Below are 55,031 nucleotides of genomic sequence, written 5' to 3'. Positions count from 1 at the left end.
GGCGAACGCGGGCCACAGGGAGTACTGGCCCTCGTCATTGACGAGTACGTAGTAGCTCGCGCTGTCGTCCTCGAAGGGATTGGTCGCCATGATGGTCATCCTTTCTTTTGGGCCGGGCGGCCGGCCCGCACGGATTCCGCGAATCCGGGCAGCCGGTCGACACCCCAGTACTTGTCAAATCCGACGATGAAGAACGGGACGCCGAAGACTCCGTCCCGGTGGAGCGAGTTCAGTGCCTGAAGACCCACCTCGCGAATGCGGGGGTCGGCGTGCGCGCCCTCCGCCACCAGTGGGTCGATGCCGACCTCCTTGCCGACGCGGCCCATCACGGCCGGATCGGAGATGTCCTCGCCCAGTTCCCACCGGGTGCGGTAGGTCTCGGCGATGAACTCGGGTCCGGCGCCGAGTTCGGCCGCCGCCAGGTAGGCCAGGTGCGAGACCTCCCAGCGCGGCGCGGGGTCCACCGGCCACACCATCTCCAGGCCCCGGGCCCGGGCGAGCCGACGGACGTCCTGGAGGATGTACAGGTGCTTCTCCTTGGACATCGGGACGTACGGCAGCTTGATGTTGCTGCGCTCCAGCTCGTCCAGGGCCGGCTCGTCCGGCTCCCAGAAGGGGATCCATTCGAGCTGGTCGGCCACGTCCGGGTAGCGGTCCACCAGGTCGCGGTACGCCATCCAGGAGTAGGGGCTGCGGAAGGAGAAGTACCAGCGCGGTCCGCGTCGTGCCATCACCGCCTCCAACGGTTTCGTACGGGTGGTTCGAGTGCTTCGAGTGGTTCGGACGGTTCGGTGGGGCGGTTCAGATGGTGATGCCGCCGTCGATCTGGAGCACGGCACCGGTGATGTACGCGGCCTTGTCGGAGACCAGGTAGGCGACCAGCTCGGCGACCTCCTGCGCGGTGCCCATCCGGCGCAGCGGGATCGAGGAGAGCGCCGCCTTGCGGGCCTTGTCGTTCATCTCGGCGACCATGTCGGTCTCGATGAAACCGGGGGCGACCGCGTTGACGCGGATGCCGGCCCGGCCGGTCTCCTTGGCCAGGGCGCGGGTGAAACCGATGATCCCCGCCTTGGAGGCGGAGTAGTTGGTCTGGGTGGGGTGGCCGTAGACACCGGCGACCGAGGATATGTTGACGATCGCTCCGCCGCGGCGCTTCATCATGCCGAAGACCGCTGCGCGGCAGACGTGGTAGACGCCGTCCAGGTTGGTGTCGAGGACCTGTCGCCACTGCTCGTCCTCCATCAGGACGAGCGGGTTGTCGCGGGTGATGCCCGCGGCGGTGACGGCCGCGTCGACCGGTCCCAGCCGGTCCTCGGTCGCCTCGATCCAGGCGCGTACGGCGGCTCCGTCCGCGACGTCGGTGCGGGTGCCGACCACGTGTACGCCGAACTCCTCGCCCGTCTTCTCCAGGGTGCGCGCCGCGTCGTCGTCCGAGCGGTAGCAGAACGCGACGTCGAATCCGTCGCGGGCCAGCGCGCGGACCGTGGCCCGGCCGATGCCGCGCGAACCGCCGGTCACCAGGGCGACCCGGCTCGTCGTACTGTCTGACATGGTCTTTCTCTCCTCAGGCGGGGCGGGCGGTCAGGCGCTCGGTGCGCTCAGGCGGTGGCGGGACGCAGGGCCGCGGCCGGGCGGAAGGCCATGACGATCCGCCCCACCGTCATGACCGTCTCGCCGGCCGAGCGGGTCTCTCCCTCGAACAGCAGGGTGTCCTCGACCTTGCGGTCGAGACGCACCCGGTGCTCCAGGACCTCGCCGGGTAGCACCGGCCGGTGGAACTCGACGCCGGTCATGCCGCCGAAGAGCATCACCTGGCCGTCGAGCACGTCCGGGTTGGGGTCGTCCCAGGTGGCGAGGACGCCGGCGGACTGGCACCAGGACTCGACGAGCAGCGCCGCCGGGTAGGCGAAGTCCTCGTCGGGGGTGTCCGCGCCGAGCGGCTCGTACCAGGGTTCGTTGCAGGTGACCGCCTTGAGGGCGATCAGCCGCTCGCCGGGGACGACGTCGACGACGCGGTCCACCAGCAGCATCGGGAAGCGGTGCGGAAGCCGGGCCCGGATGTCGCGCTGGCCGATCATGCCGCCACCCGTGCGCTCGCCGCGAGGCCGTAGCGCAGCCGGACGCCGGCGGCGGGGCCGCGCCCGGTGGTGAGCTTGGCCCGGCACTGCCAGTCGCCGGCCGGAGTCCGCTTCCAGGCCAGGTCGATGTCCACCTGGTCGCCGGGGAAGACCGGTCCGGTGAAGCGGGTGGACTCCACCGCGGCCAGCACGGCGCCCTTGGCGGCCTCGGGCAGGGTGGCCTCGGCGCTCTGCCGGGCGCATTCGACCAGGCAGACGCCGGGGAAGATCGGGAAGCCCGGGTAGTGGCCGGGCAGCACGGTCTCGGTGTCGGCCACGGTGAACCGGGCCGCGGTGCTCAGCTCGCCGTCGGCCGGCAGCACCTCGACCGCGCCGCGCAGTGGGCTGGCGGCGGGCATCAGGCCGCCCGCGCGGTGTCGAGCTTGCCGAGCAGGAGCTCGTAGGCGCTCTGCAGGTTGACGATGTACTTGAGGTCGGACTCGGGCAGCTTGATGCCGTACTTCTTCTCCAGCACCACGACGACCTCCAGCGCCATCAGCGAATCGACCTCGAGGTCGTCGACGAAGCGCGCGGTGTCGGTCACATCGGCCACCTCGACGTCCAGTACCTCGGCCACGAGGCTGCGCAGTTCTTCCTTCTCCAGCACGGTTCGGTTCCTTTCGGGAGGGCGGGGGCTCAGCGCAGGCCGAGCAGGGCGCAGCCGACGGTGCCGGTGCGGTCCACGGAGGTGATCACGCCGAACCGGCCGGCCGCATCCGCGGGCCGGTCCTCGGCGTACGACAGCAGGGCGGCGGCCTGGAAGGCGGCCGCGGCGGCGCCGGTGTCGCCGATCAGGCCGGTGGGTGTCAGGTCGGCGGGCTCCGCCGACCCGAACACCTCCCGCACCGCGTCGGCCTCGCCCCGGCCCTCGCGGCCGGGCGCGCCGGAGCGGGCGACGGCGGCGACCTGGCCGGGTTCGACGCCGGCCCGGCGCAGCGCCGAGCGCAGGCAGGAGACGAGGGCGGGGCGGGTGTCGCCGTCGAGGACGACGCCGAGTTCCACCGCGAGGAGTTCGGCGAGCACGGGCTGGCCGGGGTCGCCAGGGGTGTGCGGTTCGACGAGCAGCATGGCGCAGCCCTCGCCGAGTACCGGGGCCCCGTCCCCGGCGGCGTCGCCGCTGTGGTGCTCAAGCCAGGCGCGGGCCTGGGAGAACTCCTCGGCAGCGCCGCACAGGACGGTGCGGGCGCGGCCCGCACCGAGCAGCCGGCGCGAGTAGTTGAGGGCGTGCAGGCCGGCGGTGCGGCCGCCCGCGATGGTGGCGTTGGGGCCCTTGAGCTGGTACCAGATGGCGCTCTGGCCGGCCGCGCAATTCATGACGGTGTTGGGGAACCGCGCCGGGTCGACGAAGAAGGGCTGCTCGCCGGTGAGGGAGTCGCGGGTGAAGTCCATCATGGACTGGGCGCTGCCCGTGGTGGTGCCGAGCGCGAACGCCGCGCCCTCGCCGGTGCCGACGGCGCGGTTGCGCTCGGCGTCGTCCAGCAGGGATCCGACGGCGGTGACCGCGAGGCCGGTGACCCGGTCCATCGAGCGGGTGCCCTTCTTGCCGAGCACCTCCCGGATGCCGAACGCGGGCACGACACAGCCCACGCCGTCCGGAACGGTGCCGTGCTCGGGGCCGAGTTCGGTGACGGTGGCGCGCCGTTCCCGCAGTCCCTCGGTGAACGCGGCCCTGCCGATGCCGTACGGCGACACGGCCGACCAAGCGGTGATCACCGGGCGTCCGGCGCCCGTGGTGAGGGTGGTCATGACCGTCACCTGTTCCTTTCCGTGGTGGGGTGTACGTGACGAACGCGGCGCAGCGGCGCCGGGTTCAGAGGAAGAGGACCATCCGGTAGTCGGTCCACCGCTCGGCCGTCTCTCCCCGGCGGGTGAGTCCGATGCCCTCGATCAGCGGGTGGGCCGAGCCGAGGGCCTCGATGTCGGGTTCCTCCACCCAGACCCGGACGCCCGCGCCGAGCAGGGTGCGCAGCCCCTCGCGGGGGTCGCTGAGGGTGTCCACCGTGCGGTTCCCGATGCGCAGGGCGGGCACGGGGCCCGCGTCCACGGCGTAGGACACGGCCGAGCCGCGCAGCAGGATGTCGAGGCCGCCGAGCTGCCGGTGCAGTTCGGTGGCCAGGTAGAGCTCGTCGAAGAACTGCTTCTCGAGCGCGCCGCGGTAGCCGCGCTCCACGATGGCCAGCACCCGGTCGTCCATCAGAGCACCCCCAGGTGCAGGGTCTTGTCGGCGGCCGCGACGTTGGCCGCGTATCCGGCGGGCGGGCGGAGCACCACCTGGGGCAGGTGCTCCGCCGCGCCCCGGTCGTCGCTGCAGAACCGGCAGCCGTACCAGTACAGCCGGTCCGGGTACGCGGTGATCAGTTCCTCGGCCAGCGCGGCCGTGGAGGGGTAGCCCCGGTTCCAGTCGGCCAGGTTGCGCGGCTTGTCGGGGCCGAGGACGCGCTGGGTGAGAAGGGTGGCGTAGCCGCACGTCCACACCTGTACGGTGGCGCCGCGCTCCAGAAGGGCCTGGGTCAGCCGCAGGGCGCTGGTGACCTGGTCCGACGCGTGGGGGGCACCCATCAGGGTGATGAGCACGTCGGTGTGCGGAATCTTCCTGGCCATCTAGTGCCACACCACCCGGACGGCCGGATCGAGGATCCAGCCCGCCACCACGTCCATGCCGACGACCGACAGTTCGGGGCGCAGCTCCGCCGTGTCGAGGCCGTGCTGGGCCAGCGAGAAACTGTCCGCGGCCAGCACCCCGCCCTCCTTCTGGAACCGGTCCAGGTCGCTGTCGCTGCCGGGAACGGCGAGCACGACCCCGTCCTGGACCAGGAAGAGGAGCGCCGACTGCCCGGTGAGCACCTGCGTGACGGCGTCGCGCCGGAAACCGGCGTCCCGCGTCACGCGGCCCTGGCTCTCGATGAGCAGCAGCCTGGGCGTGCCGCTGTCCCAGATCTCGCTCACGCCTGCGGCGCTCCGCTGATCGCGTCGACGACGCGCTGGTCGAAGTTGACCAGGCTCCAGTCGCGGCGGTTCTCGATGACGGCGTAGCCGTGGACGATCCGGCCGGTGGCGGTCTTGACGAGCTTGCCGTCGCGCAGCACGTAGAAGTCCATGCGCGAGGTGTAGGTGAAGTCCTTGAAGACCTCCTCGACGGTGTAGACCGTGTAGAGGTCCTCCTCCATCAGCGCCTCGTCGAGGATGCGGATGTCGGAGCGGGGCACGACCGGGATCCAGCGGCGGTCGTCGAGCAGCGTCTTGATGGAGATGCCGCGGTCGGCGACGAAGCGGTCCTTGCCCTCCTCCATCAGGCGCAGGTAGCCCGACATCTGGATGCGCTCGGTGAAGTGGCAGTACGGGTACGGGATGTTCCACTTCCAGGCGTACGCGTTCTGCCCGGCGGTCAGCGAGGCGAGGATCTCCTCCTCGGCCGGGGCGGCGCTGCCCGGCTCGCGCTCCAGGTCGTCGCCGAGGGTGGCGACGGCGAAGCGGGCGAGCTGCTCCGGGACCTCGCCGGCGGCCTCCAGGTAGGTGTCGACGCGCAGCGAGACGCGGACCTTGGAGGTGACGGCCTTGAGGGTCTCGCCGCCGCGCTCGAACCGGATGGTGACCTTGAAGCCGATGGTCCCGTCCTCGTCCTTCGTCCAGGGCACGACCTCCGCCTCGGCGACGTCGTCCATGTGGAAGGCGTGCAGGATGCGGGAGTCGATGGAGACCAGGTCCAGGCCCAGGCCGTGCTCCTCGTACAGGGCGCGGGCGGGCAGCCCGGCCTGCCGGAAGTGGTCCAGGACGGCTTCCTCGACGAGGTAGTTGACGTGCTTGAAGCCGATCCAGGTGCAGATGTTGGACCCCTCGTAGCGGGGTCGCACCTGCGTGCTGGTGGCGGTGGTCAGCAGCGCCTTGACGGCGGTGTCCGTGACGAGGGTCATGCGAGGGGCTCCAGGGCGTTGAGGAGGACGGCCCCGCCCGGCGGGGTGAGGCCCATGGTCGAGTTGACGAAGCTGCTCACGGCGGCGGCGAAGGGCTCGGCCGCGTCGAGCATGGGGAAGTGCCCGCTGCCGGGCAGGACGCGGGACACCGCGTCGGGGAGGGCCTCGGCCAGCGCCACGCCCTCCTCGGCGCGGGCGGCGAAGTCGTCCTCGCCGGCCAGCACCAGGGCCGGAGCGGTGATCCGGCCGGTCTGGAGGGCCGGGGTGCGCAGGTAGAGGTCGAAGAACCGGAACCAGCCGTACGGGCCGACCCGGTCGCGGACCCGCTCCCCCATCGCCTGCTGGATGTCGGCCGGGAGCCGGCCGCCGGAGTGGGCCCGGATTCCCTCTTCCATGATCAGGTGGAAGTCGTTGAGGTAGTAGGCGATGGTGCTCCAGTCGAACTGTTCCGTCCGGCTCCGGTAGAACGGGGACACCAGGACCAGGCCCCTGATGCCGAACTGCCGCAGCGCGTCGACGCCGCCCCGGTTCTTCTGGTCGAGCAGGTCGAGCAGCACGTTGGCCGCCATGGAGTGGGCGACCACCACGTCGGCGCCGCCCGGTACCGCCTCCAGCGCCTTGGCGAGCCAGCCGCGCAGGTTGGGCTGGTCGTTCCACTCGCCGATGGTCTCGGTGCGCCACGGCAGCCGGGCCGTCCACACCTCGTACGACGACGGCAGCAGGGGGATCACCCGCTCCCAGACGCTGTCGTTGGCGGCGAGGCCGTGCAGCAGCAGGACACGGGGTCCGCTGCCGTCCGTACGCCGTTCCACGGCGACCGGACGCAGGTCCACATGGGTGTTCACCACGGTCTCCTCCCGGCCCTCAGGCCGCTTCGGGGGCGTGCAGCATCAGGTCCGCCCGCGCGTCGTCGGCGGCCGTGCCGGCCACCGCCTGGACCGGGCCGGGCTCGCCGGCGTCGAACCAGCCCACGGCGGCGGCGATCTGGAGGACACCGGACGCGCCGGACGCCTTCCCGAAGTGCTCGGGCAGCTGCCAGCGGCGGCCGCGCGGGCTCAGCTCGCCCGCTCCCCGGCTGTACTGCCCGAGCACGGCACGCACCGTCGCGGAGCGGGTGGCGGCCGCGGCCTTGGACTCGACCACGAGGGCCGCCCCGCCGTCGACGGCGCGGGCGCCGCCGAGCAGTCGGCGCACCACGGCGTTGTCGGGTTCGATGCCGAGCACCAGCACCCGGTCCGCCCGGCCGGCCGCGATGAGCGTGGCCGCCCAGTGGACGGCGTCCAGACCGGAGGTCTCGCCGTTGCAGACCATCAGGTTGGGGCCGCGCAGCCCGTAGCGGATGGCCGCCGAGGAGGCGATGACGTTGCTGGAGGCGTTGGGCAGGTCCATCGGGCTGGTGGCCGTGACGGTCTCCTCGCGGATGGTGTCCAGCGCGCGGGTCACGGTGTCCAGGTTCCCGAAGTTGGAGCTGGCGACGACGCCGACGCCGGCCGCGGGCACGGTCAGCCCGTCCTTCTCGTCGGCGCCGAGCAGGCCGGCGTCGCGCAGGGCGGCGGCGGTCAGCGCGTAGCCGAGCTGGGTGGCCCGGTCCTTGTACCGCAGGCCCTTCTTGCCGACGTGGGCGGCCGGTTCGACGGGGGCGCCGCCGACGGCGGGTCCGTCAGCGAGGGCCCGTACGGTGTCGGTGCCCGGCAGCAGTACGGCGGCTCCGGTGACCACCACGGTGGTGCCGGTGCCCTGGGTGGTCTGCGTAGTCATCGGGGTCCCTCCACAATGGCCACGGCGTTGATCCCGCCGAATCCGAAGGCGTTGAGCTGGGCCACCTTGAGCGGCTGCCCGGTGACCTCCCGCCCGGTGACGAAGCGGAACGGTGCGGCCTCCTCGACCGGCTCGTCCAGGCCCACGGTCGGCGGCACCCGCCCTTCGTTCAGGGCTCGTACGCCCATGATCAGGTTGATCAGACCGGACGCCCCGGAGGTGTGCCCGGTCATCGACTTCACGGCGGTCATCAGCGGGACGGAGGCGTCGTCGCCGAGCACGTCGGCGAGGGCCGCGGCCTCCGCCTCGTCGTTGAGCAGGGTGCCGGTGCCGTGCAGCATCACCAGGTCGACGTCGGACGGCTTGACGCCGGCCAGCGAGTGGGCGGTGCGCATGGCTTCGGCGATGCCCTCCGGGGAGGGCGCGGTGACGTGGTACGCGTCGCAGTTGACGGCGACGCCGCGCAGCCGGCCGTGGACCTGGGGGGCGCCTTCCTCGGTGCGGCGGAGCACGATCGCCGCCGCACCGTCGCCCATCAGGACGCCCGTGCGGTTGCGGTCGAAGGGCCGCACCCGGTCGGGCGGGGTCGGGTGGACCCGCTCCAGCAGCCCGTACATGGACTCGGTGAGCACGTCGACGCCGGCCACGATCACGGTGTCGGGGGCGTCCTCGCCCTCCTGGCTCAGCAGGTCGGAGCCGAGCGCGAGGGCGTACAGGGAAGCCGAGCAGGCGTTGGAGAAGGTGTGCGTGACATCGGCGTTGAACCGCTCGCGCAGCCCGGTGCCGAAGTGCAGCCCGGAATCGGCGAACGGGGATCCGTCGCGCCACCACAGCTCCAGCGAGCGCAGTTCGCGCAGCCCGGTGCCGACCAGGATGGGGATGCCGGACAGGTCCTCGCCCAGGCCCGCGTCGGCGGCGGCCTGCGCGATGGCCTCGTGCAGCAGCCGGCTGGCGCGGCCGGGGACGTCCTCGCCGACGGCTGGTCGGTCGTCGACCTCGTAGGCGTGCTGCGCCCGGAACCTGGTGCGGTCGAAGCCGCGCAGTTCGGCGCGGCCGCTCACGCCCGCGCACAGGTTCTCGAACAGTTCACCGACACCGGAGCCGGTGGCGGCGACGGCGCCCATCCCGATGATGGGGCGGATCGTCATGACGCCTCCTTGATCGCGTCGTACCGGCCGAGCAGTACCGCCGCGTTGTTGCCTCCGAAGGCGAGACCGTTGTTCTGAACGATCCGCAGGTCGGCCTCGACGGCCTGGTTCGGCACGCAGTCGACGTCGCACTCGGGGTCGGTGGTGACATGGTTGATGGTGGGGGGGATGAAGCGGTTCTGGATGGCCAGGGCGCAGCCGATGGCGCCGAGGGCGCTGGCGGCGCCCATGCTGTGGCCGAGCATCGACTTCATGGAGACCGTCCGGGGAGGCGTGTCTCCGAAGACCTGGCGGATGGCGCCCGCCTCTGTGATGTCGTTGGCCTTGGTGCCCGTGCCGTGCGCCGAGATGAGGTCCACCTCGTGCGGTTTGACGCCCGCGTTCTCCAGGGCGAGCCGCATCAGTTCGGCGACGCTGTCCCGGTCGGGTGCCACTTGGTGGTGGGCGTCGCAGTTGAGCCCGTAGCCGAGGACCTCGGCGTAGATGGTGGCGCCGCGCTCCAGGGCGGAGTCCAGGCGCTCCAGGACCAGGACGCCCGCGCCCTCGCCGGTCAGGATGCCCTTGCGGTCGATGTCGAAGGGCTGGCACCGGTCCGGGGCGATGGTGCCCAGCCGGTAGAAGCCCGTGAACGTCTTGCGGCACATCGCGTCCGCCCCGCCGCAGAAGGCGAACTCCGCCTCACCGGAGCTGACGGCGTCGAAGCCGTAGCCGATGGCGTAGTTGCCCGCCGAGCAGGCGGTCGGGATGGTGAGCGCCTCCACGTCGGTCAGGCCCAGTTCCTGGGCGATGGCGATCGACAGCCGCCCGGCCGGCACACGCCGGGCGGCCACGGGGTCGAACGTGCCGGTACCCGCGGCGAGTTCGAGCTCGACCAGCTGGTCGAGGTCGTAGCTCTCGCCGTCGGTGGTACCGATGGAGATCAGTCCGCGCTTTCCGCGCAGCCGCGTCAGGTCGAGGCCCGAGTCCTCCAGGGCCATCCGGGCCGCCGCCGTCGAGAACTGGGCGGCCCTGCCGAGCTGTTCCACGTCCAGCGTGCTGATCCAGTCCCGCGGGTCGAAATCGGTGATCTCGCACCCGTTGGCGTGGGCGAATCCCTCCGTGTCGAACACGGAAATGGGCCTGGCACCGCTGCGGCCCTCACGGAGCCCCTGGAGGAACTCCTTCGCGCCGAGTCCGATGCTGGACACCACTCCCAGTCCGGTGAGAACCACCCGGTGCCGCTCCGGCTGGATCCGGCCGGTGGCGTGCTCTGCCGCCGTCATGGCAACCTCTCCCATCCGCCGCAGCGGGTCGACTACCAGTTGGCCGGCTCCGACACGACCTCGTAGACGCCCTTGAGGTTCACCATGCGGGGCAGCTCGCTCTGGTTGATGACGATGCCGAACTCCTTCTCCAGGGCGGCCAGGATCTCGATGGCGCGGAGCGAGTCGGCGTCGTGGTCCTCCTTGAAAAGGCTGACCTCGGTGACCTCGTCCTCCTCGATCTCAAGAATGTCGCAGACAATTTCCTTGATGGTTTCGAGACGCTCGTCGCGCGTAGCAGTCGTCACGCTTTTTCCCCTTCTCGGATTTGCCGCCGCATTCGCGCGGCACGGTTACTCGCACTGGAATGGTGCGGTCGCGGGTTCTTTTCTCACAACGACGGCTGCAACAACCTGCCATCGTCCGCGGATAATTCAGGATCCGGCGTGTTCCACCGGGTGGAGATCCCCCGGGGCCCGCAGCAACACGTCGGCGAGGAAGGCGGCCGCGTCCACCGCCGCGCCCCCCAGCAGCCGGTCCGGAGTCTCGGGCATACGGGCCGCCCGGCCGGTCAGCACCAGGGCAGCGGCCGCCGGCCCGGCGCCGGTGCGGACGGGCACGGCGTAGGAGATGGCGCCGGGAGCGATGGGATCGGGCCCGTACGCCCAGCCCCGGCGGCGCACGCCGGACAGGTGCGTGGCGGAGAAGCGGGCGCGCAGCAGTGCCTTGTACAGCTCGTCGGGCTCCTCCCAGGCGTACAGCACCTGCGCGGCGGGCCCGGCGGAGGCCGGGCGGGCCGCGCCGACGGCCGCCGCGTCGACCGCCACCACGTTGTCCATGGAGGAGGCGATGCAGATCTGCAGGCTGCCGCGCCGGCGGTAGAGCCGGGCGTCCAGTCCGGTGTCCGCGTGCAGGTCGGCCAGCACCGGGCCGGCGGCCTCGGCGAGGCGGTCGTGGCGGGCCTCGACGGCGAGCAGGCCGAGCCGCGGGCCGAGCACGAAACGGCCCTGGAGATCGCGGGTGAGCAGGCCGAGCCGTTCCATGGCGATCGCGATCCTGTGGGCGGTGGGGCGCGAGAGACCGCTGTGCGCGACCAGCTCGACCAGGGTGGCAGGCCCGCTCTCCACGATCTCCAACAGGACGGATGCCTTGTCCAGCACGCCCACCCCGCACATCGGCAGTGGCCTCACGGCGGTACTCACCGCTGCGCCACCAGCCTCGCGCGGATGTCTCCGATGAGCGCCGCCCGCTGTTCCACCAGGTAGAAGTGGCCGCCGGGCAGCACCTTGAGCTCGAAGCCGCGCGGGGCGAGTGCGGACCACGCGGCGACCTCGTGGGGCGCGACGTCCGGGTCGCCGTCGCCGACGTAGCCGACGACCGGGCAGGGCAGGGCGGTGCCGGGACGCGCGGTGTAGCGGGCGACGGCGGTGAAGTCGCCGCGGATCGCGGGCAGCACCAGCTCGCGCAGGGCCGGGTCGTCGAGTAACGCGGAGTCGGTGCCCCCGATCCGCTTGATCTCGGCGACGAGCTCCTCGTCGGTGCCGAAGGCGGCGGCGCGCGGGGTGAGCAGGTGCGGGGCCCTGCGGCAGGAGACCATGAGCAGGCTGGGCGCGGTCCCGTACCGCTCCGCGAGGCGCAGGGTGATCTCGTACCCGAGGGTGGCGCCCATGCTGTGGCCGAAGATCGCCAGCGGGGCGTCCAAGTAGGGCGGGAGTTCGTCGGCGATGGCGGCGGCGAGCTGCTCCAGCTCCGTCCAGGGTTCCTCGGCGATGCGCTCCTGACGGCCCGGGTAGCGTACGGCGAGCACTTCGACGTCGTCGCCGAAGGCGTGCCCCCAATCGTGGAAGAAGCCGGCCGAGCCGCCGGCGTGCGGCAGGCAGAGCAGCCGCGTCCGGGGCGCGGCCCCGGTGGCGAATCTGCGCAGCCATCTGCTCTCGGTGCCAAGTGGCATGGTGCGTGGTCTCCTTGTGGGCGTGGCGTGGCGTGCGGTGGTCAGGCCGCGGCGGCCGGGCGGTCCAGGGACACCACCTCGGTGCCCGGAGCGATCCGGCGGATCAGCCCGGCCAGGGTGCGTCCGGGGCCGAGCTCGACCAGGCGGCGGCAGCCCAGCGGGCCGACGAGGGTGCGCACGCTGGGCTCCCACAGCACCGGCGAGGTGAGCTGACGGGTGGCGAGGCCGGGCCAGTCGGCCGCGCCGCTGTACGCCTCGGCGTCGGCGTTGGCCACGACCGGCAGGTGTGTGGGGGCGAACGGGGTGCGCTCCAGGGCGGTCCGCAGGCTGTCGGCCGCCGCGGCCATGTAGGGGCTGGGAAGGCGCCGCCCACCGTGAGGCGGATCATCTTCGCGCCGATCGAGGGGGCTTCGGCCTCGATCCGGTCGATGCCCTCGGCGGATCCGGAGACCACCGTCTGGCCGGGCGCGTTGACGTTGGCGACCCATACGTCGGGGCCCTCGGCGCGGACCCGGCCGGCCAGTGCGGCGACCTCGTCGAGCGGGGCGGCGACCAGGACGCCCATGGTGCCCGGGCGCTCCTCGGCGGCCTGTCGCATGGCCCGGCCGCGGGCGGCGACCAGCGCGGCCGCCGCGCCGACGGTCAGCGCGCCGGCGGCGGTCAGGGCCGCGTACTCCCCGAGGCTGTGTCCGGCGCAGGCGGCCACCGGGCCGCCGAGCACGTCTTGGCGGACCGCCTCGGCGTGGGCGATGACGGCGACGGTGAACACGGCGAGCTGGGCCAGGTCGGTGCACCGCAGCCGTGCGTCGGAAGTGTGCAGCAGCAGGCGCGGGAGGTCTTCTCCGGTGACGTCGGATATCTCCTCGGTGATTTTCCACGACGGAGTGTCCCGCCAGGGTTCTCCCATTCCCTCCCGCTGCGTTCCCTGTCCCGGAAACACCAGACCGATCCGCGTCTGATCCATGGAGCCGCCTTCCGCACCGAATTCACCGGGTGCCCGGGGATCCGCCGTCGCGCATTTCGCGCGACGTGCGGATCCCCGCGCGCCGGCGGCATGCAGGTCGGGGGTTTCTCCATGCCACCGGGAAGGAGTCCGAGAGCTCGCCGGAGCCCGAACCCCTTTCCTGGCGCCATACAACTGGGGGTGCCCGGCGGGCGGCAACAGAGGTTTCAGGAAGCTGCCAGCGGATCTCGCACGGGCGGCGCCACAGCAGGTGACGGCACGGCAGGTGACGGCACGACGGGCACCGTCCGGCGCCGGGGCGGGCGGTCAGGCCCGCCCCGGCACCGGGGGCGGTCAGGCCCGCGGTCCGGCGCCGGGCGCCCCCGCCGGCAGGAGTCCGAGTTCGGCGGCCCGGACTCCCGCCTGGAAGCGGGACTGGGCGCCGAGCAGCGCCATGATCTCCGCGACATGGCGCCGGTAGGTGCGCACCGAGACGGTGAGCTCCCGGGCGGCCACCTCGTCGGTGACGCCGGCCCGCAGCGCGCCGAGGATCTGCCGGGCCAGCGCGGCCCGGTCGCGGTCGCCGAAGACGATCCGCTCTCCGGCCGGCACGGCGTTGCGCCAGATGCTCTCGTAGAGGGTGCCGAGGGTGTGCAGGACCTCGGGCGCCCGGATCATCGACGCGCGTACGCCGGCCGCCGACTCGGCCATCACCAGGGCCGCGCTGCCGTCGACCAGCAGTGCCTGGAGCGGCGGTACCCGGGCCACCCGGATCGCCACCGGCCGTTCGAGCGCGAGCTGTTCGCGCACGAAGTCCTCGTCGATCATGGCCGGGCTGGTCAGCAGCCGGACCGAGACCCCTTCGGCCGCCGTGTAGATCAGGCGGCGTTCGGCCTGCTCCCGGCGCGCGGACGCCTCCTCAGCCCCCGGCAGCCGGGAATCCACTATGTCGATGCTCCGCACGGCATCCCGGATGAGGCTCCCCGCGGCACGCAGTACCGGCTCGTAGCCGCCGTCGACCGTGGCGATCTGCTGGGCCCGCAGACTGCGGTCCCGGTGGATCGCCACCGTCGATTCGATCAGGGCCCGCACTTCCAGGAGCGCTTGTTCCAGTTCGTCGTCAGCCCCGTTGGGCACGTCGCGTTCACCATTCCCCGTTGGTGTTCATACTGCCCCGCGGACCGCCGCAAGCGCGGACCGCGGTCTTCCCCGTGCTGCTGCCCGGTTACTCCGTCAGCAGTCCCAGTTCCACTGCCCGCACTCCGGCCTGGAAGCGGGAGGTGGCGCCCAGTTCGCGCATGATCTCGGCGACGTGGCGCCGGTAGGTGCGCAGCGACACGTTGAGCTCCCGCGAGGCGGCTTCGTCGGTCTGGCCGTCGCGCAGCCGCTCCAGGATCCGGCCGGTGAGTTCGCTGCGCAGCTTGGGGCTGAGCGCCAGGTGGTCGTCGAGCCTGCGGCTGCGGGACCAGGCCCCGGCGAAGAGCAGTTCGAGGGCGCGTACCGCCGCGGGGTCGTGTACCAAGGTCGCCTGGCCCGTGGCATTGCCGGCGGCGGCCCGTACCAGTGCCGCCGCACCGTCGACCACCGCGATGTCGCGGAGGTCGGCTCCGGACACGCGGACCTCGAACCGTCCGGCGTGGTCCCGGGTGAGCGCGGCGAGCGACTCGTCCGCGACGTCGGGCGCGCACAGCAGCCGTACCGCCAGGCCCGGCTCCAACATGGTCAGCGCCTTCCGGGCGATCCGGTCGAAGACATCCGCGCTCGTGACGGCGACGCAGACCGCGTGGCGGGCGCCGCGGACTAGCTCCTCGACCGCCTCCGCGAGCACGGCGACGTCCGTGTGCGGGGCCGCGGGGCCCTTGGCAGGGCGCCGCCGGTTGAGGGAGACGGTGGATTCGATCAGCGCCCGGGCCTGCAGCAGGGTCTCTTCCACATACGCGGCGTGGTCCGTCGGCGGAGTCTCGTCCAGCTTTTCCACCATCCCTCTCGTGCCATACGGCTCAATCACGGTACCGATCACTGACTTCCCCCTTGCCAGATCATGTTCCGCCCCGCCCAACCGCAAGTTTCAACTATTTATCGAGAAACTCAGGCGTCATTCGAGCAAGGCACTGGAACCAGACACTAGTTCGCCGGTTCGGAACCGGTCAACAAGATCCCGAGGGGAAGCTCAGCCATCCTGGCATATGTCAACCCCTCTTTTTCTCGCCGCCCAGGGGGGAGTTATCCGGCCACGGTGGCAGCAACCTGCACCCGTCCCCCCGGAAGGAAATCCGCCTGTTCCGGTTCCACCACCAGACGCGTTTGCGCCATCACCGTCCGTGGCGACAGTGTCCGGTTGCGGCCAACTATGCACTGTACAAGGCCGTCTCAAGTGTCCTTCGAGCCTACGGTGAGACCCGTGACGACAAGCCACACGGGGACGATCGAATTCACCTACGCGCCACTCTTCGATTCCACCGACGCGGTGGTGTGGTGGTGGCGGGTACCGACCGGGCGATACCGGACGAGCGACTTGAAATTACTTGACGACAGCGAGTTGACCCGAGTTCAAAAGACGAAATCCGAGCGCGCACGGACCGAGTTCATCACCTGTCGTGCGGCCGTACGCCGGGCGCTTTCCCAGGTGTTTCCCGCATCTGCCGCCGAGATTACGCTCGGCCGGACCGCCTGTCCGGGATGCGGCAGCGAGGAGCACGGACCGCCCGCCGTGCGGCACCCGGCGACGTCCTTGCGGATCAGCATCGCGCACACCCGGGGCCTGGGAATGCTGGCCCTCTCCCCCTTCCCGGTGGGCGTCGACGTCGAGCGGGTCCGCGCACTCGACGTCGCCGAGGTCGAGTCTCCCGTCCTGACGGCGGCCGAGCGCCTGGCTGTACGCGCGCTGCCCGAAGGACCGTCGCGCACCGCGGCCTTCCTGCGCTGCTGGACCCGCAAGGAAGCCGTGTGCAAGGCGCTCGGGATCGGCATCACCACCGATCTGACCGCGCTGGAGAGTCACGGCTGGACCCCTGGGCCCGCCCGCACCACCACGACGGACCTCGGCTCCGTGCGCACCTGGCGGATGGCGGACGTACCGGTTCCGGAGGGCTGGACGGCCTCGCTCGCGCTGCCCGCGGGCGCCGACCGGCCTCCGTCGGTACGCCGGCTCGGCTAGATCCGTCCGGCACGCCGGCGGCGGCGCTGCCGTCCGGCCCGCTTCCGTAGTCCTCGTCACCGGACCACGTCCCGGCCACGGGAGCAGTTCCTTCCCCCCACCCTTTCCCGGCCGCGCCAAGGCCCAGCCGCGGCACGCCCTTCGAGGCAGGAGACACACGACCGTGAACGCCCTGCACAGCCCAACCAGCCCCACCAGCCCGTCCCACGCGACGAGCCCGACCAGCTTGACCGACCTGCTGCTCGCCGCCGCCGCCCGCCACCCCGGCTCAGGCCTGCGCCACTGCACCGGCAAGGCGGACGCCGGGTTCACCGACCAGAGCTACCCCGAACTGCTGGACCGCGCCCGCCGGATCCTGACCGGGCTGCGCGCCCGGGGCCTGCGCCCGCAGGACAAGATCGTACTGGTCCTGGAACGCTCCGAAGAGTTCCTGCCCACATTCTGGGCGGCCGTACTCGGCGGCTTCATCCCCTGCCCGGTGGCGCCGCCTGGCGGCGACCCGCAGGACTGGGCAGGCCGGCTCCGCCATGTCGACGCGCTCCTGACAAAGCCGCTGACGGTCACCGGCGCCGCCCTCGCCGGGCACCTGCGCGCGGCCGGCGGCCTGCGGGTGGCCGCGCTCGAGGAGCTGTACGGGGAGCCCGCCGCCGACCTGCACCACGCGGCCCCCGAGGACACCGCCCTGCTGATGCTGACCTCGGGATCGACCGGCAGTTCCAAGGCCGTGATGCTCACTCACGGCAACCTGATCGCGTCCATGGCCGCCAAGAACGGGCACCACCGGCTCGGCCCCGCCGACACCACGCTGAACTGGGTCTCCTTCGACCACGTGGCCGCGCTCCTGGAATGCCACCTGCTGCCGCTGTACACCGGCAGCCGGCAACTGCACGTCCCCGCCCCCGTGGTGCTCGCCGATCCGCTGGAGTTCCTGCGGCTGGTCTCCCGGCACGGCGTGACCATGACCTTCACGCCCAACTTCCTGCTGGGCCTGATCAACACGGCCGCCGGGCGGCTCACCGACTCCGGGGAATCGCTCAGCCTCGGCCGCCTGCGGCAGATCATCAGCGGCGGTGAGGCGGTGGTCGTCGCCACCGGGGAAACGTTTCTGGACCGGTTCGCGCCGTACGGTCTCGCCCGGGACGTGCTGTGGCCGGCGTTCGGGATGACGGAGACCTGCGCGGGCAGTGTCTACTCCCGCAAGGCTTTCCCCGAAGCCGACCGCGGCGCGGAGTTCGCGAACCTGGGCACCGCCGTCACGGGCCTGGGCATGCGCGTCGCGGACGGGGAGGGCCGGCCGCTGCCCGAGGGCGAGGAGGGCGAGGTCCAGTTCACCGGCCCCATGGTCACCCCCGGCTACTACGGCGACCCGGGGGCCACCGCGGCCGCCTTCACCGCCGACGGCTGGTTCCGCAGCGGCGACCTGGGCCGCATCGACGGGGGGCGCCTGAGCCTGTCCGGCAGGACCAAGGACAGTGTCATCGTCAACGGCGTCAACTACTTCAGCCACGACATCGAGGCCTCTCTCGAACAGCTCGACGGTGTCTCCCGCTCCTACGTCGCGGCCTTCCCCACCCGGCCGGCCGGCAGCGACACCGAGCAGCTCGTCATCGCCTTCCGTCCCGATCTGCCCCAGGGGGACGAGGCCGGCCTGCACCGGGTGCTCGCCGCCGTCCGCAGTACCGTGGTGATGCGCTGGGGCTTCCGCCCCGCCCTGGTCCTGCCGCTGGCCGGAGAGGACTTCCCCAAGACCAGCCTCGGCAAGATCCAGCGCTCGCTCATGCGCGCCCGCCTGGAAGCGGGTGCCTACGAGGCCCCGCGCCGGGCGGTGGCCGACCTGACCCTGCGCATGCTCGGCGGCTACAGCGCGCCCGAGGGCGCCACCGAGCGGGTGATCGCGGAGATCTTCGGCGAGATGTTCGACGCCGACCCGGCCACCGTCAGCGCCACGGCGAGCTTCTTCGACCTCGGCGGCACCTCGCTCGACATCCTGCGGCTGCGCGCCAAGGTGGCGCAGCGTCTCGGTGTCACCGGCCTGGAGGTCATCACCGTACTGACCGCGCCGACGGTACGCGCCCTGGCGGCCCGGCTCGCCGCGCGCACCGCGCCCGACGCCCGCCCGTACGACCCGCTGGTGCCCATGCAGACCAGCGGGGCCAAGACCCCCCTGTTCTGCGTGCACCCCGGAGTCGGCGAGGTCCTCGTCTTCGTCAACCTCGCCCGGTACTTCACGGGCGACCGCCCGTTCTACGCCCTGCGCGCCCGCGGCTTCAACCAGGGGGAGAAGCCCTTCGTCTCCTTCGAGCAGATGGTCGACACGTACGTGGACGCCATCCGGGCCCGGCAGCCGCACGGGCCGTACGCGGTGGCCGGCTACTCGTACGGCGGCGCCGTGGCCTTCGAGATCGCCAAGATCCTCGAGTCCCAGGGCGAGCGCGTCGACTTCGTGGGCAGCTTCAACCTGCCCCCGCACATCAAGTACCGGATGGACGAGCTGGACTTCGTGGACACCGCGGTCAATCTGGCGTTCTTCCTGGACCTGATCGACAAGAAGCAGTCCGCCGAGCTGCCGGACGCCCTGCGCCACCTGTCCCGCGAGGCCCAGGTGGCCCGTCTGATCAGGCTGGCTCCCCCGGAGCGGATCGCCGAACTCGACCTGGACGAGGACAAGTTCGGCGCGTGGGCGGACGTGGCCAACACGCTGACCGATCTGGGGCGCGACTACGAGCCGAGCGGCCGGGTGCGGTCGATGAGCGTCTTCCACGCGATACCGCTGCGCGGCACGAAGCAGGACTGGCTCGACAACGAGCTGCGCCGGTGGGACGAGCACACCGCCGGCCCCAACCGGTACCTGGAGGTACCGGGCGAGCACTACACCCTGATGAACCCGCGCAACGTGGCGGCCTTCCAGGCGATCCTGCGGCGGGAACTCGACCGCTCGCTGGCCGAGGCCGACGAGATCGCGGCCCGACGGTAGGAAGAGTAGGAAGAGAACGAATGACGGGGGACGACACCATGAAGGGCAAGAAGATCCTGATCACCGGCGGCACCGGGCAGGTCGCCCGGCCGGTCGCCGAGGCGCTCGCCGAGCACAACGAGGTCTGGTGCATCGGCCGGTTCGGCGCGCCGGGCGTGGAGCGCGAGCTGAACGACCGGGGCATCACCACCCGGCAGTGGGACATGGCCGACCCCTCGGAGGAAGCCCTGGGGGGCGTTCCCGAGGACTTCACCCATGTGATGCACAGCGCCGTGCACCGCGGCGAGGACGGCGACTTCAACGCCACGGCGGAGATCAACACGGTGGCCACCGGCCGCCTGATGGCCCACGCCCGCACCGCCGAGGCGTTCCTGTTCGTCTCGACGGGCGCCCTGTACGCGCGCCGGACCCTGGACCACGCGTACACCGAGGACGACCCGGTCGACGCCTCCGCCGCGTGGCTGCCCGCCTACCCGATGGGCAAGCTCGCCACCGAGGGCGCGGTGCGCGCCTTCGCCCGGGTGCTGGGCCTGCCCACCACCATCGCGCGCCTCAACATCGCGTACGGGCCGGGGAGCTACGGCGGCGTCCCGATGCTCTACTTCGAGCGGATGCTGGCCGGCCATCCGATCGCCGTACCGCTGGAGGGCCAGAACTGGTGCTCCCTCCTGCACACCGACGACCTGGTGGCGCAGGTTCCGCCGCTGTGGCGGGCCGCGTCGGTCCCGTCGACGCTGGTCAACTGGGGCGGCGACCAGTCGGTCGGCGTCAGCGACTGCATCCGCCACATCGAGGCGCTGACGGGCGTGGAGGCCGTGCTCGTACCGAGCGAGGTCACCCGGGAGACCTACCGGTTCGACCCCACGCTGCGCCGCCGGCTGACCGGCCCGTGCCGTGTCGACTGGCGGGACGGCATCGAGCGCACCCTGCGGGCCCTGTACCCGCAGCACATGGGTCACCGGGAAGGGACGAGGACGGCATGACGACCGGTAACGACGACAATCTGGCCCTGGTCCGGCGCGCCTACCGCGCCTTCCACGACCGCGACGTGGCGGGCCTGCTCGACACCTTGGATCCGCAGGTGGAGTGGGTGCACCCCGACGGCATGGCCGACTACGGCCTCGGCGGCACCAAGCACGGCCACGCGGGCGTCCGGGAGTTCCTGTCGCGGGTACCGTCCGTCCTGGGCGGGATGCGCCTGGAGCCACAGGAATTCGTGGCGGCCGACGACCGGATCGTGGTGTTCGGCGTCCGCCAGGTGACCTCGGTCCGCGGGACGACACGGTCCCTGCCCTTCATCCACTCCTGGACCCTGCGGGACGGGATCGCCGTACGGATGGAGGACGTCTTCGACACGGTGGTCTTCCAGCAGCTGATCGAGAGCTGATCCGCGTCGGCCCCCCTGCCGGGGGGCCGACGGTTCAGGCGAGGCACTGCGGACGGCGGCCGTGGTAGACGGCCATCTCCTCGAACAGGGCGCCGATGTCGAGCGGCGCCCCCTCGGGCAGCCCCTGCTCCTCCGCGTACCCGCGGTGCAGGTTGGGCAGCAGCCGCTCCGCGTCCAGCAGTCCGGCGTACGGTCCCAGGTCGGTGGCGCGCGCCAGCTCGATCGGGCTCGCACCGGCGGCGACGCCCTCCTTGGCCAGCCCCTGGACCCAGCGCAGGTACGCCTCGTTGGCGTCGAGGATCTCGGGGCCGCCGACCGGGCCGTGGCCGGGGACGAGCGTGGTGGCGCCGAGGGCGCGCAGCCGGTCCAGGGCACGCAGGGAACCCGCGACCGAACCCATGACGCAGAAGGGCGTGACACCGTTCATCGCGAGGTCGCCGGTGAACAGCACGCCCTGCTCGGGAAGCCAGACGACCGTGTCGTCGATGGAATGCGCCGCCGGACCGATGTGGACGATCTCGGCGCGGACCGGGCCGACGTGGAGCGTCATGCGGTCCTGGAAGGTCAGTTCCGGCGGGGTGATCTCGATGTCGCCCCAGCAGACGTCCGGCCACAGGCCCGCCATGTGCAGCCCGGCCGTCGCGACCATGGCGCGGGTCCGCTCGTGGCCGATGGTCAGGGCTTCGGGGAAGACGGAGTTGCCGTAGGTGTGGTCGCCGTGGAAGTGGGTGTTGACCACGGCGTGCGGCGCCCGCGGCGCCAGCCGCAGGGCGGCCCGGCGCAGCGCGCGGGCCCGGGCCTCGGTGGCGGCGGTGTCGATCAGTACGCTCCGGGCCCCGTCGGTGAGGATGCCCGCGTTGTTCAGGCACCAGCCGCCGTCGGGCTGCACGTACGCGTGGACGCCCTCGGCCACCTCGGTGACATGCACGGGATACCCCTTTTCAGGTTTCAGGCGGGAAGGTACGGGCGCACCCGGCGGGCGGTGGCGGCCACGGCGGCGCCGACCGCGAGCACGGCGCTGCCCATCAGCAGGAAGTAGACGGACAGCGGGAGCACCGCGGTCAGCCGGAAGAGCTGGCCGCCCAGCACCACGCCGACCGCGGCGAACATGCCGTTGAGGGCGAGGAAGCGGCTGGTGAAGCCGGGCGGGGCGACGGCCGCGGCGAGCGCGAGTCCGGCCGGGGCGAGGACGATCTCGCCGAAGGAGTAGAGCAGGTAGACGCCGGTGAGCCAGGCCGCGGAGACCGTTTTGTCCTGGGCCAGCAGGGCGGCCGCCGCCATGACGACGAAGCTCAGGCCGGCCGCGCCGAGCGCCGCGGCGAACTTCGTGGTCACCGGCCCGCGCAGCCGCGTCACGAACGGGGCCAGCAGCAGCACGAACAGCGGGTGGACCGACTGGAACCAGCTCGCGGGGACGTCGAAGCCGAGGACGGCGCGGTCGGTGTGGCGCTCCGCGAAGAGGGCGAGCACCGAACCGCTCTGCGCGAAGATCATCCAGAAGGCGGCGGAGGCACCCATCACCCCGGTGAACGCCGAGAGCCGCTTGCCGTCGACGGGGGTCCGGCGGCGCAGCGTGCGCAGGTAGAGGAACGGCAGGGACAGGGTGGACAGGCCCAGCAGCGCCAGCACGGCGGTCAACGGCAGCGCGCCGGCGGCGACCGCGGTCACGGCGGCCGCGGCGACGGCCAGGCCGACGGCCGTGCGCCGCAGGGCCGTACGGGCCTCCTCGCGCGAGACGGGGCGCACCGGGGAGCGGCCGACGTCGTCGAAGGCGCGCAGCCCGATGGCGAATTGGGCCAGGCCCGCGGCCATGCCGAAGGCGGCCGCGGCGAATCCGAGGTGCCAGGCGACCTTCTCGGCGAGCAGTCCGGTGACGACGGGGGCGAGCAGCGCGGAGACCTGGATGCACATGTAGAAGCGGGAGAAGGCCGCTTCGCGCTTCTCGGCGCCGCTGACGGCGGCGACCATCGCGGCCAGCGAGGGCTTGGCCAGGCCCGTACCGGCGACGATGAGGGCGAGTCCGGCGTACAGCGCGGGTGCGGTGGTGATGGACAGGACGGCGTGCCCCGTGGCGATGAGGGCGCCGCCCAGGAGCACGGCCCGGCGGGCGCCGAGCACCCGGTCGGCCAGCCAGCCGCCGGGCAGTCCGGCCATGAAGTTCAGGGACATGTACGCGGCGAAGACCGCGGTGGCGGTCTGCGAGGCCATGCCCAGGCCGCCGTCGGCGGGGGCGGCGGTGAGGTAGAGGACCAGGATCGCGGCCATCCCGAAGAAGCTGAAGCGCTCCCACAGGTCGACGCCGAGCAGCGTGACGAACGCCCGCCGCGCCCTCGGTCCTGACGGGGCGCCGCCTTGCGCGGCCATGGGCGGCACGTAGATCCGCTCGGCGGTCGGGGCGCCGCTGAGGTCGTGCGACCGGGTCGGGCTTGCCACGGCAGTCTCCTTCGGGCGATTGCGGCGCTGGCTCCCCATCCTGCGGAGCCGCACTCGGCGACGGGTCGCGCCGCCCTGGAGACCCGGTCCAGGAGTGCTTCACTTCGCCCCCTCTCGCCTGCGGGCGGGAAGGGTGCGATCGTCGTTCCCCCGTCACCGAACGGGAGCCACTGAACCACCGCCGGGCAGGTGCTCACACGGCGATGTCTGCTCGGCGGCGCGGGGTGCGGTGGCGGCGGTGGTAGGAGACGGTGACGGCGGCGAGGAGCGGGCCCCAGAGGAACAGCGGTAGATAGAGAATGCCGACCACGAGGCTTCCGGTGGGCGTCATGTCGTCGTGCGGAAAGGTCCACCACCAGGGAGTGAAGGCCCAGAGTACGGTCAGGGCCGCCGCGCCGAGGGCGGCAGGGACCACGGCGGCCATGGGGCGGACCCTTCGCCCTCCGATCAGCGGTATCCAGCGGGGCGTGACCTCGCCCCACGGCCGTACCAGACCGATCGTGAGGAAGGCTGCGAGCTCACAGAGCACGCTGAGTGTCAGCATCCATACCTTCGCACCGATCGTCTGGAAGTCTTCGAAGCCGACATCGGTGTATCCGGCCGGGCATCCGAGCACCAGGGCAATGCGCCACAGTCCGCTCGGCAGGACCACCCATGTCGTCAGATGCGCAGCGCAGACGGCCCAGCGGGGCGGCGCCGCTGCGGAGATGGCCGTCGAGTCGCTCGTTTGAATGCTCATGCCACACATCGTCACGCGCCGCCAGACAGACTGCGTCACCCTGCGCGACGGACTCGGACGGCCCTATGGAGCGAGAGCGGGACGGTGGCCTCCCCCGTGCGGGGGAGGCCACCGTCATCCCGAGGCCATGGCCATGGCGATCGGCCGCCGCCGGAGTCGAGTGCCTCGGGCTCGGAGGCCGGGGCTCCTCCTGCGGTGGCAAGCTCAGTCGAAGAGGTGGATGTGCTCGTCGACCCAGTGGCGCAGGGTGAGCGGCGCGGTGCCGGTGATCTTCTGTACGTCGTCGAAGACCTCGAAGTCCCAGGCTGCCGACTGGCGCTTGAGTTCGAGCAGGCCTTCGAGGCGCGGGCCGCCCCAGCCGAGGCGGTCGTACTCCGCCCGGGCTTCGGCGGTGGTGCGCTCGACGACCTCGACCGGCCGGCCGAGGGCCTCGCCGATGATCTCGCCCTGGCGCTGAGGGGAGTAGGCCTCGGCGCCGGTCAGGGTGTACGTCCGGCTTTCGTGGCCGGGCGTGGTCAGGACCTTGGCGGCGACGGAGGCAATGTCGCGGGGGTGGATCATCGCGGATACCGGGTCGCCTTCGGTGACGTACATCGTCTTGTCCGCGGCGATGGTCCGGGCGTAGCCGTAGAGGTAGACCATGAAGGTGCCGGGGCGCAGGACGGTCCACCGGAGGCCGGACTCCCGGATGACCTGCTCACCGAGGCGGTGCCCGTTGCTGAGCGGGTCGGTGGCGCCGAAGTGCACGCCGCTGGTGGACATCTTGACGAGGTGTTCGACGCCGGCCTCGCGGGCGGCGGCGACGAGGGCGGTCTCCTGGACCGGGCCCTCGGGGCCGTAGCCGGGCGGGACGACGAAGACGCGCTCGACGCCGGCGAGGGCGGCGGGCAGGGTCTCGGGCTTGTCGAAGTCGCCGGCGACGACCTCGACACCGGCGGGGACGTCGGCCTTCTCGGGCGAACGGGTCATGGCCCGGACCGGGACGCCCGCGGCGGCCAGCTGGACGACGAGTTCGGAGCCGACGTTGCCGGTGGCGCCAGTAACCAGAATCATGGGGATGCCCTTGTCACGAAAGACACTGCCTGCTGCTGAGCGCGGGCAGCGGAGAGGATGGGTGCGGTCGGATCCTGTGCCCGACTCCGGCCTGACTTCGGCCCTCTCAACCGTCGATCGGTCCTGAACGGACATGGCGATCGCGGTCCTTCGGTGTGCAGCTCCCTGTGCGGGCTCCCTGCTGTCGTTTGGGTCGAACGTGTTCCCGAGGGTAGCGGACCACTGGTCGCGGGGGACGCTGTTCGCGTCCCCCGCGAGGTTCTCAGTAGCTGGCGAGCACCTTGTAGATCTCGAACGGGCGAGCCCGTTCGGTGTCGCGGAACTCGCGCAGGGGGGCCGTCTGGTCCTTGTGGTCCGCGCCGCCCTCCCACTTCTCGAAGGACTCCCAGCTGTCCCAGTGGCTGACCACGACGTAGCTGTCGGAGCGGCCCAGCTCGCTCATGAGCTGGTTGCCGAGCAGGCCCGGGGTGCCGGACATGCGGCGGCTGGCCTCGTGGTAGGCCGCCAGGACGTCCTCGCCCCGGTCGGAGAGGTGGTAGAGCACCACTTCCACGGCGGGAGCGGCACTCACGCGGCCGCCCTCGACAGGCTCGCCACGATGTCCATCGTCGTCATGGAGCCGCCGCTGCGGTACGGGTGCAGCTTGGTGCGGTGCTCCAGGTGGGTGTCGCTGGTCTCGAACTCGCGGAAGCGCGGCTCGTCGACCCAGTCGCTGACGATGTAGTAGATGCCGTCCTCGTTCTCGGTCGTGCTCTTGGACAGCCACTGGCCGCGGTTGGCCGGGTGGCTGGTGACCGAGCCGCCGACCTCCTTCCACACGCGCTCGAAGTCGGCCTCCACGCCCGGCTTGATCTGCATGCGGAGCATGACCCGGAAGGTTGCGTCGGACATGGTCAGATGCCTCCGTCGACGTTGAGGGTCTCGCCCGTGACGTACGCCGACAGGTCGCTGAGCAGGAACAGCACCGGGGCGGCCAGCTCGTCGACCCGGCCCAGGCGCGCCAGGGCGGTCTTCTGCGAGTACGTCGCGCGCAGGCCCGCGGCACGCTCGGCCGGCATGTCGTCGAACGCCTCGGTCTCGATGACGCCCGGGGCGACCACGTTGACGCGTATGCCCTTGCCGCCCAGCTCCTTGGAGAGGGAGCGGGTCAGGCCGATCATCGCGGCCTTGGCCGCGGTGTAGTGGGCGCGCAGCGGGATGCCGGCGGCGGCGCCGCGCGAGCCGATGTTGACGACCGAGGCGCCCTCGCCCAGCAGCGGCAGCGACTGCTGGATGATCCGGTAGGTGGCGGTCAGGTTCGTGTCCAGGACACGCGACCACTCGGCCGGGGCGAGCTCGGCGAACGGGATGTGGCTGATGACACCGGCGTTGTTGACGATGCCGTCGAGCTTGCCGTACTTCTCCTTGGCCGTCTCGACGAGCGCGTCGACCTGCTCCAGGTCGCCGACGTCGGCGCGGACGACGTGGTGGTCGCCGCCGGTCTCCTTCAGCTCCCGGCGCAGGCTCTCGACGTACTCGCTCTCCTGCACGTAGCAGGTGAGGACGTCGGCACCGGCGCGGGCGGCGGCGAGCACGATGCCGCGCCCGATGCCCCGGGACCCGCCGGTGACGAGGAGCTTCTTGCCCTGCAGTCCGAGTTCCACGTGGTGTGTCCCTTCCGAGGTGCGACGGTGGCTACACGCAGCCGTCGACGTGAATGTTCTGTCCGGTGATGTAGGAGGCCTGGTCGCTGATCAGGAACAGCACGACGTTGGCGATCTCCTGCGGGGTGCCGAGGCGGCCCAGCGCGTTGAACTTCGAGAACATCGCGCGCTGCTGGGCGGCGACCTCCGGGGGCAGCTCGTCGAGCGCCTCGGTGGCGATCCGGCCGGGCGAGACCGTGTTCACGCGGATGCCCTGCGGACCCAGTTCCCGGGCCAGGGAGCGGGTCAGGCCCACGAGCGCCTGCTTGACGGCCGTGTAGTGGACGCCGCCGGCCATGCCGATACGGGCCACCGTGGAGCCGAAGTTGACGATCGAGGCGCCCGCACCGAGCAGCGGCAGCACGGCCTGGGTGACCTGGTGGGTGCTGCTGAGGTTCGACTGCAGCGCGGTGGCCCACGCGGCGTCGGTCAGCTCCGCGTACGGGGTCGGCGCGAAGTCGCCCGCGTTGTTGACGACCGCGTCGAGCCCGCCGAGCAGCTCGCCCGCCTGCTCGGCCAGCCGGCGCGCGTCGGCGGCGACGCTGACGTCGGCGCGCAGCACGTGGTGCGTGCCGGGGAGCGGGGCGAGCTCCTTCTCCAGCGAGGCGACGTAGTCGTTCTCCTGGCGGTAGCAGGTGACGACGTCGGCACCGGCGCGGGCGGCGGCGAGCACGATGCCGCGCCCGATGCCCCGGGAGCCGCCGGTGACCAGGATCCGCTTGCCCGCGAGGTCCGCGAGCGGCGTGAGCCGGGCCCGGGCGGCGGCCTCCAGCTTGCGCTTGATGAGGTTCATCTGGACGGGGGTGTTGCGGTTGAGGCGCTCCGTCATGCCCTCGTCGTCGAGGGGCGCCCCGTCCTTCATGTGGAAGTCCTGGGTCCACTGCATCCGGACGCCTTCGGCCGTCTGCGTGTACTCCCAGTGGATGTTCATGTACTCGAAGGGGCCCGTCTCCACGCGGTGGGCGCGGACGGTGCGGGTCGCCTGGTCGGTGGTGCGCTGGGAGACCCAGCTCCACACCTTGCCGTTCTCGTCCGGGTGCAGGGCGAGCCGGAAGGTGACGGTGGGACCGTCCTGCTCCAGGATCTCGGCGACGGAGTACTCGCTGAACAGCTCGGTCCAGGACGGCACGTCGTTGGTGCGCTCCCAGACCAGGTCCATCGGAGCGTCGATGACGATGGAGTTGCAGGTGTGGCCTGCCATCAGACTCGGGCCTCCGCGAGCAGTGCGTTGACGTAGTCCACGACCTCGCGCGGGGTGTTCTCGTACTCCAGGCCGCCGTCCTCGACGGAGATGCCGTACTCGCGCTCGATCCGGTTGGTCAGCTCCAGCACGGCGAGGGAGTCGAAGCCGTGTTCGGCGAAGGAGGTGTTGGGGTCCAGTTCGGACTCCAGGTCCACCTCGCAGTCGATGCCGTCGCCCGCCTGCAGGATCCGCTTCAAGTCAGCTACGGTGAAATCGCTCATGGCTTCCTGCCCTTTCGCGTATGAGGTCAGTTGGTGTGGTCGGTGCGGTCCCCGGCGTCCACGACCAGCGCGGAGGCGAAGCCGCCGTGGCCGCGGGCCAGGACCACCGCCGTCCTGGGCGCGGTGTGCCGCGGACGGTCGACGACCAGGTCGATGCCCAGCCCGGAGGCGGCGCGGCCGGGGCCGGCGGTGTGCGGGATCACTCCGGCGCTCAGGCTGAGCAGCGCGGTCGCCACGTCCAGGGCCGCACCGCCCGCGTACAGGCGGCCGGTGAGCGTCTTGGGCGCGGTCACCGGGATGCGGCCGACGCCGAACACCTCGTTGATCGCGGCGGCTTCGGCGCGGTCGAGGTCCGGGGTGCCGACGGCGTCCGCGAAGACGACGTCCACGTCGTCCGCGCCGACCCCGGCGTCCACCAGGGCCCGGCGGATCACCGAGGCGAGCACGGGCGGGCGCTCGGACCCGGCCGGCGGGTCGAACCCGGCGGCGTAGCCGAGGATCCGGCCGTAGTGCTTCGCGCCCCGCTCGCGGGCGCCCTCCTCGGTCTCGACGACCAGGATGGCGCCGCCCTCGCCGGGTGCGTAGCCGGTGGCGGCCTCGTCGAAGGGCAGGTAGGCCCGGGTCGGGTCGTCCTCGGTGGACAGCGCGCCGGTGGGCAGCTGGGCGGTCAGGCCGTACGGGCACAGCGAGGCGTCCGTACCGCCGGACAGCACCAGCCGGGAGCCGGTGTCGAGCAGCCGCCGGGACTGGCCCAGGGCGTCCAGGCCGCCGGCCTGTTCGGCGCAGATGACCCCGCAGGGTCCGCGCATGCCGTGCCGGATGGAGACCTGGCCGGTGGTGGCCGCGTAGAACCAGGCGATCGACTGGTAGGCGCCGACCCAGGCCGGGCCCTTCTGGTACAGCTGCTCCATCTCGCGCTGACCGAACTCGGTGCCGCCCGACGAGCTCGCCGTGACCACGGCCATCTCGTACTCGGGCAGCTGCTCCGGGTCGACGGCCGCGTCGGCGAGCGCCGCCTCGGCCGCGGCCAGGGCGAAGTGGGTGAACCGGTCGGTGCGGGCGATCAGACCCTTCGGGACCTGCTCGCGCGCCTCCCATCCGGGCACCTCCCCGGCCACCTTGACCGGGTACGAGGACGGGTCGAAGCGGGTGATGCGGCCCAGGCCGCTCTTGCCGGCCAGCACCGACTCCCAGTGCTGGCGGACCCCGATGCCGGTGGGGGCGACCACACCCAGGCCGGTGACGACCGCGGGGCGCCGCCGCCCCTCGGGTATGCCGAGCGCGCTCATGCCGCCTCCCTTCCGTGGCCGCCGGGGCGGCCGAGAATCAGGGCGCTCTGGAAGCCGCCGAATCCGCTGCCGACACTGAGCACGTGGTCCATGCGGTGCTCGCGGGCGGTCACGGGTACGTAGTCGAGGTCGCACTGGGGGTCGGGGACCGAGAGATTCGCGGTCGGCGGCACCACTTGATGACGCAGAGCCAGAGCACAGGCGGCCACCTCCAGCGAACCGATCGCACCCAGCGAGTGCCCGATCATCGACTTGATGGAGCTGACCGGGATCTCGTACGCGCGCTGTCCCAGGCTCCGCTTGAACGCGGCGGTCTCGTGCCGGTCGTTCTGCTTGGTGCCCGAGCCGTGCGCGTTGATGTAGTCGATGTCCTGCGGACCCAGCTGCGCCCGGTCCAGGGCCACCGAGATGGCCTCGGCCATCTCGCGGCCCTCCGGCTTGAGCCCGGTCATGTGGAAGGCGTTGGAGCGGCTGGCGAAGCCCGCCACCTCGGCGTAGATCACCGCGCCCCGGGCCTTGGCCGACTCCTCGGACTCGATGACCATCACCGCGGAGCCCTCGCCGAGCACGAAGCCGTCGCGGCGGCCGTCGAAGGGCCGGGAGGCGGCCGACGAGGGGCCGTCGGCGTTCGGCGTCGTCGCCTTGATGGCGTCGAAGCAGCCGAGGGTGATGGGCGACAGCGGGGCGTCGGTGGCGCCGGCGATGACGATGTCGGCGGTGCCCTCTTCGATGAGCTGGACGCCGTGGGCGACCGCGTCGAGGCCGGAGGTGCAACCTGTGGAGATCAGCGCGACGGGCCCCTCGGCCCCGGCCTGCCAGGCCACCTCGGCCGCCAGCGTGCTGGGGATCATGTACCCGTACAGGTGCGGGACGCCGTAGGTGTGGTCGACGAGCCAGTTCTTCCCGCCGTCCGAGAGGACCTTGTACTCGTCCTCCAGGCCGGTGGTGCAGCCGACGGCGCTGCCGATGCTGACGCCGATCCGGCCCGGGTCGCCGGCGCCGAGGTCGATGCCGCTGTCCTCGATGGCCTCGCGGGCGGCGACGACCGCGAACTGGGCGGCCCGGTCCATGCGCCGGATCTCCTGCGCGCTCAGCCCCGCGGCGACGGGGTCGAAGTCGCATTCGGCGGCGACCCGGGAGCGGAACTTCGACGCGTCGAACAGGGTGATCTCGCGGGTGGCCGTACGGCCGTTGGAGAGCAGGTCCCAGTAGGCGTCCCGGCCGATGCCGCCGGGGGCGACGGCGCCGACCCCGGTGATGACGGCACGACGGCTCATCGGGCCCCTCCGACGTCCGGGTTGCCGCCGGTCGGGTTGAGCGGGGCCTCGGTGTCGACGTGGCCGAGCTCGGGGCGGGGGGCGAGCGGGGACAGGTGGAAGACCACCGACGCCTGCTCCTCGCCGACGTTGACCAGACGGTGGCGCACGTTGATCGGCACGCAGAGCGAGTCGCCGGGGCCGAGGCGCACCGGCTCCCCGTCGAGGGTGATCTCCAGCTCGCCGGAGACGACGTGCAGGAACTCCTCGGAGTACGGGTGCAGGTGCTCGGTGACGTACTCGCCGCATCCCAGGCGCAGCGTGCCGCCGAAGCCGGAGGTGCAGCCGACCGTGCGCGGGCTGAGGGTGATCCGGATGTCGCCGCCGCGCTTGCGGTTGGAGACGACCTCTTCCAGGTTGACCTTGGCGGGAGTGACGGAGGTGGTCATCGGGCGCCGCCCATGTTCGGGCCGGACGGCGGGGTGATGCTCACGCCGCTCTCCGGGGTCCAGGAGTAGAATGGGACGGCCATCGCGTCGCGCGGCTCGCGCCAGTTCGGGTCGTACGGGGAGATGAACTCCTGCAGCCGGGTGTTGATGTCGTTGTACAGCGGGTGGCTGCGCGCCTTGTAGAGGTTCGGGCCGATGTCCTGCTCCGCCTCGACGAGGTGGAAGTACAGGTCGTGGAAGGCGAACAGGGTCCGCCTGGAGACGCCCACCATGTGCGGCAGGTCGGTGTTGTCCGAATCCGCGAAGACCTTGGCGACGCCTTCGGCGTCGGCGAGTCCCATCCTCGCCACGATCAGTGTGCGGTGCACGTTGCCCTCCTGGCTTCCTCGGTCGTTGACTCACCCTCGCGGGTGCGTCTCGAAGCTGTCTTGAAACGATCTGGACCGGCGGCCCGCACGGTCAGAGCCGCAGGTCGATCCGGTACTCGGTCAGCCAGGTCTCGAGCTGCAGCACCATTTCCATGCTGGCCCGCTCCACCCACGCGAAGGCGCCCTGCGGGGAGCCGTCGGCGGTCAGGGCGTCGGCGGACGCCGAGGTGTCGAGCAGGCCCGCGACGGCGGCGCTGCGGTCGGTGGCCAGTTCGACGAACCGGCGGCGCACGAAGTCCCCGTAGGCCGCTTCCTGGGTGGTCGGGTAGGCGCTCTTCTTGCGGTGCAGCACCGCGTCGGGGAGCAGGTCGGCCACCGCGGAGCGCAGCAGGCTCTTCTCCACGCCGTCCACCCGCTTGAGGGCGGCCGGCACGTTGTAGACGTACTCGACGAGCGCCCGGTCGCAGAACGGCGGCCGCAGCTGCACGCCGTGGGCCATGCTCATGCGGTCGGCGCGGTCGAGGTGGGTGGGCGCCCAGCGGGTCAGGGCGAGGTAGGTGACCTCGCGCGCCCGGCGCTCCTCGGGGGAGTCGCCCTCGACGTGGGGCACCTCGGTGAGGGCGTCGCGGTAGTGCTGGTCGGCGTAGCCGAGGAAGTCGAGCTCCTTGCGCAGCTGCCGGTCGATCATGGAGGTGCCCAGGCCGCCCGCCGCGGCGTCGTGGCTGCGTTCGAAGTTGACCCACGGGAAGGTCTGCGAGTTGCTGTGCTGGGGGTCGTAGGCCCAGAAGTAGCCGTTGAAGACCTCGTCGGCGGTCTCGCCGGAGAGCACGGCGGCGAAGCCCGCCTCGCGCAGCCGGGCGAAGAACTGGATGAGCGAGACGTCCATGTCGCCGAGCGGCGACGGGGCGTCCTGGCCGCGCAGGGCCGCGGCGTGCACCTCGGGGTCGGTGAGGGCGGCCGTGTCGAGGAGGATCTCGCGGTGCTGCGAGCCGATGTGCTGCGAGGCGAGCGCCGCGTAGGGGGCGTCGGGCGTGGAGCGCATCGTGGGGTGCGGCTCGAAGTTCTCGGTGTAGCCGGTGAAGTTCACCGAGAAGCTCTGCAGCGGGCCGCCGCCGGCGCCGGTGAGCGTCTTGTGGGCGAGCGCGGTCAGGGCGCTGGAGTCGATGCCGCCGGAGAGCATGGCGCCGACGGGGACGTCGGCGCGCAGGTGCGAGGCGACGGCGTCGGCGAGCAGCCCGCGGACGGTGGTGATGGTGTCTTCGAGGCTGTCGGTGTGCTGCCGGGCGGGCAGCGACCAGTAGCGCTGCTCCTGGATGCCGGGGCGGCGCACGACGAGCACGTGGCCGGGGACGACCTCGCGCATGCCGCGGTAGACGGAGGTGCCGGGCTTGCGGCTGTGCGCGAACAGCTCGCGCAGGCCGTCGGCGTCGACGATCGGGGCCACGTACGGGTGGGCGAGGATCGCCTTGGGCTCGGAGCCGAACAGCACGCCGGTGGGGGTCGGGTAGTAGCTGAGCGGCTTCACGCCGAGGCGGTCGCGGGCCAGCAGGAGCTCCTGGCTGCGCACGTCCCACAGCGCGATCGCGAAGAGGCCCTCCAGGTGGGTGAGGAAGTCGGTGCCCCACTCCAGGTAGGCGTGCAGGGCGGTCTCGCCGTCGCCGCCGCCGGTGAACCGGTGTCCCTTGGAGGCCAGTTCGCCGCGCAGCTCGGGGTGGTTGGTGATGGTCCCGTCGAGGGTGAGGACGGCGACGGTGGTGCCGCCTTCGGTCGCGAAGACGGCCGGCTGCCTGCCGGTCTCCGTCACGTCGAGGAGGGCCAGGCGCCGGTGGGCCAGCGCGGCATGGCCCTCGGCCCAGATGCCCTGGCCGTCGGGGCCGCGGTGGGCGAGGGTGGCCGCCATGGTCTCGACGACGGCGGCCTCCGGGGACAGGTCCCGCTCGAAGTCGACCCAGCCAGCGATTGCGCTCATCGGGAGGTCCTCTCATTCATGGCGAGTTCGGTGGTGTCGCTGGTGGTGGCCGTCACGGCGACCAGGGCGAGCGGAATGCCGGCGACGGCGGCCCGGAAGTCGTCCAGGGTGGGCGCGGGGCCGTCCTCGGCGACGAGGATGCCGAGGCGGCGGTGGGCGGCCTCGGCGCCGTAGCGCTCGTACAGCTCCAGGTAGCCGCGGGCCGTGAGCTCGGGGTCGGTGACGAGCTCGAAGCGGACCGGCTCGCGGCGGCCGCGCCAGGTGAGCTCGCCGTCGGCGCCGCCGGTGAAGTTGTGGCGCCAGGCGCTGCCGGTGGCGATGAAGAGGCCGTCGGCGAGGCGGTGCACGCCCGCGGGGACCGTGTGCGCGCCGCCGCTGCGCCGGCCGGTGAAGTGCAGCAGGGCGAGGTGTTCGGCGACCGGGCCCGGGTCGGGCCGGGAGAGGATCGCGATCATGCGGGCGTTGGCGGCGGCGCGGTCCTCGGCGCCGGGCAGCGCCCGGGCGACGCGCGGGGCGCTTTCGAGCGCCTGCCCGGGTGCGGCCGTCATGAGAGCACCACCGCGGCGGCCGTCAGGGTGCAGCCGGCGATGGCGAAGCAGGTGCGCACCAGGTGCCAGTCGCGCCACTGGATGCGCGGGTCCTGCCAGTCGGGACCCAGGTCCTCGGGCTGCGTCTTCTTGACCCGGTTGTTGATGGGTACGTTGCGGGTCTGCGAGACGATGGCTACGCCGGTCATGGCCAGGGCCGCGGCGATGAACAGGGCCCGCGGACCGCTCTCGTCGGCACGCACGGCGAAGACCACGTCGACGACGACGGAGCCGGTCACGATGAACGGCATGAAGCGGTCGTACCGCTTGCCGAGCAGTTTGTGGGTGTCGACGTAACGGTCCGGGGTCATCGCGATCAGGGCGGGCATGACGCTGACCGCCACGGCGAAGAGCACCCCCGCCACCAGCCCGGTGCCCAGCAGCACCAGCACACTCAGGGTTTCCAGCACGGCCCGAGGCCTCCCGTCCAGCATGGATCGTCAACAGCGGTACGAAGGTTTTCAGCCGGGGCTCGCGCGCCGCTTGAAGCGGTCTGGACGCGGCCGGCGCCCGGCGTCACGGGTGGTGGCGGGCGCGTTCGAGGTCCGAGCGGTCCTCTAGCCGGGCCGTGTTGGCTGGCCGGGAGTGTCCGGAACCGCATGGAGACGGCAGCGGCATCGAGAACAAGGAGCACATCCGATGGCGGAGCAAACCGACGTACTGATCGTGGGCGGCAGCATGGTGGGGCTGGCCCAGGCGCTGTTCCTCGCTCAGCAGGGCATACGGCCGATCCTCGTCGAGCGGCACACGCACATCTCGGCGCACCCCCGGGCCCAGGCGGCCAGCCCCCGCACGATGGAGCTGATGCGGGCACTGGGCCTGGAGCAGGCCGTGCGAGCGCAGGAGAACCCGCACGCGCAGTACGGCGACATCCTGCAGGTGCAGTCGCTGACGGGCGCCGAACTGGGCCGGTTCGACGGTCCCTTCCGCCACGACCCGAACGAGGTCAGCACGACCGGCTGGACCCTGATCGGCCAGGACCGCTTCGAGCCGGTGCTGCGCGCGAAGGCCGAGGAGCTGGGGGCGGACATCCGCTTCGCCACCGAGCTGGTGAGCTACGAGCAGGACGAGGACGGGGTCAGCGCGGTCCTGCGGGACGTGCGGCACGGCACCGAGACCGAGGTCCGCGCCAAGTACCTGGTCGCGGCGGACGGGGTCCGCAGCGAGATCCGCGAGGGCCTGGGCATCGGCACGCACGGCCAGGGCGTCTTCGGCCGCCAGATGAACGTCATCTTCCACGCCGCGCTCGACGAGTACGTCGCGGGCCGCGAGTTCTTCCTCTGCTTCGTCAGCAACGACAAGGTCAAGGGCGTGCTCGGCCGGCTCGACAACGCGGACCGCTGGGTGCTGGCGCCGAGCCTGCCGCCGGAGGAGACCCACGCCGAGTACTCCGAGGAGGACTGCGTGGCGATGGTCCGGGCCGCGGTCGGCGTGGCGGACCTGGACGTGGCGGTGGAGTCGAGCACCAGCTGGGAGATCGCGGCGCGGATCGCCGACCGGTTCCGCTCCGGCCGGGTGCTGCTGGCCGGCGACGCGGCCCACATCATGCCGCCCACCGGCGGTTTCGGCGGCAACATGGGCGTGCAGGACGCGCACAACCTGGCGTGGAAGCTGGCTCTGGTGCTGCGCGGGCAGGCCGGGCCCGAGCTGCTGGACAGCTACGAGGAGGAGCGGGTCCCGGTCGCCGAGTTCACCACCGAGCAGGGCGTCATCCGGTACCTGCAGCGCAGCGGCCTGGACGAGGAGGTCGCTGCCCGCCACCGCCCGGAGACCACGGTGCTGTTCGGCCACGTCTACCGCTCGGGCGCGGTGCTGTCCGAGCCGGGCGACGACGACGGCGCCCCGGTCGAGGACCCGACCCAGCCCTCGGGCCGCCCCGGCACCCGGGCCCCGCACTTCGAACTGCGCTCCGGCGGCGGCGACGCGCCCCTGCACGACACGCTGACGGGCGGCTGGCGGCTGCTGGCCGGGCCCGACAGCGGGCTGTGGGAGCGGGCGGCGGCCCAGGTCTCCCGGCTCACCGGCGTCGACGTCGCCTTCCACCGGGTGGGCGGCGAGGAGCCGGCCGAGGTCGTCGAGGAGTTCCTGAAGAAGTACGGGATCACGGCCACCGGCGCCGCTCTGGTCCGCCCGGACGGGTTCGTGGCCTGGCGGGCGGCCGAGGAGCCCGCGGATCCGGCGGTCGAGCTGTCGGCGGTCGTCCACCGGGTGCTGTCGCGCACGGTCTGACAGCAACGGCCACAGCGGAAACAGCGGAAAACGACTCGGGGGGGGGGCCGCGGGGCGGGGGGGGGGGCCGGGGGGGGGGGGGGGGGGCCCCGGGGGGACCGAGGCCCGCTATTTGGGGGCGGCGGGGGGACCGCGTGGGGGCCGGGTGCGGCGGTCGCCCAGGGGTGGGTCCCCCCCCGGTCTACACCCAACCGCCACCCGCTAAACCCGCAAAAACCCCCCCGCCCCCCCCCCCGCCCGGGGGCGCCGCGCCGAGTCGTTGCGGGCAGAGCCCCTGTTCAGTCCAGCGACAGGATCTGGCGCAGCAGGCCGGTCACGGTCTGCGCGACGTCTCCTGCGGGGCCGGCCTGGGAGCGCCAGGCGACGAAGCCGTCGGGGCGGACGAGGACGGCGCCGCCCTCGGAAACCCCGTACCGCTCCTTGAAGGTGTCCTCGGTGTCGGCGTAGTCGCCGCCCTCGCCGATGCCGCGGACCGTCAGCACCAGGCCGAGCTCGCGTCCGGCCGCGGTGGCGGCAGCCCACGGGGCGGTGGGGCCGGCGGTCAGCAGGGTGAAGCCGACCGGGAAGAGGTCGACGGTCGAGAACGGGCCGTGCTCACCGGTGACGAGCACGTGCGGGGCGCGCGAGCCGGGGCGGCCGCTGGGCTTGTCCGGGTCCTCGGTGACGGTCCACAGATCCGGGTCCTCGCCGGCGAACGCGCCCGCCGGGTAGGCGTAGCCGAACGTCATCGTGGTCTCGTCGACCAGGTCCTTGGCGACGTCCTGGAACTGCTTGCCCTCGCGGACCGCGAAGCGCAGCATGGCCTGGCGCACGGTCTCCTCGGCGACCGCGCGGCGCTCGGAGTCGTACGAGGCCAGCAGCCCCTGACCGGCCTTGCCCGCCAGCACCAGGGCCAGCTTCCAGGCCAGGTTGTACGCGTCCTGGATGCCGGTGCTGGCGCCGAAGGCGCCGGTGGGCGGCATGACGTGCGCGGCGTCACCGGCTATGAGGAAGCGGCCCGCGGTGAACGTGTCGGCGACGCGCGCCGAGATGTCCCAGGCGGGCATGTTGACCGACTCGATGGTCAGTTCCAGGTCGGGGACGCCGACGGCGGCCCGGACCAGCTCGACGCAGCGCTCGGGGGTGAAGTCGTCGGCGCTCTGCCCCTTGTCGGGGAAGAAGGAGACGTTGATGACCCACTTGCGGTCGTTGTCGATCGGGATGATCGTGCCGCGCACCTCGGGGTTGTTGACGTAGGCGGCGATGATCTTCCGGCCGCGCAGGGCCTCTTCCAGGTCGGCGTCGAAGAAGAAGCTGACCAGGTTGGTGAGGGTGCCGCGGCCGTGGGATCCGATGCCCAGCAGCTCGCGGACGGGGCTGCGGCTGCCGTCGGCGGCGACGAGGTACTCGGCGCGCAGCGTGTAGCTCTCGCCGGTGCCGGCGTCGGTGAGCGTGGCGCTGACCCCGTCGGCCTCCTCGGTGACGGCGTCGAGGCGGGTGTGGAAGCGCAGGTCGACGCCGACCTCCTCGGCCCGCTTGCGCAGGATGGGCTCGAGCTGGTTCTGGTCGATCAGCGTCCACTGGGCGGGGCTGATGCGGCTGATGTCCTCGATGGAGGCGTTGGGCATCCGGACCCGCTCGTTGCCCGCGAGGGTCTCGACGTGGATCAGGTCGGTGTTGCCGGAGATCGGCGAACGTCCGGCCTTGACCCGGTCCTCCATGCCCACCGCGCGGTACAGCTCCATCGTGCGCGGGTTGATGGCACGGGCCTTGGGGTGCGTGGAGGTGCCGGGGTGGCGCTCCACCAGCGTGGCCTTCACCCCGTGGTGGGCGAGGAACACGGCGGCGGACAGGCCCGCGAGGCCGCCGCCGACGATGAGTACGGGCACCTTCTCCTGGCTCATGGTGATTCCTTGGGTTCTCGGGGCGGCGGACGGCTCCGTGTGGGCGGTCATCGGGTCGCGGTCACCAGCGTGTGCGTGCCGAGCAGCGGCTCGGCGGCGGTGTCGGTGAACCCGGCCTCGGTCAGCCAGGTGCGGACGTCGTCGATGCGGTACTCCGAGCCGTCCTGGCTGACGAGACGCATGTGGAGGCTGGAGAGCAGGCGCTCGGCGTTGCGGCGCTCGTCGTCGATCATCCGGTCGTAGATGAGGACCTGGCCGCCGGGGTTGACGGAGGCGAAGACACGGCGCAGCAGTTCCTGGCGGCGGTCGGTGTCGAAGCCGTGCAGGATGTGGCCGAGCACGATGACGTCGGCCTTCGGGATGTCGTCCGCGAAGAAGTCGCCGCCGGTGAACTCGACCCGGTCGCCGAGGCCGAGGCGGGTGGTGTGCTCGGTGAACAGCGGGCGGGTGCGCTCCAGGTCGAACACGCCGGCCTTCAGGTGCGGGTGCTCCTTGACCAGGACCGAGGCGAGGTTGCCGCGCGCGCCGCCGAGGTCGATGAAGGAGGAGTGCCGGCTCCAGTCGATCGCGCGGGCGATCTCCAGGCCCATGCGGTCGCTGAAGGCGTCGAGACCGGCGAAGAAGCGCTTCATCTTCTCGGGGTCGTTGTGCGTGTTCCCGACGAAGCCGCCCTTGTCGGGGTCGAGGTGCTGCGGGGCGCCGGTGGTCAGCGCCTCGGTGAGCCGGCCCCAGGTGCCGTACAGGGTCTCGTTGGTCAGCTCGACGAAGCCGCCGAGGTATGTGGAGGTGCCGGGCACCAGGTACGCCTGGGCCAGCGGCCCGTTGCTGTACTGGTCGCCGGTGCGCTCCAGCAGGCCGAGACCGGCCAGCGCGTCCAGGAAGTCGGCGGCCATGCGCGGGTGCAGGCCGGACTCGGTGGCGATGTGGTCCGCGCCGGCCGGTCCCTCGGCGAGGGCGCCGAACACGCCGAGCGTCACGGCGCTGTGCAGCACCTTGGCCGCGCAGTCCGCGATGGTCAGCTTGATCAGCGGACCGGGGTCGACCGCCGCGGCCGTCGTACGGTCATCGGTCGTTGTCACGCGAGCCTCCTAGCAAACCGTGGGGGACCGCTTCGGTCCTTCTCCCGACAATGGCCGGTTCGCGTGGAGTCCCACTCGAAGCGGCCTGAAGCCGCAGGGCGGGGCAGCGCGAGGGGTACGGGCGTACGGGCGGCGGACATGGCGAAGTGCCGCCCTCCCACCGCGGGTCGCGGGGGCGGGCGGCACTTCGGCCATGTCACACGCGGGGGATGGTGTGATCAGGCCGTTTCGGGGGAGCGCTCGGCGGTGGCCGGGGCAGTCTCCTTGGCGGCGGAGTCGGCGGGCGCTCCGTCGCCGCCGCCACCGTGGTGGCGGGAGCGGAGCGTGTGGTTCTTCATCAGCAGGGTGAGGGCGAGGCCGACCACCAGGACCGGCACCGCGGCGAGGAACACCGGGGTGAGGGCGGCGGCGTAGGCCTGCTCGATGGCGGTGCGCACCGTGGCGTCGAGCGAGTCCAGGACCGTGTCCGAGGAGAGCGAGTTGTGGTCGACGCCGTTCAGGGCGCCGGCCGGGACACGGGCGGCGAGCTCGTCGGTGAGGCGGCCGTAGAAGATCGCGGCGAAGAGCGAGATGCCGATCGAGGTGCCGAAGGAGCGTCCGAAGGTCACGGTGCCGGAGACGGCGCCCATGTCCTGCGGAGGGGCGGTGTTCTGGGCGGCCTGCGTGAAGACCTGGGCGGAGAGGCCCGAGGCGAGGCCGAAGACCACCATGTAGGCGATGGCCAGGGCGCGCGGGGTGTCGGCGTCCATGGTGGACAGCAGGACGGCGCCGACGATGCCGAGCGCCATGCTCAGGATCGGGAAGATCTTGTACTTGCCGGTCTTGCCGATGATCTTGCTGGAGACCACGGAGGTGAGCACGAGGCCCAGCATCATCGGCAGCAGGACGAAGCCGGAGGTGGTGGGGCTGGCACCGGTGGCGACCTGGACGTACAGGGCGAGGAAGTTGACCGTGCCGACGAAGACGATGCCGCAGATCATGGTGCCGAGCAGCGAGATGGTGAAGGTGGAGTCCTTGAACAGCCGCAGCGGGACGATCGGCTCGGCGGCGGCGGACTCGGCCTTCACGAACAGGCCGAGGAGCAGCAGCGTGGCGAGGCCGAGGCCGATGATCTGCGGGGAGGTCCAGGAGTACTCGACGCCGCCCCACGAGGTCAGGAGCGTCACGGCGACGATGGCGCCGGAGAGGGTGACGATGCCGGCGTAGTCGAGCTTGGACTCGCGGACCTTGCGCGGCAGGTGCAGGTACTTGGCGAGCAGGGCGACGATCACGGCGCCGACGGGCAGGTTGACCAGGAAGACCCAGTGCCAGCTGAGGGCGTCGGTAAGCAGGCCGCCGACGGCGGGGCCGGCGAGGGAGGCACCGGCGAAGACCATGCCGAACATGCCGTAGTACTTGGCGCCTTCGCGCGGGGTGAACAGCTCGCCGATGATGGCGAGGACGGAGACGAAGAGGCCTCCGGCGCCCAGTCCCTGCACGATGCGGAAGACGATGAGCAACTCCATCGAGCCGGCCAGGCCGGAGAGGGCGGAGCCGAGGAGGAACAGGGCCATGGCGGAGAGGTAGACGACCTTGCGGCCGAAGAGGTCTCCGAGCTTGCCGTAGATGGGCGTGGTCACGCTGCTGGCGATGACGTACGCGGTGGTCACCCACGCGAAGAGGTCGATGCCGCCGAGGTCGCCCGCGATGCGGGGAAGGGCGGTGGCGACGATCTGCATGTCGAGGATGGCCACGAACGCGGAGAGCATGCAGGCGACCATGACCGGGGTGACTTTGGTCCCGGAGGGGTGCAGCCCGCCGGATGCCTGAGCGGTGGGAGCGGACAAGGTGGTGCCGCCTTTCGAATCGGTGTGCGCGATCCCCGTCGCACCGGCCGCTGAGCTACGGCCGGCGTCACCTGGCTGTTCCGCCCGAAAGGGGCTGGGGAAGGTCACGATGGTTGTGTGTGGTGATGCGGATGGTGGTGGGGGGTGCGGCCGGCCCGTCCCGGGGGTGGACGGGCCGGCCGGCTCGGGGCGCGGCTGCCTCAGGGAACGAGGACGACCTTGCCGAGCTGGGCACGGGCTTCCATGAGCTCGTGGGCCTTGGCGGCCTCATCGAGCGGCAGGCGCTCGTGGACGACCGGCTTGACCTGGCCGGAGCTGATGAGCTCGAAGAGGTGGCGCTGGCCTTCGGCGATCGCCTCGGGCTTGTTGTAGAGCATCGCGTAGAGGCTGAAGCCCGCGACGTTCTTCATGCGGGACAGGGCCAGGGTGGGCAGGTCCGGGATGTCGCCGGAGGCCGAGCCGTAGAAGACGAGGGTGCCGAACTGGGCGGTGATGCCCAGGGACTTCAGCAGGACGTCGCCACCGACGGTTTCGAGGACGACGTCGGCGCCGCGGCCGTCGGTGGCGGCGAGGACCTGGTCGACCCAGTCCTCGTCGCTGTAGTTGACGGTGACGTCGGCACCGAGCTCGCGGGCGAAGTCGCACTTGGCCTGGGTGCTGGCGGTCGCGATGACCTTGCCGGCGCCGAGGGCCTTGGCGATCTGGACCGCGAGGTGGCCGACGCCGCCGGAGGCCGCGTCGATCACGATGGTCTGGCCGGGCTGGAGGCGGCCGGCCTCCTTGATCGCGTGGTACGCGGTCTGGGCCGGGCTCGGCAGGAGGGTCGCGGCGGCGGCGTCGAGGTCCTGCGGGATCTTGATGAGCCAGCCGGTGTCCGCGACGACGTACTCCGCGTAGGCGCTGTGGTCGATGTCGCCGACGACGCGGTCGCCGACGGCGAGGTCGGTGACGCCTTCGCCGACGGCCTCGATCGTGCCGGCGACGTCGCCGCCGGGGGCGCCGGGCAGACCGGCGTGGCCGCCGATCGGGATGCCCTGGCGGCGCTGGACCTCGGCGAAGGTGACGCCGATGGCCTCGGCGCGGATCAGAACCTGACCCGGACCGGGCTGCGGCTTCTCCACCTCTTCGAGGCGCAGGACAGACGGAGCGCCGTGCTCGTAGTGGCGGATGATTCGCATGATTTCTCCAAACGGTATTTCCGTCGAGCCGTCGCGCTGGGCCGCGGCTCCGTCCGGGGGGCCGGATACATGTGCATGTTGTCATGCATTTGATTGCGAGTCCACATGTGATGGCCTCGCGGGGCGTTTCTTTACCGATTACTTAAAGACGGCGCGGGTGGGGTCGGTGACCCCGGCCCAGGTCTCCAGGGCCGTACGCAGGCCCTCGGCGACCTCCTCGGCCGAGGCGCTCTTGTCCGCGGCCCAGGCGACGTATCCGTCGGGACGTACCAGCACACCGGCGAGCTCCGGCTCCTCGGCGCACTCGGCGACGATGTGGCCGACGCGGCCGGCCCACTTCAGCGGCGCGGCCCACTCGTTGTAGACCTCGGAGATCTCCGGGCGGCCGGCGAGGTCGAGCAGCGCGAAGTTGCCCCGGCGCAGGTACTTCGGAAGGGTCTGGGTGCCCTCCTCGGTCTTCAGCGACAGGTCGCGGGCGAAGTCGCCGAGCAGCCGGTGCTCGGGGCCCTCGATGTCGTAGCGGACCCGGACACCGCTGAGCATCTCGGCGATGTGGCGGTTGACCTGGTCCTTGGTCATCAGGGTCTGGAAGAGCTCGCGCAGCTGGGTGACGTACGGGTCGGGGTTCATCAGCGCGATCTGCGCGCGGGTGTTGGCCAGTACGGCGCGGGCCGGCTCCTGGCGCTCCTTGTCGTACGTGTCGAGCAGACCCTCGGAGCCCCAGCCGTTGATGGTGGCGGCGAGCTTCCAGCCGAGGTTGAGGGCGTCCTGCAGGCCGAGGTTGACGCCCTGGCCGCCGACGGGGAAGTGGGTGTGGGCGGCGTCGCCGGCGAGCAGGACGCGTCCGGAGCGGTAGGTCTCCGCCTGGCAGGCGGAGTCGGTGAACCAGGACAGCCAGCGCGGCTCGCTCGCGCCGAGGTCGTCGCCCCAGATCTCGCGCAGGCTGGCGGTGAACTCCTCCAGCGTCAGCTCGGAGCCCGCTTCCTTCGTCGTCTCGAAGTCGAAGGTCGCGACGCGGTGGTAGGTGTCGTCGAGCGGGACGCAGAAGAGCAGACCGCGCTCGGTGCGCTCCATGCCCATCGGCGCCTTCTCGCGGTCGGCGAGGACCACGTCGGCCAGGCGCGCGGTGACGCGGCCGCCGGTGCCGGGGAAGCCGATGCCCGCGGACTTGCGGACCAGGCTGCGGCCGCCGTCGGTGCCGACGACGTAGCGGCCGCGCAGGGTGTACGAGCCCTCGGGGCCGTTGACGTCGACCTCGGCGCCGTCCTCGTCCTGGCGGACGGCGGTCACCTCGTGGCCGCGGCGGATCTCGACGCCGAACTCCTCGGCGCGCTCCTCCAGCAGCCGCTCGGTGCGGGTCTGCTCGGAGAGCAGCGCGTAGTTGTGGGCGCTGTCGAGCAGGGAGAAGTCGACCCAGACGTCGAGGCCGGCGAAGTGGCCGTTGCTCCACGAGTGGGCGCCGTCGCGGAAGCGGTCGGCGAGGCCGCGGCGGTCGAGTGACTCCAGCGAGCGGGCGTGCAGTCCGAAGGCCTTGGAGTGGGGGGTCCGCTCGGTGAGGCGCTCCAGCACGACGGGCTTGGCGCGGGCGATGCGGAGTTCGGAGGCGAGCAGCATGCCCACCGGACCTCCGCCGACGATGAGGACGTCGAAGTCGAAGTCCTTGGTGTCCGGCATTGCAGTCCTTCCAGAGGGGGGTTGGGGGTTTCTATGACGAGGAAAAACTATATGCTTGCTGTCATGCAAACGCTTGTGAGCATACACATGCTCGCTGTCCTCGATCACCGCGCCTAGGATGTTCGCCATGGAGACTTCGACCACCAGGCAGAAGACCGCGCAGCTCCCCTCCGCGCACGGCGCGCTGGCCACCGCCGACCCGCTGGACGCGGTCGGCCCGGCCTTCTCGCGGCTGCGCCGCGCATCGGCGCTGAACGTGGAAAACCCGGTGTCCCGCAAGGACATGACCCGGACGCTGGTGCTCAACATCGTGGAGGAGGGGCCCGAGCACGACGGCCAGGAGATCACCGTCGGAGTCGTCGCCGAGCGCCTCGCGGTGGACCCCTCCGTCGCCAGCCGCATGGTCACCGACTGCATCTCCGCCGGCTACCTGATCCGCGCCGCGTCCCAGCAGGACGGGCGCCGGACGATCCTGCAGATGTCGGACGAGGGATTGGCGATGCTGGCGGCGTTCCGCCGCCACCAGCGGGCCGCTTTCGAGTTCATCACCCGGGAGTGGCCCGATGACGAGCGCCTGCAGTTCGCCCGCCTGCTGATCAAGTACGTCGACTCGGTCGCCGAGATGCGCGGCGCCCAGGCCGACGGATAACCGCCAGTCCCTCATCTCTCAGCGCGCCAGGATCCGGCGCAGCGCCGCCGTCAGCGCCGCGCCCTGCTCATCGGCGGGGACGGCGGCCGGGGTGCGCCACGCGACGATTCCGTCCGGTCGCACCAGGACGGCGCCCGCGGCGGCCACGCCGTAGGCGGCGGCCCACCGGCCCTGCGGGTCCGCCAGCGCCCCGCCGTCGGCGGCCGGCGCGATGCGGTGGAAGGCGAGGTCGACGCCGAGCGCCGTGGCGGCCGCGCCGGCCGCCTCGGCCCACGAGCCGCCGTCCGCCCCGGCCAGCAGGACGAAGCCGGTGCCGAACAGCTCCAGCGTGGACAGCGGGGCGCCGTCACGCTCCAGCACCACGTACGGAGCGCGGGTGCCGGGCTCGCCGCGCAGGGTGCGCGGGTCGGAGGTCAGCGGCGGCCGCTCCACGCCGGCCTCGGTGATGAACGCGCCGGAGGGGTAGGCCTGGCCCATCGTGACGGTCATCGCGTCCTCGGTGGCGGCCTTCTCCTCCTCGGTCGCGGTGCCCGAGCGCAGGGCGAGCTGGAGCGAGCCCTGGCGAGCGGTGTGAGAGCCGACCGGGTGGCGCTCCTCCTGGTAGGTGTCGAGCAGACCGGTGCCCGCAACGCCCTTGGTCACCAGGGCCAGCTTCCAGGCCAGGTTGAAGGCGTCGGCGATGCCGGTGTTGGCCCCGTAGCCGCCGGTGGGCGGGATCTGGTGGGCGGCGTCGCCCGCGATCAGGACCCGGCCCTGGACGAAGTTCCCGGTGACGAGTTCGGCCATGTCCCACGGGAAGCGGGAGCGGATCGTGACCTCGACCTCGTCCGAACCGATCGCGGCTGAGACCAGCTCGGCGCAGCGGGCGTCGGTGAAGTCGTCGAGGCCCTCGCCCTTCTCGGGGTCGTAGCCCACGATCAGGGTGCCCTCGGTGAGGGTGTCGTCGTGCACCAGGATGCCCATGACCGTGTCGTTCTTGACGTGGACGACGCTGTAGCGGCGCTCCCCGAGGACCGCGCCGAAGTCGGCGCCGAACGCGATGCTGACGTGCCGGGAGAGGACTCCGCGCCCTTCGCGCACCAGGCCCAGCGACTCCCGTACGGTGCTGCGCGGCCCGTCGGCGGCCACCAGGTAGTCGGCGGTCAGGGTGGTCTCGGCGCCCTCGGCGTCCTTGACGACGGCGGTGACGCCGCTCCCGTCCTGCGTGAAGGAGACCAGTTCCGTGCTGAACCGCAGGTCTGCGCCGAGCTTCTCGGCCCGGGCGCGCAGGATCGGCTCCAGCCGGTCCTGGGGCAGCAGCAGCAGCTTGGAGGGGGTCAGGTCCGCGAGCTCGTCGCCGCCCTCCAGTTCCTCCTTGCTGAAGAGGACCTCGCCGGCCAGGGAGACCACGCCCGCGCGGGTCTTGTGCTTCTCGAAGCCGGACGCGGCGGCCTTGGCGGCCGCCTCGACGCCCACCGTGCCCAGGATCTCGGCCGTGCGCGGGTAGTAGCCGACCGCGCGCGGGTGGATGGAGGTGCTGGGGTGCCGCTCGACCAGGGTGCAGGGCACGTTGTGATGGGCGAGGAACACCGCGGTGGAGAGGCCGACGAGGCTGCCACCGACGATCAGTACATGCGTGCCGCTCTTACTCACAAAGAACCCCTCTCGCGGATACCGGTCTGTGCGGATCGTGGCAGCGGCCGGTGGACCTGAACTCGAACTCCGCTCGCAGCAGCGGGGAGTCGGCGTCAGGCCTTGACGCGATACGTCGACCAGGAGCTGTCCGACGCGAACCCGAGGCGGCGGTTGAGGGCGACGACGGCGTCGTTGTCGACGTCGTTCCAGGCCTGGACGAGGGCCACCTGCCCGTTCTCGCGGGCGGTACGGGCCAGCAGGTCCGCCTTGAGCCAGGTGCCCAGGCCCCGGCGGCGCCGGTCGGCGAGGACCAGGGTCTCCCCCGCGTCGGCCATCGGGCTGTCGCGGACGAAGACGGTGGCGTACCCGACGACTTCGCCGGTCGCGTCGTCGACCGCGGCGGTCACGTGCTGGCGGTGTCCGGCCCGTTCCGCCTCGGCCTCGCGCGCGCGGACGTCGTCGGCGGTGGGGGTGCGCACCTGCGCCTGCCCGTTGACAGGTGCGTCGAGGGTGCCCCAGGCGCTGGCGTAGGAGCCGACGAGCTCGTCCGGGCAGCGGTCGGTCCAGTTCACGAGGTGGTGGCCGGGTACCGCCCGGGCGGCGAGCTCGTCGAGTCCGGCGGCGGCCGGGCCCTTCAGGAAGAGGCGGTTGCGCAGGTTGGTGCCGCGCAGTTCGGCGCCGCAGCCGGAGGCGAAGGCCTCGGCGGCGGGGGTGTGCGGGGCGTCGACCATCAGGTGGCCGCGGCCGCGGGTGCGCAGTTCGGCGCGGGCGGCTTCGACCAGGGCGGTGCCCGCGCCGCGGCGGCGGAAGGACGGGAAGACCCACAGCGAGCCGTGGCCGGGTCCGGCCGGGTCGCCGAGGTCGAGGCCGAGCTTGGTGACGCCGACGGGCGTGTCGCCGTCGAAGGCGGCCAGGACGATCCGGTCGGCTCCGTGCCGGCGCTGCAGCAGCCTGGCGAGCAGGGCCTGCGACACCGGGGGGTCGGCGGGCAGTTCGAGACTCATCGTCTCCTGGAAGCCCGGAACGAGCAGGGTGATCGTCGCCGGGTCGTCACCGTCGAGGCTGCGGATGTCCATGGCCACCATCGTCCACGACGGCGCTCGAGATCCGTTCGAGAACGGCTCGGGGCCCGGACGCCGCACCGTCCGGGCCCCGAGCTGCGGGAAGGCCGGCCGGGCCGTCAGGGCCCGGCCGGCACGCGTTCACGCCTCCTGCGTCTCCTGTGTCTCCTGTGTCTCCGCGAGCGAGATGGCCTGCACCGGGCAGGCCCGTACGGCCTCGCGCACCATCGGATGGCCGGCGCCGTCCTCACGACCGGCGATGACGGTGGAGAAGCCGTCGTCGTCCTGCTCGAACACGGAAGGAACGGAGACGGCGCACTGGGCGGAGCCGATGCACCGGTCGGTGTCGATCGAGATGCGCACGGCGGCCTACCAGGTGACGGGGAGTTCGGAGACTCCCTGCAGGACGAAGGGGGCGTTGACCGGCACCTGGTCGGCCGGGACCGCCAGGCGCAGGCTCGGTACCCGGCGCAGCAGGGTGGCGAGGGCGATCTCCATCTCGGCACGGGCCAGGTTCTGGCCGATGCACTGGTGGATGCCGTAACCGAAGGCTACGTGGCGGCCGGAGGGCCGGAAGATGTCCAGGTCGTCGGCCTTCTCGAAGGACTGCCCGTCACGGTTCATCAGCATCGTCGACAGGATCACCCCGTCGCCGGCCTTGATCACATGCCCCTCGACCTCGATGTCCTCCTTGGCGACGCGCATCAGCATGTCGCCGATGGAGGCGTACCGCATCAGCTCGTCCACGGCCCTCGGCATCAGGGACTCGTCGGCGCGCAGCGCCTCCATCTGCTCCGGGTGGGCCAGCAGCGCCATCGTGGACAGGGCGATCATGTTGGAGGTGGTCTCGTGTCCCGAGACCAGCAGGACGGTGGCGATCATCGCCAGCTCGTTGCGGTCGACCTTGCCGTCCTCCAGCTGGCGGGCGATCAGCTCGTCGAGCAGGGTGTCGCCGGGCTCTGCCTGCTTGCGGCTGATCAGGTCGTCCAGGTACGCGAGGATCTCGGTGAACGCCTGCTGCGCCTGCGCGGCCTGCTCGGGGCCGGAGGAGGACAGTACGTGCCGGGAGCGCTCGTCGAAGTAGTGGTGGTCCTCGTACGGGACGCCCAGCAGCTGGCAGATGACGGCGGACGGCATCGGCAGGGCGTACTCGGTGAGCAGGTCGACGGTCCGGCCCGGGCCGCCCGCCAGCATCTTGTCGAGGAGGTCGTCGGCGTAACTCTGGATCACCGGACGCAGTGCGTTGACCTGGCGGACGCCGAAGCTCGGCAGCACCATGCGGCGCTGGCGGGCGTGCACCGGGTCGTCGACGCCGACCAGCGGGGGCGCGGCGGCCTGCTGGCGCTGGGCCTCGATGCGCGGCGCGAGCAGCGGGAAGTTCGGGTCGAGGACGTCGGAGGAGAGCCTGGCGTCCGGGAACAGCTTGCGGCCGAGCTCGTTGCCCGTCACCAGCCAGGCCACCCGGCCGTTCCAGAGGGTGACCCGGGAGATCGGGCCCTTCTCGCGCAGCCCCTCGTACCCGGGCGGCATCTGGTAGGGGCACTTGCGCTGGATCGGGTAGGCAGGAGCGTCCTCGGCCCCGTCCGCCAGCGTCTTCGGCGCGTCGAGTGTGTCGGTCATGGGTTCTCCTGGGTGTGTGGCCGGCGGCGGCCGTGCGTGGGGTCCGGCTGGGAGGGGGGCGGGGTTCAGAGTCCGCCGGTGACGCGCAGGGCCTCGCCGTGGACGTTCCCGTTGGCGGCGGAGCCGAGGAAGAGGATCGTGCGCGCGACGTCCTCGGGTGTGTTCATCCGGCCCGACGGCAGGGACTTGGCCTTGTTCTCCAGGAAGGCGGGCGAGGCGTGGGTGAGCACGTTCTCGGTGAGGGTCTGGCCGGGGACGACCTCGTTGACCAGGATCCCCGCGGGGCCCAGCTCCCAGGCGAGGCTGCGGACCAGCCCGAACAGCCCCGACTTGGCGGCGCCGTACGCGCCCGCGCCGATCATCCCGGAGTTCGCGAGCCCGGCGCCGACGAGCACGATGCGGCCCCAGTCGCGGCCGCGCATGTGCGGCAGGACGGCCTGGATGGTGTGGAAGACGGCGTCGACCGAGGTGCGCAGGACCCGCTGCCACTGCTCGACCGGGACCTCCTCGAAGGCGGGCATCTGCCGGCCGGGCCGCGGGATCGCGTCGCCCCACTCCACCGCGCTGGCGACGAGTACGTCGATGCCGCCCCACTCGGCGCCGACCGCGGCGACGGCGGCGCGGATCGAGTCCTCGTTGGCGAGGTCGTAGCGGACCACGTAGGGCGTACCGCCGGCGGCGGCGACCTGCTCGGCCGTCTCCTTCGCGCCCGCTTCGTCGGAGTGGTAGGTGATCGCGACGCGCGCGCCCTCCGCCGCGTAGGCGACGGCGGTGGCCCGGCCGATGCCCCGGGAGGCGCCGGTGACGAGCACCACCTTGTCCGTGAGATCCGTCTTCATCGTCCTGCCGCCTTCGTGGTCTGGTGGGCGCCGGGGGCGCCGGCCGGGCCGGCGCCGATGCTCTGCCCGTGCCGGAAGAAGCCTTCGGGGTCGTAGGCGCGCTTGATGTCGCGCAGCCGGGGGGCGTTCTCCGCGTAGTGGTCGCCCTCCCAGTCCGCCGGCACCCGCGAGCTGGGGAAGTTGATGTACGAGCCGGTGGCCAGCGGGGCGAGGGCCGCGCCGCACCGGTCCGCCCACTCGTCGAGCTCGGCCGGCCCCTGGGCCGCCGACTCCTCGTCGCGCGTGGCGATCTGGAAGCCCGTCAGGAACTGGGCGTCGCGGTGGACGTACGCGGTCTCGGTGCGGCCGACCCGGTTGGCCGCGCCGCCGAGCGCGATGCACAGCAGGTAGCGCTCGTTGTCGAGGTCCGGGTTCCAGGCCCCCAGCAGGGACTCGGCCTCGGTGCGCGTCACAGGCCGGCCGGTGAGCCGGTAGGCCTGCCGGGTGTACGGGTGACGGTGGCCGATCGCGTCCGGGTGGGTGCCGGTGCGGTGGCACTGCTGGACGGTCTTGGATCCGCACAGCGCCTCGTGCATGACCTCGGCGTACGCTCCGGGCGCGCCGACCTCGCGGTGCACGGGCTTGGTGCCGGCGGCCTCGGTGAGTTCGTCGAGGGCCCGCTCCAGGTCCTCGGGCGCCCCGTGGTGCACGCCCCAGATCTTGACGATCGGCTTGCCGCCGGGCCCGAACATGCCGGGCAGCACGACCAGGGAGGTGCCGAGGTCCTCGGAGGCCGCGGCGGCCCAGGCCTGCCAGGCGGCCAGTACGCCGGGGGCGTCCTCGTAGGACCACAGGGTCTCGAAGGCGGTCAGCAGCGGGGCGTCGACGGGCCGCAGCTCGAACTCGGTGACGATGCCGAAGTTCCCGCCGCCGCCACCGCGCAGCGCCCAGTACAGGTCGGGGTGCTCGTCGGGACAGGCGCGCACGGTCCGCCCGTCGGCGAGGACGACCCGGGCGGAGAGGATCCGGTCGCTGGCGACGCCGAACTTGCGGGTCTGCCAGCCCAGTCCGCCGCCGGTCAGGAAGCCGCCCTGGCTGACGGTGGGGAAGGTGCCGGTGATGATCTGGCGGCCCTGCGCCCCCAGGGTGTCGAGCGCGTCGAGGGACTGCACGCCGGCGCCGATGCGCACGGCGGGGCCGTCGGCGACGGCGTGGTTCATCCGGGACAGGTCGATGACCAGGCCCGTGCCGGTGGACCAGCCGTTGAAGCTGTGGCCGGAGCCGCGCACGTGGGCCTGTACGCCGCTGTCCTGGGCGTGCCGTACGCAGGCCAGGACGTCCTCGTGGGACTCGCAGTAGGCGACCGCGTACGGGGTCACCGAGTCGTACTCGGTGTTCTGCAGTTGCCTGGCGAGCCGGTACCCCGGATCGGACGGGAGAACCAGCTCACCCTTGAGTTCGTCGCGCAGCATGGGGGTTCTTTCCTCCGTGAATTCCCGGTCCGGGGTACGGGACGGGTCGGCCCGTCCGGCTACTTGTCGATGCCGAACTTGCGGGCGCTGACCTTGGAGCCCTCGTGGCCGCGCAGCAGGTCGCCCTTGGGCGAGTAGAAGTTGGCGCCGCCGGTGCCGACCCACTCGTCGTCGGAGACGAACTCGCCGGTGACGAAGACGTGCGCCTCGCCGACGTGCTCGCCCTCGGGGCTGACGGCGAGGATGTGGAAGTTGTAGTGGAAGGAGTCCGGTCCGGTGGACTCCCAGTTGCCCAGGCCGATGTTCTTGGCGTTGACCTGGTAGCAGGTGACGCCGCCGTCACCGGTGAAGGACGCCAGTCCGAACACGGACTTACCGTCGTCCTCCAGCTCCGTGGTCCAGGTTCCGACCAGCCTCGCGTCGGTCATGGCGATTCTCCTGACATGGGTTTCGGTTGCGTGGTGTGCCGTCGATACGGTGCCGCCCCGGGCTGGAGCCGTACTTGAACGGCCCTTCAGCGGGCGGGCGCTCATCTGCCGCGCCACATCCCGGCGCAGGCGTGCGGGTTGCGGTGGGTGCGGTGCCAGCCGCTGCCGGCGGCCCCGGCGGGCGCGGCGGGCGCCTTGGCGGCGGCGGCCCGCCGGGCCAGCAGGGACGTCAGGACGGCGGTGAGGGCGGCGGTCTCCTCCGCGGAGGGGTTGCCGCCGGTGATCTTCCAGGTGGTGGTCATGCGTCTGCCTCCTCGTGTCTCGGCGCAGGGCTCACACCGGCGGGTTGCCGTGCTTGCGGGACGGGATGTCGGCGTACTTGGAGCGGAGCATCGCGAGCGAGCCGATGAGCACGGAGCGGGTCTCGGCCGGGTCGATGACGTCGTCCACCAGGCCGCGCTCCGCGGCGTAGTAGGGGTGCATCAGCTCGGTCTGGTACTCCTTGATCTTCTGCGCCCGCTCGGCGTCCGGGTCCTCGGCCGCCGCGATCTCCCGCCGGAAGATGACGTTGGCCGCGCCTTCGGCGCCCATCACGGCGATCTCGTTGCTGGGCCAGGCGAGGGAGACGTCGGCGCCGATGGAGCGCGAGTCCATGACGATGTAGGCGCCGCCGTAGGCCTTGCGCAGGATCAGCTGGATCCGCGGGACGGTGGCGTTGCAGTAGGCGTACAGCAGCTTCGCGCCGTGCCGGATGATGCCGTTGTGCTCCTGGTCGACGCCGGGCAGGAAGCCGGGTACGTCGACGAGGGTGACCAGCGGGATGCTGAAGGCGTCGCAGAACTGCACGAAGCGGGCGGCTTTTTCGCTCGCGTGGATGTCGAGGACCCCGGCCATCGCGGAGGGCTGGTTCGCGACGATCCCGGTGACGTGTCCGTCGAAGCGGGCCAGCGCGCACACGACGTTCTGCGCCCAGGCCGGCTGGGTCTCGAAGTACTCGCCGTCGTCGACGATCTCCTCGATGACCTTGCGGATGTCGTAAGCCTGGTTGGGGTTGGCCGGGACGAGGTCGGCGAGGGCGTCGGTGCGCCGGTCGGCGGGGTCGTCGGACTCTTCGCGGGGCGCGGTCTCGCGGTTGTTGGAGGGCAGCAGCGACAGCAGGAACCGTACGTCGGCGAGGCAGCTCTCCTCGTCGTCGTAGGCGAAGGCCGCCACACCGGAGACCGCCGCGTGGACGTCGGCGCCGCCGAGGCCGTTCTGGGTGATCTCCTCGCCGGTCACCGCGCGGACCACGTCCGGGCCGGTGATGAACATCTGCGAGGTCTCGCGGACCATGAACACGAAGTCCGTCAGGGCCGGGGAGTAGGCGGCGCCGCCGGCGCACGGGCCCAGCATGACCGAGATCTGCGGGATGACGCCCGAGGCCCGGGTGTTGCGCTGGAAGATGCCGCCGTAGCCGGCGAGGGCGGTGACGCCTTCCTGGATCCGGGCTCCCGCGCCGTCGTTGAGGGAGACCAGGGGGGCGCCGGCGGACTGCGCGAGGTCCATCACCTTGTGGATCTTCTGCGCGTGGGCCTCGCCGAGGGCGCCGCCGAAGATGCGGAAGTCGTGCGCGTACACGAAGACGGTCCGCCCGTGGACCGTGCCCCAGCCGGTGACGACCCCGTCGGTGTAGGGCTTCTTGTCCTCCAGCCCGAATCCGGTGGCCCGGTGCCGGCGCAGGGCCTCGATCTCGTGGAACGAGCCCTCGTCGAGCAGCAGCTCGATGCGCTCCCGCGCCGTCAGCTTGCCCTTGGCGTGCTGACGTTCGGTGGCCTTGGGGTCGGGCCCGGCCACGGCCTGGGCCTTGATGTCGGCCAGTTCCGCGGCACGGTCCTGGATGCGGGCGGGGGCGACGTCAGTGATGCTCACGGGTTTCCTCCGGGACTGTAGGGAGGGGGAGGTGTGCGGGTACGACGGGGCGGCCGGCCCGCGGGGTGCGGCCGGGGTTCACTGCCACAGGCCGATCAGCTGCCGGAACAGGGCCGTCTCGGTCTCGTCGAACGGGAGATCCGGGCGGAGCCTCTCCGGGTGCCGGGGAGGCGGCCCCTGCGGGACGCTCGTCTGGTCCGGCGGGAACCAGACCCAGATGCTGCCCGCCGCGACCAGCATCTTGTAGACGGCGTGGAGCACTCGGTGCGGTCTCATACGCGCGGCCTCCGTTCTGTGGGCCGGGAACGCACATCGGAACCAGCCAACCCTCGCCCGGCGCCCTCGACGTCCCGTGGAAGTCCGCTTGAGGACCGGTCTCGGGTGCGCCGGTGCGCGTACAGGGCCGTGAGGGCCGCCGCCACGGTGACCAGGCCGCCCGTGTAGAGGCCGGAGCGTGCCCCGTAGTGCTCGCAGAGCCAGCCGACGAGCAGGGCGCCGAGCGGGGTGGACCCCTGAAGGATCACGGTGTAGAGGGCCAGTACGCGGCCCCGGTAGCGCGGGTCGCTGCCCAGTTGGATGCGGTGGTTGGCGGCCTGGGCGAAGGAGATGGTGGCGAAGCCGGTGGCCGCCAGCAGGGGGATCGCGAGGGCGTAGCTGGGCGCGAGGCCGCTGGCGGTCTCCAGGACGCCGAAGGCGAGGGCTGCGCCGATGACCAGTCCGGGGCCGGGCCGGCCGCGGCGGGCGGTGCCGGCGAAGGCGCCGAGCAGGGAGCCGGCCGCCATGGCGGTGGTCAGCAGCCCGAAGCTGGCCGATCCGGAGTGGAAGACGGTCTTGGCGAGCAGCGGCAGGGTGAGCGCGAAGTTGAAGCCGAACATGCCGACGGCGGCGACGAGGCCGAGCGGCATGACGAGGTCGGGCCGGCCCCTGATGTAGCGCAGTGCGTCGGCGATCCTGGCGCCGCCCGGGGCGGTCTCGGTGCGCTGCAGCTCCTTGGTGCGCATCATCGTCAGACTGGCGACGGTGGCCAGGTAGCTGAGCGCGTTGAGCAGCATCACCGGTCCGGTGGAGTCGGATCCGCTGATCAGGAGCCCGGCGAGGGCGGGGCCGAGGATACGCGCGGTGTTGAAGTACGCGGCGCTGAGCGCGGAGGCGTTGGGCAGCAGCTCGCTGCCGACGAGCTCGCTGACGAAGGACATCCGGGTGGGCGACTCGACGGCGGACACGGCGCCCAGGGAGCCGGCGAAGACGAGGATGACCGGCAGGCTCGCCCGCCCCGCCAGCACCACGAGGGCGAGGAGGAGGGCGAGCAGCCCGGCCGCGAGGTTCGCGAGGATCAGCAGCCTGCGTTTGTCGTACCGGTCGGCGAGCCGTCCCCCGTACAGGGTCAGGAGCAGCGTCGGGGTGAACTGCACGGCCGTGACGAGCCCGAGGGCGGTGGCCGAGTCGCCGCTGAGCGACAGCACCAGCCAGTCCTGGGCGACGAACATCATCCAGGTGCACATCACGGACAGCAGCTGGCCGGTGGCGAAGAGCCGGAAGTTGCGTACGGACAGGGACTGGAACACGTTTTCCACTGTTGCCGCAGCCGCTACAGGCTCACTCGAAAGCCGGGCCAGAGCGGGATCAGTAGCGGTAGTGGTCCGGCTTGTACGGGCCCTCGACCGGGACGCCGATGTAGTCGGCCTGCTCCGGGCGCAGCGTCGTCAGCTTGACGCC

Annotated in this window: 59 protein-coding genes and 2 pseudogenes (1 of these 61 running past the window's edge); 6 read left to right on the top strand and 55 right to left on the bottom strand. The window is 71.9% G+C overall.

Annotated elements, in window-relative coordinates; genetic code table 11:
• The 21 genes from ACFYOB_RS30335 to ACFYOB_RS30235 form a co-directional block, all read right to left on the bottom strand.
• Positions 1-90: the beginning of an MbtH family protein gene (locus tag ACFYOB_RS30335; RefSeq protein WP_388565064.1), read on the bottom strand. The gene continues 123 nt to the left of window position 1, outside the view; the window shows 90 of its 213 coding nt (coding positions 1-90); its start codon is at positions 88-90; its stop codon lies off the left edge, out of view.
• A 5-nt stretch (positions 91-95) separates the two neighbouring features.
• Positions 96-731, bottom strand: a complete 636-nt coding sequence (locus tag ACFYOB_RS30330; protein ID WP_388565061.1) for a 2-hydroxychromene-2-carboxylate isomerase — start codon at positions 729-731, stop codon at positions 96-98.
• A gap of 70 nt (positions 732-801) precedes the next feature.
• A complete protein-coding gene (gene fabG, locus ACFYOB_RS30325) occupies positions 802-1,551 on the bottom strand; it encodes a 3-oxoacyl-[acyl-carrier-protein] reductase (RefSeq protein WP_388565058.1) in 750 nt (249 codons plus the stop codon).
• Positions 1,552-1,598: 47 nt separating this feature from the next.
• Positions 1,599-2,078 carry a 3-hydroxyacyl-ACP dehydratase FabZ family protein gene (locus tag ACFYOB_RS30320; protein ID WP_388565055.1) on the bottom strand — a complete coding sequence of 160 codons (480 nt, stop codon included), beginning with the start codon at positions 2,076-2,078 and terminating at the stop codon, positions 1,599-1,601.
• A complete protein-coding gene (locus ACFYOB_RS30315) occupies positions 2,075-2,476 on the bottom strand; it encodes a 3-hydroxyacyl-ACP dehydratase FabZ family protein (protein ID WP_388565053.1) in 402 nt (133 codons plus the stop codon). The genes ACFYOB_RS30320 and ACFYOB_RS30315 overlap by 4 nt, the downstream gene beginning before the upstream one ends.
• Entirely contained in the window at positions 2,476-2,724 is a 249-nt protein-coding gene (locus ACFYOB_RS30310; RefSeq protein ID WP_388565051.1) for an acyl carrier protein, read from the bottom strand. Before ACFYOB_RS30310 ends, ACFYOB_RS30315 begins: the two co-directional genes overlap by 1 nt.
• 29 nt (positions 2,725-2,753) lie before the next feature.
• Positions 2,754-3,863: a beta-ketoacyl synthase N-terminal-like domain-containing protein gene (locus tag ACFYOB_RS30305; protein WP_388565048.1), complete on the bottom strand. Its 1,110-nt coding sequence runs from the start codon at positions 3,861-3,863 to the stop codon at positions 2,754-2,756.
• A 64-nt stretch (positions 3,864-3,927) separates the two neighbouring features.
• Complete coding sequence (locus tag ACFYOB_RS30300; protein ID WP_388565045.1) at positions 3,928-4,311, bottom strand: hypothetical protein; 384 nt, start codon at positions 4,309-4,311, stop codon at positions 3,928-3,930.
• Entirely contained in the window at positions 4,311-4,718 is a 408-nt protein-coding gene (locus ACFYOB_RS30295; protein WP_388565043.1) for a hypothetical protein, read from the bottom strand. The genes ACFYOB_RS30300 and ACFYOB_RS30295 overlap by 1 nt, the downstream gene beginning before the upstream one ends.
• Entirely contained in the window at positions 4,719-5,063 is a 345-nt protein-coding gene (locus ACFYOB_RS30290) for a hypothetical protein (RefSeq protein WP_388565041.1), read from the bottom strand.
• A complete protein-coding gene (locus ACFYOB_RS30285; RefSeq protein WP_388565038.1) occupies positions 5,060-6,028 on the bottom strand; it encodes a hypothetical protein in 969 nt (322 codons plus the stop codon). Before ACFYOB_RS30285 ends, ACFYOB_RS30290 begins: the two co-directional genes overlap by 4 nt.
• Positions 6,025-6,873: an alpha/beta fold hydrolase gene (locus ACFYOB_RS30280; protein WP_388565036.1), complete on the bottom strand. Its 849-nt coding sequence runs from the start codon at positions 6,871-6,873 to the stop codon at positions 6,025-6,027. Before ACFYOB_RS30280 ends, ACFYOB_RS30285 begins: the two co-directional genes overlap by 4 nt.
• A gap of 19 nt (positions 6,874-6,892) precedes the next feature.
• Complete coding sequence (locus ACFYOB_RS30275) at positions 6,893-7,786, bottom strand: beta-ketoacyl synthase N-terminal-like domain-containing protein (protein WP_388565033.1); 894 nt, start codon at positions 7,784-7,786, stop codon at positions 6,893-6,895.
• On the bottom strand, positions 7,783-8,934 hold the full coding sequence (locus ACFYOB_RS30270) for a beta-ketoacyl synthase N-terminal-like domain-containing protein (protein ID WP_388565030.1): 1,152 nt from the start codon (positions 8,932-8,934) through the stop codon (positions 7,783-7,785). The genes ACFYOB_RS30275 and ACFYOB_RS30270 overlap by 4 nt, the downstream gene beginning before the upstream one ends.
• Positions 8,931-10,196, bottom strand: coding sequence for a beta-ketoacyl-[acyl-carrier-protein] synthase family protein (locus ACFYOB_RS30265; protein WP_388565028.1), 1,266 nt, complete (start codon positions 10,194-10,196; stop codon positions 8,931-8,933). Before ACFYOB_RS30265 ends, ACFYOB_RS30270 begins: the two co-directional genes overlap by 4 nt.
• Before the next feature lie 32 nt (positions 10,197-10,228).
• Positions 10,229-10,483, bottom strand: coding sequence for an acyl carrier protein (locus ACFYOB_RS30260; protein ID WP_328930670.1), 255 nt, complete (start codon positions 10,481-10,483; stop codon positions 10,229-10,231).
• Positions 10,484-10,609: 126 nt separating this feature from the next.
• Positions 10,610-11,377: an IclR family transcriptional regulator gene (locus tag ACFYOB_RS30255; protein WP_388565024.1), complete on the bottom strand. Its 768-nt coding sequence runs from the start codon at positions 11,375-11,377 to the stop codon at positions 10,610-10,612.
• Entirely contained in the window at positions 11,374-12,126 is a 753-nt protein-coding gene (locus ACFYOB_RS30250) for a thioesterase II family protein (protein ID WP_388565022.1), read from the bottom strand. The genes ACFYOB_RS30255 and ACFYOB_RS30250 overlap by 4 nt, the downstream gene beginning before the upstream one ends.
• 103 nt (positions 12,127-12,229) lie before the next feature.
• Entirely contained in the window at positions 12,230-13,090 is an 861-nt protein-coding gene (locus ACFYOB_RS30245; protein WP_388565020.1) for an ACP S-malonyltransferase, read from the bottom strand.
• Positions 13,091-13,423: 333 nt separating this feature from the next.
• Positions 13,424-14,206, bottom strand: a complete 783-nt coding sequence (locus ACFYOB_RS30240; protein WP_388565017.1) for a LuxR family transcriptional regulator — start codon at positions 14,204-14,206, stop codon at positions 13,424-13,426.
• Positions 14,207-14,294: 88 nt separating this feature from the next.
• On the bottom strand, positions 14,295-15,050 hold the full coding sequence (locus ACFYOB_RS30235; protein ID WP_388565014.1) for a LuxR C-terminal-related transcriptional regulator: 756 nt from the start codon (positions 15,048-15,050) through the stop codon (positions 14,295-14,297).
• Between the two features lie 750 nt (positions 15,051-15,800).
• On the opposite strand from ACFYOB_RS30235, the gene ACFYOB_RS30230 reads away from it, so the two are divergent.
• The 4 genes from ACFYOB_RS30230 (at position 15,801) to ACFYOB_RS30215 (ending at position 20,587) form a co-directional block, all read left to right on the top strand.
• Positions 15,801-16,226: a 4'-phosphopantetheinyl transferase family protein gene (locus ACFYOB_RS30230; RefSeq protein ID WP_388565011.1), complete on the top strand. Its 426-nt coding sequence runs from the start codon at positions 15,801-15,803 to the stop codon at positions 16,224-16,226.
• Positions 16,227-16,389: 163 nt separating this feature from the next.
• Positions 16,390-19,200, top strand: coding sequence for an alpha/beta fold hydrolase (locus ACFYOB_RS30225; RefSeq protein ID WP_388565008.1), 2,811 nt, complete (start codon positions 16,390-16,392; stop codon positions 19,198-19,200).
• Between the two features lie 38 nt (positions 19,201-19,238).
• Positions 19,239-20,183 carry an NAD-dependent epimerase/dehydratase family protein gene (locus ACFYOB_RS30220; protein WP_388565273.1) on the top strand — a complete coding sequence of 315 codons (945 nt, stop codon included), beginning with the start codon at positions 19,239-19,241 and terminating at the stop codon, positions 20,181-20,183.
• Positions 20,180-20,587, top strand: coding sequence for a nuclear transport factor 2 family protein (locus ACFYOB_RS30215; protein WP_388565005.1), 408 nt, complete (start codon positions 20,180-20,182; stop codon positions 20,585-20,587). Before ACFYOB_RS30220 ends, ACFYOB_RS30215 begins: the two co-directional genes overlap by 4 nt.
• Before the next feature lie 34 nt (positions 20,588-20,621).
• Here ACFYOB_RS30215 and ACFYOB_RS30210 read toward each other — a convergent pair whose 3' ends face one another.
• The 17 genes and pseudogenes from ACFYOB_RS30210 to ACFYOB_RS30130 all read right to left on the bottom strand — a co-directional run bounded on the left by ACFYOB_RS30210 (position 20,622) and on the right by ACFYOB_RS30130 (position 34,286).
• Positions 20,622-21,515, bottom strand: a complete 894-nt coding sequence (locus ACFYOB_RS30210; protein ID WP_388565003.1) for an MBL fold metallo-hydrolase — start codon at positions 21,513-21,515, stop codon at positions 20,622-20,624.
• Between the two features lie 20 nt (positions 21,516-21,535).
• Entirely contained in the window at positions 21,536-23,020 is a 1,485-nt protein-coding gene (locus ACFYOB_RS30205) for a peptide MFS transporter (protein ID WP_388565000.1), read from the bottom strand.
• 193 nt (positions 23,021-23,213) lie between these two features.
• Positions 23,214-23,768, bottom strand: a complete 555-nt coding sequence (locus ACFYOB_RS30200) for a hypothetical protein (RefSeq protein WP_388565270.1) — start codon at positions 23,766-23,768, stop codon at positions 23,214-23,216.
• A 195-nt stretch (positions 23,769-23,963) separates the two neighbouring features.
• Positions 23,964-24,812, bottom strand: coding sequence for an SDR family oxidoreductase (locus ACFYOB_RS30195; protein ID WP_388564997.1), 849 nt, complete (start codon positions 24,810-24,812; stop codon positions 23,964-23,966).
• A gap of 262 nt (positions 24,813-25,074) precedes the next feature.
• Positions 25,075-25,383: an antibiotic biosynthesis monooxygenase gene (locus ACFYOB_RS30190; protein ID WP_328930686.1), complete on the bottom strand. Its 309-nt coding sequence runs from the start codon at positions 25,381-25,383 to the stop codon at positions 25,075-25,077.
• Positions 25,380-25,703: an antibiotic biosynthesis monooxygenase family protein gene (locus ACFYOB_RS30185; protein ID WP_388564993.1), complete on the bottom strand. Its 324-nt coding sequence runs from the start codon at positions 25,701-25,703 to the stop codon at positions 25,380-25,382. The genes ACFYOB_RS30190 and ACFYOB_RS30185 overlap by 4 nt, the downstream gene beginning before the upstream one ends.
• Before the next feature lie 2 nt (positions 25,704-25,705).
• A complete protein-coding gene (locus tag ACFYOB_RS30180) occupies positions 25,706-26,455 on the bottom strand; it encodes an SDR family NAD(P)-dependent oxidoreductase (RefSeq protein WP_388564990.1) in 750 nt (249 codons plus the stop codon).
• Positions 26,456-26,486: 31 nt separating this feature from the next.
• Positions 26,487-27,203: pseudogene (locus ACFYOB_RS30175) on the bottom strand (SDR family NAD(P)-dependent oxidoreductase); the annotation flags it as partial.
• A 36-nt stretch (positions 27,204-27,239) separates the two neighbouring features.
• Positions 27,240-27,695: pseudogene (locus ACFYOB_RS30170) on the bottom strand (SRPBCC family protein); the annotation flags it as partial.
• Entirely contained in the window at positions 27,695-27,934 is a 240-nt protein-coding gene (locus tag ACFYOB_RS30165) for an acyl carrier protein (protein ID WP_388564987.1), read from the bottom strand. The pseudogene ACFYOB_RS30170 and the gene ACFYOB_RS30165, both read right to left, overlap by 1 nt.
• A gap of 50 nt (positions 27,935-27,984) precedes the next feature.
• Positions 27,985-29,247: a ketosynthase chain-length factor gene (locus ACFYOB_RS30160; protein WP_388564984.1), complete on the bottom strand. Its 1,263-nt coding sequence runs from the start codon at positions 29,245-29,247 to the stop codon at positions 27,985-27,987.
• Positions 29,244-30,524: a beta-ketoacyl-[acyl-carrier-protein] synthase family protein gene (locus ACFYOB_RS30155; RefSeq protein ID WP_362402075.1), complete on the bottom strand. Its 1,281-nt coding sequence runs from the start codon at positions 30,522-30,524 to the stop codon at positions 29,244-29,246. Before ACFYOB_RS30155 ends, ACFYOB_RS30160 begins: the two co-directional genes overlap by 4 nt.
• Positions 30,521-30,952, bottom strand: a complete 432-nt coding sequence (locus tag ACFYOB_RS30150; protein ID WP_388564980.1) for a cupin domain-containing protein — start codon at positions 30,950-30,952, stop codon at positions 30,521-30,523. Before ACFYOB_RS30150 ends, ACFYOB_RS30155 begins: the two co-directional genes overlap by 4 nt.
• Positions 30,949-31,320: a TcmI family type II polyketide cyclase gene (locus tag ACFYOB_RS30145; protein ID WP_388564977.1), complete on the bottom strand. Its 372-nt coding sequence runs from the start codon at positions 31,318-31,320 to the stop codon at positions 30,949-30,951. The genes ACFYOB_RS30150 and ACFYOB_RS30145 overlap by 4 nt, the downstream gene beginning before the upstream one ends.
• Positions 31,321-31,411: 91 nt before the next feature.
• Positions 31,412-33,289 (bottom strand): asparagine synthase (glutamine-hydrolyzing), encoded by a 1,878-nt coding sequence (gene asnB / locus ACFYOB_RS30140; RefSeq protein ID WP_388564974.1) that lies wholly within the window; start codon positions 33,287-33,289, stop codon positions 31,412-31,414.
• Entirely contained in the window at positions 33,286-33,837 is a 552-nt protein-coding gene (locus ACFYOB_RS30135; RefSeq protein WP_388564972.1) for a hypothetical protein, read from the bottom strand. The genes asnB and ACFYOB_RS30135 overlap by 4 nt, the downstream gene beginning before the upstream one ends.
• Complete coding sequence (locus tag ACFYOB_RS30130; RefSeq protein WP_388564969.1) at positions 33,834-34,286, bottom strand: DUF1772 domain-containing protein; 453 nt, start codon at positions 34,284-34,286, stop codon at positions 33,834-33,836. The genes ACFYOB_RS30135 and ACFYOB_RS30130 overlap by 4 nt, the downstream gene beginning before the upstream one ends.
• A gap of 229 nt (positions 34,287-34,515) precedes the next feature.
• On the opposite strand from ACFYOB_RS30130, the gene ACFYOB_RS30125 reads away from it, so the two are divergent.
• Complete coding sequence (locus ACFYOB_RS30125; protein ID WP_388564967.1) at positions 34,516-36,105, top strand: FAD-dependent monooxygenase; 1,590 nt, start codon at positions 34,516-34,518, stop codon at positions 36,103-36,105.
• A 278-nt stretch (positions 36,106-36,383) separates the two neighbouring features.
• Here the strand turns inward: ACFYOB_RS30125 and ACFYOB_RS30120 are convergent, their stop codons facing one another.
• The 5 genes from ACFYOB_RS30120 to ACFYOB_RS30100 all read right to left on the bottom strand — a co-directional run bounded on the left by ACFYOB_RS30120 (position 36,384) and on the right by ACFYOB_RS30100 (position 43,745).
• Positions 36,384-37,988, bottom strand: a complete 1,605-nt coding sequence (locus tag ACFYOB_RS30120; protein ID WP_388564965.1) for an FAD-dependent oxidoreductase — start codon at positions 37,986-37,988, stop codon at positions 36,384-36,386.
• Between the two features lie 47 nt (positions 37,989-38,035).
• Positions 38,036-39,067 carry a methyltransferase gene (locus ACFYOB_RS30115; RefSeq protein WP_388564962.1) on the bottom strand — a complete coding sequence of 344 codons (1,032 nt, stop codon included), beginning with the start codon at positions 39,065-39,067 and terminating at the stop codon, positions 38,036-38,038.
• A 218-nt stretch (positions 39,068-39,285) separates the two neighbouring features.
• The gene (locus ACFYOB_RS30110; protein ID WP_388564959.1) at positions 39,286-40,893 is read right to left on the bottom strand and encodes an MDR family MFS transporter; all 1,608 of its coding nucleotides are present in this window, start codon (positions 40,891-40,893) and stop codon (positions 39,286-39,288) included.
• A 200-nt stretch (positions 40,894-41,093) separates the two neighbouring features.
• On the bottom strand, positions 41,094-42,071 hold the full coding sequence (locus ACFYOB_RS30105) for a zinc-binding alcohol dehydrogenase family protein (RefSeq protein WP_388564957.1): 978 nt from the start codon (positions 42,069-42,071) through the stop codon (positions 41,094-41,096).
• A 138-nt stretch (positions 42,072-42,209) separates the two neighbouring features.
• Positions 42,210-43,745 carry an FAD-dependent monooxygenase gene (locus ACFYOB_RS30100; RefSeq protein WP_388564955.1) on the bottom strand — a complete coding sequence of 512 codons (1,536 nt, stop codon included), beginning with the start codon at positions 43,743-43,745 and terminating at the stop codon, positions 42,210-42,212.
• Positions 43,746-43,872: 127 nt separating this feature from the next.
• Here ACFYOB_RS30100 and ACFYOB_RS30095 point away from each other — a divergent pair, with 127 nt between their 5' ends.
• Positions 43,873-44,394, top strand: coding sequence for a MarR family winged helix-turn-helix transcriptional regulator (locus ACFYOB_RS30095; protein ID WP_328930703.1), 522 nt, complete (start codon positions 43,873-43,875; stop codon positions 44,392-44,394).
• 18 nt (positions 44,395-44,412) lie between these two features.
• On the opposite strand, the gene ACFYOB_RS30090 is transcribed toward ACFYOB_RS30095, so the two are convergent.
• The 12 genes from ACFYOB_RS30090 to ACFYOB_RS30035 form a co-directional block, all read right to left on the bottom strand.
• Complete coding sequence (locus tag ACFYOB_RS30090; RefSeq protein ID WP_388564952.1) at positions 44,413-46,026, bottom strand: FAD-dependent oxidoreductase; 1,614 nt, start codon at positions 46,024-46,026, stop codon at positions 44,413-44,415.
• A 95-nt stretch (positions 46,027-46,121) separates the two neighbouring features.
• Positions 46,122-47,084 (bottom strand): GNAT family N-acetyltransferase, encoded by a 963-nt coding sequence (locus ACFYOB_RS30085; RefSeq protein WP_388564950.1) that lies wholly within the window; start codon positions 47,082-47,084, stop codon positions 46,122-46,124.
• Positions 47,085-47,210: 126 nt separating this feature from the next.
• A complete protein-coding gene (locus tag ACFYOB_RS30080; protein ID WP_388564948.1) occupies positions 47,211-47,432 on the bottom strand; it encodes a ferredoxin in 222 nt (73 codons plus the stop codon).
• Between the two features lie 6 nt (positions 47,433-47,438).
• Positions 47,439-48,689 carry a cytochrome P450 gene (locus ACFYOB_RS30075; RefSeq protein WP_388564946.1) on the bottom strand — a complete coding sequence of 417 codons (1,251 nt, stop codon included), beginning with the start codon at positions 48,687-48,689 and terminating at the stop codon, positions 47,439-47,441.
• A 65-nt stretch (positions 48,690-48,754) separates the two neighbouring features.
• Positions 48,755-49,528, bottom strand: a complete 774-nt coding sequence (locus ACFYOB_RS30070) for an SDR family NAD(P)-dependent oxidoreductase (protein ID WP_388564944.1) — start codon at positions 49,526-49,528, stop codon at positions 48,755-48,757.
• Positions 49,525-50,979, bottom strand: coding sequence for an FAD-binding oxidoreductase (locus ACFYOB_RS30065; protein WP_388564942.1), 1,455 nt, complete (start codon positions 50,977-50,979; stop codon positions 49,525-49,527). The genes ACFYOB_RS30070 and ACFYOB_RS30065 overlap by 4 nt, the downstream gene beginning before the upstream one ends.
• Positions 50,980-51,038: 59 nt before the next feature.
• Complete coding sequence (locus tag ACFYOB_RS30060; RefSeq protein WP_328930710.1) at positions 51,039-51,407, bottom strand: hypothetical protein; 369 nt, start codon at positions 51,405-51,407, stop codon at positions 51,039-51,041.
• 101 nt (positions 51,408-51,508) lie between these two features.
• Positions 51,509-51,709 carry an acyl-CoA carboxylase subunit epsilon gene (locus tag ACFYOB_RS30055; protein WP_388564940.1) on the bottom strand — a complete coding sequence of 67 codons (201 nt, stop codon included), beginning with the start codon at positions 51,707-51,709 and terminating at the stop codon, positions 51,509-51,511.
• A gap of 31 nt (positions 51,710-51,740) precedes the next feature.
• Positions 51,741-53,309: an acyl-CoA carboxylase subunit beta gene (locus tag ACFYOB_RS30050; RefSeq protein WP_388565267.1), complete on the bottom strand. Its 1,569-nt coding sequence runs from the start codon at positions 53,307-53,309 to the stop codon at positions 51,741-51,743.
• An 84-nt stretch (positions 53,310-53,393) separates the two neighbouring features.
• Positions 53,394-53,591 (bottom strand): DUF6059 family protein, encoded by a 198-nt coding sequence (locus ACFYOB_RS30045; protein ID WP_388564938.1) that lies wholly within the window; start codon positions 53,589-53,591, stop codon positions 53,394-53,396.
• Complete coding sequence (locus ACFYOB_RS30040) at positions 53,588-54,880, bottom strand: MFS transporter (RefSeq protein ID WP_388564936.1); 1,293 nt, start codon at positions 54,878-54,880, stop codon at positions 53,588-53,590. The genes ACFYOB_RS30045 and ACFYOB_RS30040 overlap by 4 nt, the downstream gene beginning before the upstream one ends.
• 58 nt (positions 54,881-54,938) lie before the next feature.
• Positions 54,939-55,031 (bottom strand): adenosylhomocysteinase (locus ACFYOB_RS30035; RefSeq protein ID WP_388565265.1); only part of this gene is annotated, 93 nt, incomplete at its 5' end.

The organism is Streptomyces sp. NPDC006463, assembly GCF_042870715.1.
Taxonomy (GTDB): Bacteria; Actinomycetota; Actinomycetes; order Streptomycetales; family Streptomycetaceae; genus Streptomyces.
Note: the sequence above shows the minus strand (reverse complement) of the source record. Positions and strands in the feature narration are given on the sequence as shown.

Excerpts from the sequence above, each read along its gene's own strand:
- ACFYOB_RS30330 (WP_388565061.1), bottom strand. The coding sequence starts at position 731 with ATGGCACGACGCGGACCGCGCTGGTACTTCTCCTTCCGCAGCCCCTAC.
- fabG (WP_388565058.1), bottom strand. The coding sequence starts at position 1,551 with ATGTCAGACAGTACGACGAGCCGGGTCGCCCTGGTGACCGGCGGTTCG.
- ACFYOB_RS30320 (WP_388565055.1), bottom strand. The coding sequence starts at position 2,078 with ATGATCGGCCAGCGCGACATCCGGGCCCGGCTTCCGCACCGCTTCCCG.
- ACFYOB_RS30315 (WP_388565053.1), bottom strand. The coding sequence starts at position 2,476 with ATGCCCGCCGCCAGCCCACTGCGCGGCGCGGTCGAGGTGCTGCCGGCC.
- ACFYOB_RS30305 (WP_388565048.1), bottom strand. The coding sequence starts at position 3,863 with ATGACCACCCTCACCACGGGCGCCGGACGCCCGGTGATCACCGCTTGG.
- ACFYOB_RS30300 (WP_388565045.1), bottom strand. The coding sequence starts at position 4,311 with ATGGACGACCGGGTGCTGGCCATCGTGGAGCGCGGCTACCGCGGCGCG.
- ACFYOB_RS30295 (WP_388565043.1), bottom strand. The coding sequence starts at position 4,718 with ATGGCCAGGAAGATTCCGCACACCGACGTGCTCATCACCCTGATGGGT.
- ACFYOB_RS30285 (WP_388565038.1), bottom strand. The coding sequence starts at position 6,028 with ATGACCCTCGTCACGGACACCGCCGTCAAGGCGCTGCTGACCACCGCC.
- ACFYOB_RS30275 (WP_388565033.1), bottom strand. The coding sequence starts at position 7,786 with ATGACTACGCAGACCACCCAGGGCACCGGCACCACCGTGGTGGTCACC.
- ACFYOB_RS30270 (WP_388565030.1), bottom strand. The coding sequence starts at position 8,934 with ATGACGATCCGCCCCATCATCGGGATGGGCGCCGTCGCCGCCACCGGC.
- ACFYOB_RS30265 (WP_388565028.1), bottom strand. The coding sequence starts at position 10,196 with ATGACGGCGGCAGAGCACGCCACCGGCCGGATCCAGCCGGAGCGGCAC.
- ACFYOB_RS30250 (WP_388565022.1), bottom strand. The coding sequence starts at position 12,126 with ATGCCACTTGGCACCGAGAGCAGATGGCTGCGCAGATTCGCCACCGGG.
- ACFYOB_RS30245 (WP_388565020.1), bottom strand. The coding sequence starts at position 13,090 with ATGGATCAGACGCGGATCGGTCTGGTGTTTCCGGGACAGGGAACGCAG.
- ACFYOB_RS30235 (WP_388565014.1), bottom strand. The coding sequence starts at position 15,050 with ATGGTGGAAAAGCTGGACGAGACTCCGCCGACGGACCACGCCGCGTAT.
- ACFYOB_RS30220 (WP_388565273.1), top strand. The coding sequence starts at position 19,239 with ATGAAGGGCAAGAAGATCCTGATCACCGGCGGCACCGGGCAGGTCGCC.
- ACFYOB_RS30215 (WP_388565005.1), top strand. The coding sequence starts at position 20,180 with ATGACGACCGGTAACGACGACAATCTGGCCCTGGTCCGGCGCGCCTAC.
- ACFYOB_RS30200 (WP_388565270.1), bottom strand. The coding sequence starts at position 23,768 with ATGTGTGGCATGAGCATTCAAACGAGCGACTCGACGGCCATCTCCGCA.
- ACFYOB_RS30195 (WP_388564997.1), bottom strand. The coding sequence starts at position 24,812 with ATGATTCTGGTTACTGGCGCCACCGGCAACGTCGGCTCCGAACTCGTC.
- ACFYOB_RS30185 (WP_388564993.1), bottom strand. The coding sequence starts at position 25,703 with ATGTCCGACGCAACCTTCCGGGTCATGCTCCGCATGCAGATCAAGCCG.
- ACFYOB_RS30160 (WP_388564984.1), bottom strand. The coding sequence starts at position 29,247 with ATGAGCGCGCTCGGCATACCCGAGGGGCGGCGGCGCCCCGCGGTCGTC.
- ACFYOB_RS30155 (WP_362402075.1), bottom strand. The coding sequence starts at position 30,524 with ATGAGCCGTCGTGCCGTCATCACCGGGGTCGGCGCCGTCGCCCCCGGC.
- ACFYOB_RS30150 (WP_388564980.1), bottom strand. The coding sequence starts at position 30,952 with ATGACCACCTCCGTCACTCCCGCCAAGGTCAACCTGGAAGAGGTCGTC.
- asnB (WP_388564974.1), bottom strand. The coding sequence starts at position 33,289 with ATGAGCGCAATCGCTGGCTGGGTCGACTTCGAGCGGGACCTGTCCCCG.
- ACFYOB_RS30135 (WP_388564972.1), bottom strand. The coding sequence starts at position 33,837 with ATGACGGCCGCACCCGGGCAGGCGCTCGAAAGCGCCCCGCGCGTCGCC.
- ACFYOB_RS30125 (WP_388564967.1), top strand. The coding sequence starts at position 34,516 with ATGGCGGAGCAAACCGACGTACTGATCGTGGGCGGCAGCATGGTGGGG.
- ACFYOB_RS30120 (WP_388564965.1), bottom strand. The coding sequence starts at position 37,988 with ATGAGCCAGGAGAAGGTGCCCGTACTCATCGTCGGCGGCGGCCTCGCG.
- ACFYOB_RS30105 (WP_388564957.1), bottom strand. The coding sequence starts at position 42,071 with ATGCGAATCATCCGCCACTACGAGCACGGCGCTCCGTCTGTCCTGCGC.
- ACFYOB_RS30100 (WP_388564955.1), bottom strand. The coding sequence starts at position 43,745 with ATGCCGGACACCAAGGACTTCGACTTCGACGTCCTCATCGTCGGCGGA.
- ACFYOB_RS30095 (WP_328930703.1), top strand. The coding sequence starts at position 43,873 with ATGGAGACTTCGACCACCAGGCAGAAGACCGCGCAGCTCCCCTCCGCG.
- ACFYOB_RS30085 (WP_388564950.1), bottom strand. The coding sequence starts at position 47,084 with ATGGACATCCGCAGCCTCGACGGTGACGACCCGGCGACGATCACCCTG.
- ACFYOB_RS30075 (WP_388564946.1), bottom strand. The coding sequence starts at position 48,689 with ATGACCGACACACTCGACGCGCCGAAGACGCTGGCGGACGGGGCCGAG.
- ACFYOB_RS30070 (WP_388564944.1), bottom strand. The coding sequence starts at position 49,528 with ATGAAGACGGATCTCACGGACAAGGTGGTGCTCGTCACCGGCGCCTCC.
- ACFYOB_RS30065 (WP_388564942.1), bottom strand. The coding sequence starts at position 50,979 with ATGCTGCGCGACGAACTCAAGGGTGAGCTGGTTCTCCCGTCCGATCCG.
- ACFYOB_RS30060 (WP_328930710.1), bottom strand. The coding sequence starts at position 51,407 with ATGACCGACGCGAGGCTGGTCGGAACCTGGACCACGGAGCTGGAGGAC.
- ACFYOB_RS30055 (WP_388564940.1), bottom strand. The coding sequence starts at position 51,709 with ATGACCACCACCTGGAAGATCACCGGCGGCAACCCCTCCGCGGAGGAG.
- ACFYOB_RS30045 (WP_388564938.1), bottom strand. The coding sequence starts at position 53,591 with ATGAGACCGCACCGAGTGCTCCACGCCGTCTACAAGATGCTGGTCGCG.